Source organism: Streptomyces sp. NBC_01314 (assembly GCF_041435215.1).
GTDB lineage: Bacteria > Actinomycetota > Actinomycetes > Streptomycetales > Streptomycetaceae > Streptomyces.
This window is the reverse complement of record NZ_CP108394.1, coordinates 1,897,052-1,954,722: the sequence shown is the minus strand read 5'-3', so window position 1 is coordinate 1,954,722 and position 57,671 is coordinate 1,897,052. Positions and strand designations below refer to the sequence as shown.

Genomic DNA, 57,671 nt, shown 5'->3' with positions numbered 1-57,671 from the left:
GGGGGAGACGCGCTCAATCCCCTGACGGACGCCAACCGCACCACCGAGGGCGTGGAGCGGGTGGGCTGTCGGCACGAGGAGGCGGCGGCGTTCGCCGCGAGCGCCCAGTCGCAGCTCTCCGGCACCCTCGGCGTCTGCATGGGCACGGTCGGACCTGGTTCCGTCCATCTGCTCAACGGGCTGTACGACGCGGCCAAGAGCCCCCGTCCTGGCGATCGCCGGCCAGGTACCGCTCGCCGAACTCGGCACCGACTACTTCCAGGAAGTCGACAACGACGCCGAAGGGGCGGAGGGTGTTGACGGAGAGCGGTTCACGCGGCGGTTCGAGCCGTATGTGGGGGGAGTGGGCTCGTAGGGCTGGAACGGTGGATGGGGCCGGTGCCGTGGGACAGGGGCAGGCCGGTGGCCCGGTTGCTGTGGGCGATGATCTCCGCGGTCATGGCGATGGCTGTTTCCTCGGGGGTGTGGGCGCCGAGGTCGAGGCCGATGGGGGAGCTGAGGCGGGTGAGTTGTCCCGTCGTGACTTCTGCCTCGCGCAGCCGCTGGTTGCGGTCCTCGGGGGTGCGGCGGGAGCCCATCGCGCCGACGTAGGCGACGGGGAGACTCAGGGCCAGGGCGAGGAGGGGGATGTCGAATTCGGCGTCGTGGGTGAGGACGCAGACGGCGGTGCGGGCGTCCACCTCGGTGGCGGCCAGGTAGCGGTGGGGCCAGTCGACGACGACCTCGTCGGCGTGCGGGGAAGCGGGCAGCGGTTGCAAAGACGGGGCGGGCGTCGCAGACGGTGACGCGGTAGGCGAGGAAGGTCCCGGCCTGGCTCAGAGCGGCGGCGAAGTCGACGGCGCCGAAGATCAGCGTGCAGGGCGGAGCGGCGCCCCGGTCACCGGCCGTTCAGATAGGCCAGCACGGCCAGGACCCTGCGGTGGCCGCTGTCGCTGGGCGGGAGGCCGAGCTTCAGGAAGACGTTGCCGATGTGCTTGCTGACGGCGCGTTCGGTGACGACGAGGCTCTGCGCGATGGTGGTGTTGTCGTGCCCCTCGGCCATCAGCTTCAGCACCTCGCGCTCGCGCGGCGTCAGCGAGTCCAGGGGCGAGTCGCGGCGCCGGGTGAGCAACTCGGTGACCACCTCCGGGTCCAGAGCCGTACCCCCGCCCGCGACCCGGTCCAGCGCCTCCAGGAACTCGTCCACCCGGCCCACCCGGTCCTTGAGCAGATAGCCGACCCCGCTCGCCCCGCCGCCCAGCAACTCGGCCGCGTAGGACTCCTCCACGTACTGCGAGAGCACCAGCACGGGCAGCCCGGGAACCCTCGCGCGGGCCTCCAGCGCGGCGCGCAGGCCCTCGTCCCGGAAGCCCGGCGGCATCCGGACGTCGAGCACGGCCGCGTCCGGGCGGTGCTCCAGCAGCGTCGGGAGGATCTCGGGGCCGGTGGAGGCGACGGCCGCCACCTCGTGCCCGGCCGAGGTCAGCAACAGCACGAGCCCTTCTCTGAGCAGGGCGTTGTCCTCGGCGATCACCACACGCACGGCAGCTCCACTTCGATCACGGTCGGGCCCCCGACGGGGCTGGTCACGGTCACGGTCCCGTCCAGGGCGGCGACGCGGCGGCAGATGCCCAGCAGCCCTGAGCCGTCACCGGACTCGTCAGCGCCGCCTACGCCCTCGTCCCGGACGACGGCCCGCAGGCCGGTGCGCAGGCGTTCCAGGACGACCGACGCCCGGTCGGCGCTGCTGTACTTGGCGGCGTTGGTGAGCGCCTCCGCCACGGCGAAGTAGGTGGCCGCCTCGACTGCCGCCGGGGCCCGGACCCCCTCGCCCTCCAGCCCGTCCACCCGCACGGTCACCTCGAGTCCACTGACCGCGGCCAGCGCCCGCACTGCACCGACCAGACCTCGGTCGGTGAGGATCGGCGGATGGATGCCGCGGACCACGTGCCGCAGCTCGGTCAGCGCCTCCTCTGCCTGGTTCTGCGCGTCGGCCAGCAGCCGGTGCGCGGCCTGCGGGTCGCGGTCGTAGGCGCGTACCGCCAGTCCGATCCGCATGGACAGCGCCACCAGCCGGGCCTGCGCCCCGTCGTGCAGATCCCGCTCGATGCGGCGCAGTTCGGCCCCGTGCGCCGCGATCGCGTCCGTCCGGGTGGCCGCCAGCTCCTCGACACGGGCGGCCAGCCGTGCCTTGGGCGAGGGCTTGAGCAGGGTCTCCGACCAGCCGGCCTCCACATCGGCGAGGCGGGTGATCAACGGCAGGACGAGCGCCTCACGGCGCGACAGCCCGCACCACACGCCGTCGACGACCAGCCCCAGCGGCCACAGGGGCAACGCCAGAAAGAACAGCGCCCCGTAGACGTATGAGGCAGCCATCCAGCGCAGGTCGGTCAGGGTGCCGGGGTCCCGGACCGCGATCCGCAGCCGCTCCCGCAGCGGGCCGGCAATCGGCTCGTACGCCTCGGGGATCTCCCGGCCCGTCCAGGCAGCCACTAGGGTGCGCTTCGCCCCAGTGATCCGGCGGATCAGCAGCACCGTCTCGGGCAGCAGCCACGCGCCCACGACGGAGACCGTGGCGATCGCCGTGATCAGCAGCACCGTGACGAACAGGTACAGGCCGAACGCCAGCGCCGCGGCGACGAGCAGATGGATGGTGGCCCGCCCGGCCTGCCACAGCGCCTTGCCCAGGCCGGCCGGGCGGGTGGCCGGACGGGCCAGTTCGGCCACCGTCATCCGGGGCGCCGCATGTGCTGGCGGATCCAGGCCGCCTGTCCGCCGTCGACGAGCAGATCGGTGCCGGTGATGTAGCGCGCCTCGGGGCCGGTGAGGAAGGCCACGGCGTCGGCGATCTCGCCGGGCGTGCCCGGCCGGCCCGCGCCGCAGGCGTCGAGCATCTTGAGCATGTGCCCGTCCGCGTCCGAGTCGGCCTCCGCCTTCGCCATGGCGGTGGCGATGACACCGGGGCTGATGGTGTTGATGCGGGCACCGATCCGATTCCAGGCGAGGGCGGCCGCCTGCACCCGTATGTGGTTGGCGCGTTTGGCGAGGATGTAGGCGGCGGTCGGATCGTCACCGAGGGCCGGGACCGCCTCGAGACCGAGCAACTCCTCGGCGGGAGCCGTCGCCAGGGCGGCCTCGTCCTCAGCGCTGATCGAGGCCATGTGCCCGGCTAGGCTGGCGATACAGACCAGCGAGGTGCCTCTGACGGCCACTTTCTCGAACGCCTCGATCACGTACACCGTGCCGAGCAGGTCCACGTCGAGGATTCTGCGGACAGAGGCCGTCGCGGCGGCGACTCCGGCGGTGTGCACCACCGCGGTGATCCGCCCCTGCTCCGCCGCGATCCGGGCGAGTTCCTCGACCGCGGCACGGTCGGAGACGTCGGTCGGCACGCCCTGCGCCGTGTATCCCTCGGCGCTCAGCTCTGCCACGACCTGATCGAGTCGTTCGCGCGAGTAGTCGGCGAGGATCAGCGTCCGCCCGCTGCCCAGGCGGCGCGCGACCGCCGTTCCCATACCGCCCGCTCCGGTGACGACGACCACGTCGCGCGGGTCGTCCGTACGGTTGTGCATCTGCGATCTCCTTGTCGAAAAGGGCGGGAGCAGCACAGGTCCGCCCCCGCCCGGGGGCGGGGTGTGTTCTCGGGGCCAGACGAGGTCAGGCGGGGTCAGGCCGCCTCGGTGCCGGCGGCCGGAACGGCGTCACTCCAGGCCGTCCCGCCCGCGATGGCCTGCCGCCAGATGCGGACGGCCTTGGGCGGCATGCCGATCGCCAGTGCGCCGGTCAGCCGCTCGCCCGTGCGATAGGCGACTACGAACCTGCGCTCGGCCAGGTCCCCGTCCACCACGGCGACTTCGTCGTGCCCGCGCAGATAGCCGTACGCCTGGATCTTCATGTCGTACTGGTCGGACCAGAAGTACGGCACCGGCGCGAACGGCCTGCGCGCGTCCGGCGCGGCGAGCAGATTGCGGGCGGCCGCCATGCCCTGCTCGGCGGCGTTCGTACGGTGCTCGATCCGCATCGACGTCCCGAACAGCGGGTTGTCCCAGCGGGCCACGTCACCGGCCGCGTACACGCCCGGCGCGGCTGCGCAGTACGCGTCGCAGAGCACACCGTCGCCGACGGGAAGTTCGCTGTCCGCCAGCCACTCGGTGTTGGGCAGCGAGCCGATGGCGACCAGGACCTCGTCGGCCTCGACCAGTTCGCCGTCCGCGAGCCGTACGCCCTCGTCGGTCACCCCGGTCACGGTGACGCCGGTGCGCAGCTCGACGCCGTGGTCGACGTGGGCCTGCGAGAGAACCTTTCCCACCTCGGTGCCGACGGCGTGCGCCAGCGGCACGGGAGCCGGTTCCAGCAGGGTCACCCGGGCGCCAAGACCCCAGGCCACCGCGGCGGCCTCGGCGCCGAGGAACCCGGCGCCCACCACGACCAGCCGGCAGCCCGGCTTCAGTCGCTCGCGCAGCGCGAGGGCGTCGTCCAGGGTGCGCAGCACGTGCGCGCCCCGGTCACCGGGCAGCCGCCGGGGCCGGACGCCCGTGGCCACGATCAGCCCGTTGTAGCGCAGGTGCGAGCCGTCGGCCAGCCGCACCGTACGGTTCGTCAGGTCGAGGCCCGTCGCCGCCGTTCCGAGCCGCAGGTCGAGGCCGAGTGCGTCGAGGTCGGCCTGCGGGCGCAACGGGAGCTGCCCGGTGGTCCATGCGCCGGAGAGGATCTGCTTGGACAGCGGGGGCCGGTCGTAGGGGGCGTGCGGTTCGTCGCCGACCAGGGTCAGTGTGCCGTCGAAGCCCGTCCGGCGGAGCGTCTCGGCCGCCGCGAGCCCCGCGGCCGACGCGCCGACGACCACGACGCGCCTCACCGCTCCACCAGCCGGATCGCCGCGGCCGGGCAGACGGCCACGGCCTCGCGCACATCGTCGAGCAGGTCCTCGCCCGGCCTCTCCTCCAGCAGGATCGCGACGCCGTCGTCGTCGCGCTGGTCGAAGACGTCGGGGGCGGCCATCACGCACTGGCCCGACGCCACGCACTTCGGTACGTCCAGTTCCACACGCATGCTTGTCATCCCGGTTCTCTCGGTGGGGGGATCAGTGGGGGTGGGAGGGGTCACCAGGCCACCGGCAGGCCGTGCACGCCGTAGGTGGTCCCGGTGTGGTCGAACTCCAGCTCCTCGACAGGAACCGCGAGCCGCAGGGTGGGGATGCGTCGGTAGAGGGTGCCGTAGACGACCTGGAGTTCCAGCCGGGCCAGATTCTGGCCCAGACACTGGTGGGGGCCGTAGCCGAACGCCTGGTGGATACGGGCCGGGCGGGTGATGTCGAGCCGTTCGGCCTCGGGGAAGACCTCCGGGTCCCAGTTCGCGGCATGCAGGTCGAAGATGATGCCGTCGCCCTTGCGGATGACGACCTCCCCGATCTCGATGTCGTCCTTGGCGACCCTGCGCACACCGGTCTGGACGATGGACAGGTAGCGCAGCACCTCGTCCACCGCGTTGGCGACGACCTTCGGGTCGTCGGTCTCGCGCAGCAGGGCGAGCTGGTCGGGGTGCTGCAGCAGGGCGAGGGTGCCGAGACTGATCATCGTCGCGGTGGTCTCGTGACCGGCGATCAGCATCGCGACGCCCATGGAGACGGCCTCGGCGTGCGTCATCTCACCGGCCTGGACCCGGCCGGCCATCTCCGAGAGCACGTCGTCCTGCGGGGCGACCGTCTTCTGGGTGATCAGGTTGTCCAGATAAGCGGCCAGCTCACCGCTGACCCTCCTGGCCTCCTCCGCCGACACCGAACCGTCCAGCACCAGGCTGCTGCTGCGCTGGAAGAAGTCGTGGTCCGTGTACGGCACTCCGAGCAGTTCGGCGATCACCAGCGACGGCACCGGCAGCGCGAACGCATCGAGCAGATCGGCCGGGTTGGGGCCGGCGAGCATCTGGTCGATCAGGTCGTCGACGATCTTCTGGACCCGCTCCCGCATCTTCTCGATCCGCTTGACCACGAACGGCCCGTTGACGGTCCGCCGCAGCCGCGTGTGCTCCGGGGCGTCCGTGTTCGTGATCAGCCGCGGTGAGAGCGGCGCGATCGACGCCCGGTGGGCGTTGACGTACGGGAAACCGGGGTCGAGGTCGTCGTCGCTGACGCGGGAGTCGGGCAGCAGGGCGCGCTGGTCGGCGTGACGGGTGACCAGCCAGGGCGTGGCGCCGTTCCAGATCCGCACCTTCGTGATCGGCCTCTCGTCCCGCAGCTCCTGTGCGACTGGGGCGGGAGCCAGCGGGCACTCCGCCGCCCGCGGCAGTGGGTAATCGGGCAACGGGCCGGTGGCGCCGGTGACGGGGCAGGACAGGGCATCGGACATGACGTCTCCTCAGTGATGTGGGGTGGGGGAAGGGAAGGGTTCGGGCACCGGTATGGAAGCGGAGCGGGCTGACAGCTTGCGGTCAGCTCCCTCATCTCAAGCTGACGTGACTCACGTCACCCGCCAGCAGGTCGCGCTGTCTCAGGCGTGGGTCGCGTTCCGAAAGTTGGCGACGATCCCGCCGGCCGCGCCGAGCGAGACCAGCCCCATGGCGGCAGCGGCGGCGATTCCCTTCACGCCGTCCAGGGCGAAGTACATCGCCACGGCAGCACCGCCGTTGAACAGGAACAGGAACCACAGCGTGCCCGGCTTGGACAGGAAGCCCTTGATCTTCGGCTTCTTCGCGAGGCGCACACCGGTGACGAGTGCGACGGCGGACCCCGCGATGGTGGCCACGTCCTTCTGGGTGCCGTCGAGAACGACACCGGAGCCCATCGCGGTGGCGAGACCGGCGGTGAAGAAGCTCCAGAGCAGCAGGTTGGCGACGAACGACTTGACAGTGGCGAGGAGCGCAGACATGGAGGTACCTCTCGAGGTGAAGTGCGGGGGAGGGGGTGGGTTCGCTTACCGACCCGCTCACCACGATCCCGTCCGCCGCGTGCCGCGACGAGGGAGCGCGCTCCCGAACCGGGGGTGCAGCCTGCTACACCACGGCCGTCCGGGGGGCGGCGCCTGAGCTGGTGCCCACTACGAGCGCGCTCCGGAGATCTCCGCCGGTTCGGCGGGGGCATCGGCCGGCTCGGCCGGTGCGGCGGCGGCCTGCCGGCGTGGGAGGAACGAGGCGAGGAAGAAGGCCAGGAGGGCCGCGCCGGCACCGAGGGCCATGACCGTCTTGAAGCCGTTCTCGGAGGGCAGGGCGTGGCCGCCGAAGTCGGTGGTCAGCTGCGCCAGGATGACGCCGGCGAGGGCGCTGGCGAACGACGTGCCCATGGAGCGCATCAGAGTGTTGAGGCTGTTGGCCGCGGCCGTCTCGGAGGCGGGCACCGCGCCCATGATCAGGGCGGGCATGGCCCCGTAGGCGAAGCCGACGCCGCAGCCGATGACACAGGCGACCAGGACGATGTGCCAGACCTCGGACATCAACGCGATGCTCAGTCCGTACCCGGCGGCCACGACGACCGCGCCGATCATCAGGGTGACCTTGGGGCCCTTCGCCTTGGTGAGGGCGGCGGACACGGCGGACATGGCCATCATCACCAGCCCCTGCGGGGCCAGGATCAGGCCGACTGCCAGCATGGACTTGCCCAGCCCGTAGCCGGTCTGCTCGGGCAGCTGGAGGACCTGCGGCAGGACGAGCGACATGGCGAACATCGAGAAGCCGAGTGCGACCGAGGCGAGGTTGGTGAACAGCACCTGACGGCGGGCGGTGGTGCGCAGGTCCACCAGCGGCTGGGCGGTGCGCAGCTCGTACCGTCCCCACACCATGAAGATCGCGACAGCGGCGGCGAACAGCCCCAGGGTCGTGCCGCTGGTCCAGCCCCAGTCGCCGCCCTTGGAGATGGCCAGCAGCAGGGACACCAGCGCGGCGGACAGGCCGAGGGAGCCGAGCAGGTCGAAGCTGCCGCCGGTGCGGACCTTCGACTCGGGCACGATCAGCACCAGGAGCGCCAGGGCGACGACACCGAGCGCGGCGGAGATCCAGAACAGCATGTGCCAGTCGTAGCGGTCGGCGATGAAGGCGGCCGCGGGCAGACCGAGGGCGCCGCCGACGCCCAGGGAGGCGCTCATCAGGGCGGTGGAGCCGGCAAGCCGCTCGGCGGGCAGGACGTCCCGCATGATGCTGATGCCGAGCGGGACGACGGCCGCCGCCAGGCCCTGGAGCGTCCGGCCGACGATCATCGGGACGAGCGAGTCGCTCAGGGCGCAGACGACCGAGCCGGATACCAGCAGCACGATGCTGACCAGGAGTATGCGGCGCTTGCCGAACATGTCGCCGAGGCGTCCGACGACCGGGGTGGCGACGGCGGCGGCGAGCAGGGTGGCGGTGATCGCCCAGGCGGCGTTCGACGGCGAGGCGTCCAGATACTTCGGCAGCTCGGGGACGATCGGGATGACCAGGGTCTGCATCAGCGAGACGACGATCCCGGCGAGGGCCAGCACCCCGACCACGGCGTTCGATCTGGGCGGAGCGGGTGATCCGGTCTTCGCGTGGCGGGTGAATGGGTGGGACATGGAAGCCTCCGGCGCGTTAAGTTGCTTGACTTAGGCAATCAGACTTCTCTTGCCTAAGTCAAGCAACTTTGTGGTGCTCAGGGTCCTGGCGGCGTGGGACCTGGTCGGCAAGTTGGAGGCGCAGAGTTGCCGTGACGGCCAGTACGACGCTCCGACGGGCCAGGGGCGGCCCACGCCGACTGGCCTGCGGCGGGGCCGTGAACTGCTCGGCGACGACGGCGACGCCTACGAGAAGGCGCTCACCGCGCGCTACCCCCCGTACAAGGACTGGGGCCTGGGCAACGACGAGATCACGGACGGCATCGTCGACGGCGCGCAGGACTGCGGCATCGACGGCATCTGATGCGCATCAGATCCTTCCGACGCGTGCCGGCACGACCGGGCCGGTGATCCTGCAGGCGAAGAACTCGTCGGGTTGTCAGGAGTCGGTGATCGAGAAGCTGCGCTGAACCGCTCCGGGATCGGGGGAGGCTCCGGCCTGTCCCCAAATCGGTCAGGGTCATGACATGCGTGGCGGTGCACGCCGTGCGGCGTCGTCACCACGGACGTGCCCGGTCTCGTCGCGCCGGAGCATGCCAAGCCCGGCCCTACCGTCATTGACGTCGGCATCCCCGCACCCCGAGCCAGCGACGTCGCCCGGCCGAACTCGACGGCAGCGCCGCCTTCCAAGCTGAGCAGGTTGGCGCACGTGGCAAGACGGCGGAATACGTCCGCACGTCCCGCCGGACGGTGCCCCCTTGTGGGCTCCGCTCACTGGCAGGCGGTCGTCCTTCGCGACATTTCCGCGCGGTGCGCGAAAGTGTTTCGTAACCGAGGAATTCCCGTCCTTGTCCCCGGTGTGAATGTCGTGTCAGGGTCCCGGTCAGCAGGCAGGCCACCCGCGGTGGGGCATCCGAAACCTTTTCGTGGCGGTTTCCGGTTCGCCTGCATCACCGATGCCAATGGCATGCCGAGAGAAGAGAGGCACACCATGCGGGGAATCCCTGTCAGCGGAATTCTCGGAACTCCCAGAATTCGAGGCGTCGTTGCGTTTGCGGTGACCGCGTCGGCGGCCCTGGGCCTCGCTGCGTGCGGGACGTCGGGGCCGTCCACGACCTCGTCTGCGAAGGGCCTGACGATGTGGGCGCTCAACGACCAGACGATCCTGAAAGAGTCCGTCGACGCCTACAACAAGGACCACCCGGACGAGAAGATCACCCTGAGGCTGTTCGCCAACGACGACTACAAGCAGAAGCTGCGCGTCGCCTTCGGTGCGAACCAGGCTCCGGACATCTTCTTCAGCTGGGGTGGCGGCGCGCTGAACGACTACGTCAAGGCGGGCAAGGTCGACACGCTGAGGGCGTCGGACCTGAAGGCCGACCGGTTCACCCCCAGTGTGATGCAGAGTGCCACCTTCGGCGGCAAGGTCTACGGTGTGCCCGCCAACGGTCTCGCCCCGGTCGTCCTCTACTACAACAAGAAGGTGCTGGCTGACGCGGGCGTCGAGCCGCCGAAGACGTACGCCGATCTGCTGGCGGCCGTGAAGAAGTTGAAGGCGAAGGACGTCGTGCCGATGTCGCTCGCGGCGAACTCCAAGTGGCCGACGCTGATGTACCTGGAGTACCTGCTCGACCGCCAGGGCGGCTCCGACGTCTTCACGAAGATCGCCTCCGGTGACGCCTCGGCCTGGAAAGACCCCTCGGTCACCCAGGCCAACCAGTACCTGCAGGACCTGTCGAAGGCCGGCGCCTTCGGCGACAACGCTTCCTCCGTCAGCTACGACCAGGGTGCCTCCGCGGCCCTGCTTTACACGGGCAAGGCGGCGATGGAGGTGATGGGCACCTGGGAGTACGCCAACATCGCCAAGGCCGCGCCCGATTTCCTGGCCAAGGGCGACCTGGGTTACACCGCCTTCCCGACGCTGCCCGGCGGTGCCGGCAAGGCGGACAGCATCGTGGGCAACCCCTCGAACTTCCTGTCGCTGAACTCGGGCACCAAGAACAAGTCGGCCGCGCTGACGTACTTCAACGATTACGTTCTGAACGACTCCCAGGTCGACGCCTACCTCGCCGCCGGCAGTGTGCCGCCGGTCAATGGCCTGGAGTCGAAGCTGGCGACGGTGAAGTCGTCGTCCGACAAGGCGTGGCTCACGTTCGTCTACGGCCTGGTGCAGAACGCGCCGAGCTTCCAGCTCTCCTGGGACCAGGCACTGCCGTCCGACCAGGCCGACCCGCTGCTGACCAACACCGACAAATCGTTCCTGCGCCAGATCTCGCCCGCCGAGTTCGGCACGAACATGAGCAAGGCGACATCGTGACCACCGCTGTTCGAGTCGGCCGTGCAGGGGGTCGCCGCTCCAGCGGCCTCCTCATGGCCGCCCCCGCCCTGCTCCTCTTCGGACTGTTCGGCCTCGTCCCGCTCGTGGGCGTGGTGGTGCTCAGTCTTGCCCGCTGGGACGGCCTGGGCTCCGTCGGCTGGGCGGGCGTCGCCAACTGGAGCGCTGTCCTGACCGACGGTGCCACCTGGCAGGCGCTGTGGCTCACCGTCAAGGTGATGGTGATCAGCTGGCTGGTCCAGACGCCCGTCGCCCTGGCGCTCGGCATCTTCCAGGCGCCCCGCGGGAGGCTGCGCGCCCTGTTCGCCGTACTGTTCTTCCTCCCGCTGCTGCTGTCCGCCGTGGCGATCGGCCTGACCTGGCAGGCTCTGCTCGACCCGTCCTTCGGCATCGGCGCCACACCCGGACTGCACTGGCTGGCGAAGCCGCTGCTGGGCTCCCCGGACCTGGCCCTGTACACCGTGATCTTCGTGATCGCGTGGCAGTTCGTGCCGTTCCACGCCCTGCTCTATCAGGCCGGCATACGGCAGATCCCGACCGTCCTGTACGAGGCCGCCGCCCTTGACGGCGCCGGGCCGGCGACCCGTTTCCGGCGGATCACGCTTCCGCAGTTGAAGTACACGATGGTCACGTCCAGCACGCTCATGCTCGTCGGCTCGCTGACCTACTTCGACCTGATCTTCGTCCTGTCCGGCGGCACCGGCGGCCCGGGCACCGCCACCCGCGTCCTTCCTCTTTCCATGTACATCACCGGCTTCCAGGCCCATGACATGGGCCGGGCCAGCGCCGTCGCCGCCCTCCTGGTGGTCTTCGGCCTCGGTCTGTCGCTGCTGACCACCCGTTTGTCCGGCTTCACCCGGATGGACAGCCAGCAGGAGGGCATGTGAGCACCACCGTCACCAAGACCCGCGATCCCCGTACCGGCAACGACCGCGAAGGTGGCGCCGAGCGCCCGGTAGCGGCGCCGCGGCCCGGATCCCTCCGTCGGATCATGGCCGTCGGCGTGCTGTGGCGGGCCCTCACAGGCAGCGCCACGCTCTTCTGGGCGGCAGTGGTCGTCATACCCGTGTACTGGCTGGTGATCACCAGCCTGCGCAGCCGTGCCGACTTCACCGCCGACAGCCCACTGGCCCTGCCCGGCCACCCCACGTTCGACAACTACCGGACCGTCCTGGCCGGCGACTTCACGACCTACCTGCTCAACAGCGTCATCGTCACCGCGGCGACGGCCGTGGTCGCTGTCGTCGTCGCCCTCATGGCTTCGTTCGCGATCGTCCGCAACGCCGGAAGCAGGCTTTCCCGCGTGTCCTTCCGGCTGTACCTGCTGGGCCTGGCGATCCCCCTGCAGGCGGTGATCATCCCGGTGTACCTGCTGATCATCAGAATGCACCTGTACGACAGCCTGCTCGCGATCGTTCTGCCCTCGGCGGCGTTCGCGCTGCCGATCACCGTGATGATTCTGGTGAGCTTCCTGCGCGACGTGCCGCGCTCCCTGTTCGAGGCGATGATCGTGGACGGCGCCGGTGACTGGCGCATGCTCGTCTCGCTCGCGGCGCCGCTGGCGCGCCCGGCGCTGATGACGGTCGCGGTCTACGACGGGCTGCAGGTCTGGAACGGCTTCCTCTTCCCGCTCATCCTCACCCAGAGCGGCGACAAAGCCGTACTGCCACTGGCGCTGACCCTCTACCGGGGCCAGTTCGGCATCGACGTACCGGCGACGATGGCCGCGGTGGTGCTCTCCACCCTGCCGATGCTCGCGCTGTTCATCCTCGCCCGCCGCCAGCTCGTCGCCGGCCTCACCGCCGGTTTCTCCAAGTAGCCCACTTTGTAGGGCAGTTCGCCTCGAACGACGGCCGGGCAGCGCGCCCGGTCCCGTCGGCATGCCCACGCACACCGCGCGCGCCCCCTCGCGCATCGGCCATCCCCGAGGAGTCGTGAATGACGACCACCATGCCGGACCACGGCGGCACGCCCCAGGAACAGGACGACCGGCCTTGGGCCGATCTCGCCCGGCCGGCCCCCGATCGGGCCGAGGCCCTTCTCGCCCGGCTCACCCTCCCCGAGAAGGTCGCCCAGCTCAGCAGCACCTGGGAGGACATCGAGGCCGACGGCCCGGAAGTGGCCCCGGGCAGCAACCACTTCGGCCGCGTCGGCGACCTCGACGAAACCGCCCGGCACGGTCTGGGACAGCTCACCCGGCCCTACGGGACCCTGCCCCGCCCTGCTCTGGAGCATGCCCGCCTCCTGGCCGAGCACCAGCGGCAGGTGGTGGCCCAGAGCAGGTTCGGCATCCCGGCCATGGCGCACGACGAGTGCCTGACCGGCTTCACCGCCTACGGCGCCACCATCTACCCCACCTCGCTGGCGATGGCCGCCACCTTCGACCCCGAACTGATCCGCCGGGTCGGCGAGGCCATCGGGGCCGACATGGCCGAGGCCGGCGTCCACCAGGGGCTCGCCCCGGTCGTCGACGTGATCCGCGACTACCGCTGGGGTCGCTGCGAGGAGACCTACGGCGAGGACCCGTACCTGGTGGGTGAGGTGGCCGAGGCGTACGTCACCGGGCTGCAGAGCGCCGGTGTGTACGCCACCCTCAAGCACTTCGCCGGGTACTCCGCGTCCATGGGCGGCCGCAACCACGCCCCCGTGCACGTCGGCCGCCGCGAACTGTTCGATGTCATCCTGCCGCCCTTCGAACGGCTCGTCGCCGCGGGCGTGGGTTCGGTGATGAACTCGTACGCCGAGATCGACGGCGAGGCGCCCGCCGCCAGCCGGTGGCTGCTGACCGAAGTCCTGCGTGAGGCGTGGGGGTTCGAGGGGACCGTCGTCTCCGACTACTGGTCCCTGCCCTTCCTGGTGAGCGCCCACCGGGTGGCCGCCGACCTGCGCGACGCCGGCGCGCTCGCGCTGAGCGCCGGGATGGACGTGGAACTGCCCGACCAGCGCGGCTTCGGCGACGCCCTCGTCCACGCCGTACAACAGGGGCTGGTGGACGAAGATCTGGTCGACCGCGCCGTGCGCCGGGTGCTGCGGCAGAAGATCGAACTCGGGCTGCTGGATCCCGACTGGGACCCACGGCCCCCCGCTCTGCGCGCGGGCGAACTGGACCTCGACAAGCCGGAGAACCGTGGGCTTGCCTACGCCGTGGCACAGTCGAGCGCCGTTCTGCTGTCGAACGACGGGACCCTGCCTCTCCTGTCCGTCGGCCGGATCGCATTGATCGGCCCGTGCGCCGACGACGTGCGCACCATGTTCGGCTGCTACAGCTTCCCCAACCATGTCCTCGCAGACCGCGACGACCTCGGCGACGGCGTCGAGGCGGTCTCCCTACGCACCGCCCTCGCTGAGGAACTGCCGTCCGTTCATTGGGAGTTCGCGCAGGGCTGCCCGATCCGCGACGAGGACCGCTCCGGCATCCCGGCCGCAGTCGCGGCCTGCGCGGCGGCCGACCTCACCGTCCTCGTCGTCGGCGACAAGGCGGGCATGTTCGGCATCGGCACCTCGGGGGAGGGCTGCGACGTGGAGGATCTGCGGCTGCCGGGCGTCCAGGAGGCACTGGTCGAGGCGCTCCTGGAGACCGGGAAGCCGGTGGTGGTGGTCGTCAGCAGCGGCAGGCCCTACGCCTTGGGCCGGTTCGCGCCCGCCGCCGCGGCCTTGGTGCAGGTCTTCCTGCCGGGGGAGGAGGGCGGCCGGGCGGTGGCCCAACTCCTTTCCGGGCGGGCCAACTTCAGTGGAAAGCTCCCCGTGCAGATCCCCGCCTCGCCGGGCGGGCAGCCGTACACCTACCTCCACCCGCCGCTCGGCGACCGACAGAGCTTCCTGTCCAACCTCGACCCCACCCCCGCGTTCCCGTTCGGCCACGGACTGTCGTACACCACGTTCGAGACCGACCTGGTTACCGTCGACCGTGACCAGGTGCCCACGGACGGCGAGTTCACGGTCAGCGCGCGGGTGCGCAACACGGGGGCGGTGGCGGGCGCCGAAACGGTACAGCTGTACGCCATCGACCCGGTCGCGCAAGTTACTCGACCGGTGTGTTTCCTGCTCGGCTTCGCCAAGGTCGCCCTCGCTCCCGGTGAGCAGGCGACCATCCGTTTCCACGTCCACACCGACCGCCTGGCCTTCACCGGCCTGGACGGCCGACGCGTCGTCGAACCCGGCGAGATCGTGCTCCACGCGGGCTCCTCCAGCCTGGACACACCGGCGCGGGAGGTCATACAGCTGGTCGGCGTGGAGCGGGACGCGACGGTCCTGCGGCATCACACCGTTCCCGTGTCCGTCGAACGGAGGTGAGCCGGCGGGAGGCGGACGAAGGGGCCGGTGGCATGCGCCGCCGGCCGGATCGCGTTACCCGGAAACCGCCGGAGTGCGAGCCCTCGTCGACGTCCGCAGCACGAGCTCCGTGGCGAGCTCGATGCGCGGGGACGCGGGCGGCCGGCCCTGGGCGAGTTCCAGGAGGATCCGCGTCGCCTCGCGCCCCAGCTCCTCGAACGGCTGCCGTACGGCGCTCAGCGGCGGGCAGGCCATGGCCGCCACCAGGGTGTCGTCGAAGGACATCACCGCCAGGTCGTCCGGTACGCCCAGTCCCTGCTGACGTGCGGCCTCCAGCACGCCGAGCGCCTGTGCGTCGCTGGCCGCGAAGACGGCCGTGGGCGGGTCGTCGGCCCGCAGGATCTGCAGGCTGGCGGCGAGCGCTTCGTCGTAGTCGAAGTCGGTCGAGCGGACGATCGCGGGGTCGTAGGCCAGGGCGGCTTCCTCCAGGGCGGCCCGGTAGCCGTGCACGCGTGCCGCCCCGGCCAGAGAATGCGAGCGGCCCGCGACCATGCCGATCCGGGTGTGCCCGAGGTCCAGCAGGTGTTGCACGGCCTCCCGGGCGCCGCTCCAGTTCGTCACGCCGATGCTGGGAATGTCCTGCGTCGGCGCGCTGAGCGGGTCGATCAGCACCACGGGGATCCGCTGCTCGACGATCCGGCGCTGATCCTCTTCGGCCAGCATCGAGATCACGATGACCATCCCGGCCGCACCGAGCGCCACGCACTCCTCGAGCCATCCGGAAATGGACCGGCGGCCCGTGGTCCCGGTGACCACGTTGATGCCCAACTCACCGGCCGCGTCCACGATCCCGCGCGCCACCTCCAAGGTGTACGGGCCCGACAGGTCACGGAACACCGCGATGATCTGCCGGGGCGTCGAGGGGTCCCGCTCCCACGGGCGGGCGTAGCTGTAGCGGTCCAGCAGCTCCTCGACTCTGGCGCGCGTCGCCGCGCCGACGTCCCGACGTCGGTGCACCACCTTGGACACGGTACTGAGCGAGACTCCCGCTTCGGCGGCGATGTTCGTCAGCAAACCGTACTGCGCTTCTTGTCGGCCCCGACCTCGATGTGTCACTTCCTCGATGCCCGTTCTGTTAGCCGAACACCGATGTGCCGGACCGCGCCGCGTATCTGCCAAAACTCCGCTGCAAAGTAACGGGGCTCGGCAGGCGGCGGCAAGAGCACTGCACGGACGACAAAAACCACCGGTCACGTGGCTGTGGGCCCCGGTCGACGCCGTCAATACCCGCGGAGGACCGGGCTACGAAACTCTTTCGGAAACCCGCCGGTGACATCAGGGCTCCGCTTCCTGATACTCCGATGACACAGGCACCAGGTTATTCACCCGCCACCGCCATGAGCTCAGAGGACCTTCGATGACAAGACCCTTGGTACGGAAGGCTTTTGCGGCAGCGACGGCCGGCTGCGTCGGCATGGCAGTCGCCCTTGCCTCCGCGACGAGCGCGTCGGCATATCAGCCGAGCTCGTCGAATCTTTATGTGGCGGACAATTCCGCCGCGTGCAACAAGAGGCCCTGTGTCCTCTACCCGAAGTCGGCCCAGTTGCCGGGCGGCCGGATCGTGGCGTCGTTCGAGAACAGCCAGGGCGCTCCGGTGGGGCAGACGCTGCCTGTCTACAAGAGCGACGACGACGGCACGACCTGGCAGAAGCTGACCGATGTGAAGCCGCCCTCCGAACTGTCCAGTGACCCGAAATATGCCAAATACACCAGTAACTGGACGAACCCTTACTTCTACGTGCTCCCGCAGGACGTGGGAGACCTCCGCGCCGGCACCTTGCTTCTCGCGAGCGTGGTCTCGGGGGACGACTACTACTACAAGGAGAAGAAGGCCGCCGACCTCAACTGGGCGCCGACCGGTAACGGTGACCGCAAGGACGTGGCGATCGCCCTGTACGCCAGCACCGACCAGGGCGCGACCTGGAGCGTCGAGAACATCATCGCTACCGGCAGCTGGCAGGGCGGGACCGACTCGAGCGCCAACACCAACGCGCAACAGGACCCGGTCTGGGAGCCGTACCTGATCGCCCGCAACGGCAAACTCGTCGCCTACTACTCCGACGAGAACGACTACCTCAGCTACGACGCCACCACCGGCATACCGGACCTCGACCCGGACAACGACACCGCGCCGGACTCGGACGGCCAGATCCTCGCGCACAAGACCTGGGACGGCCGCAGCACGTCCTGGAGCCAGCCGGTCGTCGACATGGCGGGTACCACGGTCAGCCGGGGCAACGGCAAGACGCAGATCGGCGGCAAGCGCCCCGGCATGACGACGCTGGCACCGACCACCGACGGCAAGTGGCTCATGACCTACGAGTACTTCGTAGGCGGCCCGGACGTCCGCTACAGGATCGCGGACGATCCGCTGAAGTTCTACGCCGCCGCCGACCACCCGATCAGCGAGCTGCCCGTGCCGGCCGGTGGGCGCACTCTGCCGACCGGCGGCAGCCCGGTGCTCCAGCCGCTGCCGGACGGACGGATCGTGATGAACGCCGCCGGTGACAAGAACGTCTGGGTGAACGAGTCCGGCCGCAGTGACGGCACCTGGAAGGAGTACCAGACGCCGATCGCCGCCGGGTACAGCCGCAACCTCCAGTACGTGGACGGCACGGGACGCGTCCTGATCCTCCAGGCCGCGTGGGCGGGCGGCAGCGTCGGTCCGGTGAAGTACGCCGAGGTCGACCTCGGCCGGTCCGCCGGCACCTACAGCACCCTCGTCAACCGCGCGACCGGTCAGGTCCTCAGCCCGGACGCCGGAAAGACGCAGGACGCGAACCTCACCGGGAACGCGCCCGACCTCGTCCTGCGCGACAAGGATGCCGCGGACGACACGCAGCGCTGGCACGTGACGGAGAAGAGCGGCAACGTCTCCCTGCTCAACAAGGCCGGTGGCCGCTCAGTCGCCGTCTGGACCGGCAGCGCGACAGCAGGGCAGCGCCTGGCCCAGTGGGTCGACGACGGAGCCACCGACAAGCAGTGGACCCTCGCCCCCTCGACCGACGGCTACTACAAGATCCGATCGGTCCGTAACACGAGCCTCTTCATGACGGGCGCCGCCCAGAGTGGCCCCGTCACCCTGCAGGCGTCGATCAACGCGGCCACGGACCCCGCGGCGGACGACGCACAGGAGTGGCAGCTCGTCCAGGAGCCGGCACCGGCGAACCCCTTCACGCTGAAGGGCGCCAACTCGGGTCGCTGCCTCGACGTGCCCAACGGACAGACAGGTGTGCAGGTACAGATCTGGGACTGCTCCGGGAACCAGAACCAGACCATCACGCAGACCGCCGCGGGTGAACTCCGCGTCGCGGGCAACTGCCTGGCCGCGGCCGGCGACGGCACCACCGCCGGTACCAAGCTGATCCTCTGGATCTGCAACGGCAAGTCCAGCCAGAAGTGGTCGTTCCGCATGGACGGCTCCGTCATCAACCGCTCCAACGGCCTCGCGGTCGATGTGAAGAACTCGGCGAAGGCCAACGGATCGCCGGTCCAGCTGTGGACGGCTCTCGGCAACGCCACCCAGAAGTGGAGCCGAGGCTAGTCAGCACCGGCGCGCGGACGCATCGAGCGGGTCGGCCCTGAGGACATCTCCTGGGCACGGCGATTCGACGCCTGCCTATGGCCGGCACGGGGTGCCCCTCCCCGTGCCGGAGGTGTCTACGGTTCCGATCACGCACAGGCGACCCGGCCGTTCGGCGGTTCCTCGGCAGCGCAGCGTCCCGCGTCGCGCGGCAACAGATCGCTCCAGCGGCGCAGAGACCGCGAGCTTCTCCCTCGACTCCACTTTCACCTGATCGTGGCCCCCAGAAAGACAGGATATGTACATGTCAGCGCTTCGAGCCCGGCTGACGGCGATACTGGTCGCCGCCTGCCTGCTCTTCACCGCCCAGGTCCTGACCATGCCCCAGCGGGCCGCCGCCGCCGATCCGGGCTATCTGATGGCGCACTTCATCGGGGAGGGGGCAACGGGGCAGCAGATCTACTTCTCGCACAGCACGGACGGCCTGAACTGGAACGACCTCAACGGCGGGGGCATGGTCCTGCGCTCCATGGTGGGCACGCGCGGGGTGCGTGACCCCGCCCTGGTCCGTTCTCCCGACGGGAGCAAGTACTGGATCATCGCGACCGACCTGTGCATCGGCTGCGGCCAGTCGTGGGGTGACTCCACGTCCAACGGCAGCCGCAACCTCGTGGTGTGGGAGTCGAGTGACCTGGTCACCTGGTCACAGCCCTGGCTGCTGAACGTCGCCGGCGCGATCCCCGATGGGCGCAACGCGTGGGCGCCGGAAGCGATCTGGGACGAGGACACCAACGACTACGTCCTGTACTGGGCGACCAACGCGACCCTGGGCGGCGTGCTGAAGCACCGCATCTACTACGCCCGCACCTCGGACTTCCACACCATCACGACCCCGCAGCTCTTCATCGACCGCCCCGGCACCCAGGGCATCATCGACACCCAGATCATCGAGCAGCCGGCGGGCGTCGGTCAGTACCGCTACGTGCGTGCCTCCGGCGACGGGCAGATCACCCTCGAGGGCAGCAACTCGATCCTGGGGACCTGGACCACCATCGGTAACCTCTCCGGCATCGGCCTCACCGGCGCCCAGGTCGAGGGCCCGATGTGGATGAAGTTCCGTGACCGTAACGAGTGGGCCCTCTACCTCGACCAGTACGCCACCAGCCGCGGTTACATGCCGGTCCTGACCACCAACCCGTCCACGTCGAGCAGTTACCGCCTGCCGGCGTCGGGAAGCTACAGCATGGGCGGGACGAAGAAGCGGCACGGTGAGATCCTGACCCTGACGGCCGCCGAGGAGAGCCGGGTGCAGGCGCGCTACGCCAATATCGCCCCCAAGCGGCTCCAGTCGTTCAACTTCCAGGACCGCTACGTGCGGCACACCAACTTCGACGTGCGCATCGACCAGAACATCACCAACCAGGACGCCCAGTTCCGGCCGCGGCCCGGCCTGGCCGGGTCCGGAACCGTCTCCTTCGAGTCGGTCAACTTCCCCGGATACTTCCTGCGCCACGTCAACTTCGACTTCCAGCTGGCCTACAACGACGGCAGCACCCAGTTCGCCGCCGACGCCACCTTCCGGCAGGTCGCCGGACTCGCCGACTCCTCCTGGTCGTCCTTCCAGTCGTACAACCACCCCGACCGCTACATCCGCCACTACGCCTTCGAACTGAAGCTCGACCCCATCACCACCGCCACCGCACGCAACGACGCCACCTTCCGCGTCACGAGCTGACCCGACAGGGAAGTCGGCGCCGGCCCGGCAGGTCGTTCCCCTCGGTGCCGTCTTTATCACCGAGGTCCGTCGTAGCCGGGCGGGTGGCGTGTGCCACCCGCCCGGCCTCTCACCGAGAGGAAGAGGGAGAGCATGTTGGCACGATTGATCCGAAGATGGGCGTTCCTGGTCGCCCTGATCGCGATCGTCGCGGGTGTGGTCGCACCCGCGCAGACGGCCGAAGCGGCGGATGCCGATTCCGCCTACGTGATGGGCTACTTCAAGGAGTCGATCAGCGGAGCGGGCAACGTCAACGCCCTGCATCTCGCCGTCAGCGACGACGGCCGGGAGTGGACGCCGCTCAACGACAACAACGCGATACTCACCCCGACCGCGGGCACCAAGGGTATCCGCGACCCGTTCCTGTACCGGCTGCGGGACGGCAGCTGGGTCGCGCTCGCGACCGACATCGCCGTCGGCGGCAGCTTCACGCAGCCCAACCCGAACATCCACGTCTGGACCTCGCCGGACCTGGTGAACTGGTCGGCGGACCGGCTGCTCAAGGTCAACGCCACCAACGCCAACTCCTACAGCTGGGCCCCGGCCGTCCACTGGGACCCGGTCCGCAGCGCCTACGGCATCACGTTCACCACCGTCCCGCAGGGCTCCTCGCACTCGGTGATCGCCGCCGCCTACACGACCGACTTCGTCACCGCCACCGACCCCGTGGTGTTCTACGACACGGGCTCCGACATCCTCGACTCCCACGTCGTCACCGACGTCGACGGAGCCAACTACCTCTACTACAAGAGCAATGCGACGGGCCGACTGGCCGGCGCACGGTCGACGTCGGTGGAACCGGGCAGCTTCACCAAGTACACCGAGGGCGTCGCCGAGAACCGGTGCACCGAGGCCCCCACGCTGGTGAAGTCCCTCACCTCGTCCACCTGGTCGCTGTGGGGTGACACCTTCTGCCCCAACGCGAAGTTCGACCTGTGGCAGGGCGACCTGGTGTCGGGAACATGGACCAAGGTGGGCCGACAGTCCTACACCGCACCGCTGAACGCGAAGCACAACACCATCCAGCCGATCACCGCGGCCGACCGCGACCGGCTCCTCGCCCGGTACGGCGGCACGAGCTGGAACCTGCTGAAGTCCTACAACTTCCCCGGCCACTACGTCCGGCACGCGAACTTCGTCGGTCGCATCAGCGAGATGCCCTTCGACCCCTACCAGGACGCGCAGTGGCGGCTGCGGCCCGGGCTGTCCGACCCGAACGCAGTGTCGTTCGAGTCGGTCAACTTCCCCGGCTACTACCTGAGACAGGACAGCTTCGAGATCAAGGTCGTCCGCAACGACGGAACGTCGGGCTTCGCCACCGACGCCACGTTCACCCGTGTCGCCGGCCTCGCCGACGGAACCTGGTCGTCGTTCCGCTCGGCCCGCTTCCCGACGCGCTACCTCCGCCACTCGTCCTTCGTGCTGCGGCTCGACGAGATCTCGACCGCGGCCGGCCGGGCGGACGCCACCTTCAAAGCCGTCTACTGACTCAGCTGGCTCACCGGGCGGGCCCGCCGTACCGCGGTCGACCGGGTACGCGGGCCCTCCGCCCACCTCTGTCCGATGTTACGCACGACGTTCGAATTTTCGAACGCGCTGCCGAAGGGGACCTTCCGTGTTCCGCACCCGTCACTGGTTCGTACTCGGGGCAGCCCTGCTGGCCCTGTTCGCTTCACTGGTCACCACACAGCCCGCCGCCGCTGCCGACGGCCGGCCGTTCACCAACCCGGTCAAGTCGCAGAAGGGCGCCGACCCCTGGCTGGAGTACTACAACGGCAACTACTACCTGATCACCACGACCTTCACCGGCGTCCTGAACATACGGAAGTCGCCCACGCTGGCCGGTCTCTCCACCGCCGCCAGCGTCCAGGTCTGGAGTGACACCAACCCGGCCCGCAACAACAACATCTGGGCGCCGGAGCTGCACTTCTTCGACGGCCACTGGTACCTCTACTACTCCGCCGGCCCAGCCGGAGTCGCCTGTTGCGACTCCCAGCGCACCCATGTTCTGGAAAGCGCCGGTACGGACCCCATGGGTCCGTACACGTACAAGAACATGCTCACCGGCTCCAACCTGTCGACAGGTGGCTGGCTCATCGACGCCAGCGTGCTCAAGCACGACGACAAGCTGTACCTGGTGGGCAGCGGCTTCATCAACGGCAGTACGCAGAGCCTGGTCATCGCGCCGATGAGCAACCCGTACACACTCAGCAGCCAGACCTTCGACATCATCTCCAGCCCCACCCTGAGCTGGGAGAGATCGCGCACCCCGGTCAACGAGGGTCCCGAACCCCTCTACCACGACGGCCGGACCTTCCTCACCTTCTCCGCGAGCTTCTGCTCCACCCCGGACTACAAACTGGGCCAGCTGGAGCTCACCGGCAGCGACCCGCTCCTCGCCTCCTCCTGGACGAAGAAGCAGACCCCCGTCTTCCAGCGCGACGACGCGGCGGGCGTCTACGGACCCGGTCACAACGGGTTCTTCACCTCACCCGACGGCACCGAGAACTGGATCGTCTACCACGCCAACAACACCACCAACGGAGGCTGCGGCAACGGCCGCACCACCCGGGCCCAGAAGTTCACCTGGAACGCCGACGGCACCCCGAACTTCGGCACCCCGGTCGCCCTCGGCACCACCCTGCCCGGCCCCTCCGGGGAGACGGCACTCACCCCGACCTCCTACCAACTGGTGAACCGCCACAGCGGCAAGTGCCTGGACGTCGCTAACAGCGGCCCCGCTGACGGCACCAACATCCAGCAGTGGGCCTGCCATACGGGCGCCAACCAGAAGTGGCGCGTCGAGGACCAGGGCAACGACACCAGCAGGCTGGTGAACGTCGCCACCGGCAAGGTCATGGACATCGCGAACTGCGGCTCCGCCGACGGCGCCGACATCCGGCAGTGGTCCTGGCTGAACAACAACTGCCAGAAGTTCCGGCTCGTGTACACAGCCACCGGCGACTACGTCCGGATCGTCAACGAGGCCACCGGCAAGGTCGCCGACGTCGCCAACTGCTCCACCACCGACGGCGCCGACGTACGCCAGTGGACCTGGCTGAACAACGACTGCCAGCAGTGGCAGCTCAGGCCCGTCGCCTGAGCAATCCCGAGTGGCGGCTGCCGCTTCCCCCTGGCAGCCGCCCCGTCTTCCCCCTTCCACGCCTGACCCCCAGAGGAGAACCGCCCCCCCATGACCCGCCCCATAAGCCGCCGCGCGCTGACCGCGGGGGCCATCGCACTGGTCGTCTTCGCCACCACCGGTGCGCCCGCCCGCGCTGCCGCGCCTGCCTCCTCGGCCGCGAACTTCACCAACCCGATCGCGCTCCAGCGCGCCGATCCGCACGTCTTCAAACACACCGACGGCTTCTACTACTTCACCGCCACGGTACCGGCGTACGACAAGATCGTGATGCGCCGGGCCACCACCCTCCAGGGCCTTGCCACCGCCCCCGAGACCACCATCTGGACCAAGCACGCCAGCGGTGAGATGGGCGCCCACATCTGGGCCCCGGAGATCCACTTCATCGACGGCAAGTGGTACGTCTACTTCTCCGCCGGCTCCGCAGGCGACAAGTGGAAGATCCGGATGTACGCGCTGGAGTCCAGCGCCGCGAACCCGCTGACCGGCCCCTGGACCGAGAAGGGCCGCATTACCACCAACTGGGACTCCTGGTCCCTGGACCACACGACCTTCGTCAACAACGGCACCCGCTACCTCGTCTGGGCGCAGTCCAACCCCTCCGGCCCCGGCGGCATCTACTTGGCGAGGATGTCCAACCCTTGGACGATCACCGGAGAGCAAGTACGGCTGTCCACCCCAGAGTTCGCCTGGGAGAAGCAGGGGTTCGACGTCAACGAAGGTCCTGCTGTCCTGCAGAAGAACGGCAAGGTCTTCGTCACCTACTCGGCCAGCGCCACCGACGCCAACTACTGCCTCGGCATGCTGACCGCCAACGCCAACGCCAACGCCACCGCCGACCTGACGGATCCCGGGTCCTGGACCAAGAGCACCGAGCCGGTGTTCAAGAGCAACGACGCCACCGGCCAGTACGGCCCCGGCCACAACTCTTTCACCGTCTCCGAGGACGGAAAGTCCGACATCCTCGTCTACCACGACCGCAACTACAAGGACATCACCGGCGACCCGCTCAACGACCCCAACCGCCGCACCCGCTTCCAGAAGATCTACTGGAACGCCGACGGCACGCCCAACTTCGGCATCCCTGTGGCCGACGGCGTCACCCCCGTCCGCTTCTCCTCGTACAACTTCCCCAACCGCTACATCCGGCACGAAGGGTTCAGGGCCAAGACCCAGGCGAACGTCACCAACCTCGCCGACTCCCAGTTCCGCGTCGTCCCCGGCCTCGCCGGCATCGGCACGGTCTCCCTCGAGTCGGCCAACTTCCCCGGCTACTACCTGCGCCACAAGAACTTCGAGGTCCGGGTCGAGAAGAACGACGGCACGACCACCTTCGCGGGTGACGCCTCCTTCCAGCAGCGCGCCGGCCTGGCCGACTCCGCCGACGGCATCTCCTTCGAGTCGTACAACTTTCCCGGCCGCTACATCCGCCACTACAACAACCTGCTCTACGTCCAACCGGTCAGCACGACACTCGACCGGCAGGACGCCACCTACTACGCGGAGTAGCAAGCTCACCGCTCGCGGCACCACGGTGCGGTCGACGCACTCCCGTCACGGTGGGAGGGAGTGTCAGGGTGTGTCAACTTAACGGCTGATCTTGATTGTTGAAGGTCAGTTGTTGCTCGGGGTGAGGCGGCCTTCGAAGGCGATCTGGAAGGCGTTCAGGGGCGCCTTCCAGCGCATGGTCCACCGCTTGCGGCCCTTGCCGGTCGGGTCCAGGCTCATCAGCGCCATGTAGATGCACTTCAAAGCGGCGGCCTCGTTGGGGAAGTGCCCGCGGGCGCGGACAGCCCTGCGGATGCGGGCGTTAACGCTCTCGATCGCGTTCGTGCTGCAGATGACCTTGCGTATCTCGACGTCGAAGGAGAGGAAGGGCACGAACTCGGCCCAGGCGTCCGACCACAGCTTCACGATCGCCGGATACTTCCCTCCCCAGGACTCCTGGAACTCCAGGAACCGCTCCGTCGCCGCATCCTCGCTGGGTGCGGTGTAGACGGGCTTGAGCGCCCCTGCGACCTTGTCCCAGTCCTGACGGGCGGCGTAACGGAACGAATTGCGCAGCAGGTGAACCACGCACGTCTGGACAATCGTGCGGGGCCAGACGGCCTCCACCGCATCGGGAAGGCCCTTGAGCCCGTCGCAGACGAGCATGAGCACGTCGTCCAGGCCGCGGTTCTTCAGCTCCGTGAACACGTGCAGCCAGTACTTCGCGCCCTCGCCGCCGTCGCCGGCCCAGATGCCGAGGATGTCGCGGGTGCCGTCCACGGTCACCGCCATCACCACGTAGATCGGACGGTTCGCGACCTTTCCTTCCCTGATCTTCACGTTGATGGCGTCCACGAACAGGACGGGGTAGACGCGGTCGAGGGGCCGGTTCTGCCATTCGGCCATGCCGTCCATGACCTTATCGGTGATGGTGGAGATGGTCTGTTTGGACACCTCCGCTCCGTAGACCTCGGCGAGATGAGCGGAGATCTCTCCGTGAGTGAGGCCCTTCGCGGACAAGGAGAGCACCATCTCGTCGACGCCGGTCAGACGCCGTTGGCGCTTCTTGACGATCTGCGGCTCGAAGCTGCCGGCGGTATCGCGCGGCACCCTCACCTCCACCGGGCCGACATCGGTCAGCACGGTCTTCGCCCGGGTCCCGTTGCGGCTGTTGCCGTTGTTCTTCCCGGCCGGATCGTGCTTCTCGTAGCCGACGTGGTCGGTGATCTCGCCCTCCAGAGCGGACTCGAGCACTCGCTTCGTGAGCTGTTGCAACAGCCCCCCTCGCCGGTCAGTTGCAGCCCCTCGTTTCAGGCACGGTCAACGAGCATCGCAACGAGCTGCTCGTCCGACACCGCACTCGTCGGTGCCTGAACCACCTGCTCGGCCTGCTCATTCTCCACGACGGTCTCCGTCATCAGACGCATCTCCTTGATCAGCAGATCCGCCGTTGATTAGACACTCCCGAGTGTCATGAATTCCTGATAGACCCCATCCCTTCGCAGTGGACGTCCGTCGCACCTTCAGGTTCAGTGCCGGTGGGGTCGCTGGTGGGCCGGCGTGTGAACGCCTGCCAGGGCCGGGGTGGGCGCCATCCGGAATCAGTCGTGCGATGGCGGTGCCTGAGCTGTGGTCAGCCGGGTCGCGATGGCGGTGAGGTGTTCGGCCAGGGCGCCGGGGGTGGAGCGGGTCATGGCGGTGAGTTCGATGGTCGTCGTCGTGTGGCGGAGGGGTCTGAAGTGTACGGCGGGGTGGGACGCGGAGGCCGCGGCGGGTACGACGGTGACGCCGAGGCCGCACTCGACCATGGCGATCTGTGAGGTCACCGACCGTGCCCAGTGGGCGGGGACAGGGCTGAAACCGGCGGCCCGGCACATGGTGGCCATGGCGTCGTGGTAGTCGGGCGAGATGTGCCGGTGCAGCCAGACCCAGGTGTCGGCGCCGAGGTCGGCCAGATCGAGGGAGTCAGTGGTGTCGGCGGCCTGGTGGCCGGCCGGCAGGGCGGCGACGAACCGGTCGGCGTAGAGCGAGGTCGCCGTGGTGCCGCGCACCGGGGCGGTCTGGCGGACGATCGCCCAGTCGAGCGACCGGTCGAGGAGGCCCGGACCTGCCTCGTGGGTGTCGATCTCCCGGGTGCGGATCTCGACGTCCGGCAGCGCCTCGTGGAACCGCTTCAACACAAGGGGCAACGGCCAGGAGAACGCCGAGGTGACCGCACCCAGGGTCAGTCGCCCGCCCTGTCCGGTGGCGGCCTGACGGGCGGCGATCTCCGCCTCCTCGGCCTGTCGGACCAGTGCGCGGCAGTGGTCCAGGAAAACGGCCCCGGCGGCACTGAGGGCGACCGACCGCTGAGTGCGGTGCAGCAGTTCGCAGCCGAGCTGCTGTTCGAGCTGCTTGATCGCCTGGGACAGCGGAGGCTGGGACATCTGCAGCCGCTGCGCCGCGCGGCCGAAGTGGAGTTCCTCGGCGACCGCGACGAAATAGCGGGCCTGCCGGATCTCGACCACGATTCGCTTTGCCTCTTACTGAGAGATGAAATCAGACCTTCACAATATCAGTGGTGGCTGTTGAAGTGGAAGACATGAGCAACTCATCTCTCCTGGACCGCTTCGCGGCGCTCGACTCCGCCGCGGTCAGCGACGCGCTCGACCAGCTTGGGCTTCCCTCCGGAGTCGGTGGCGTCCGTCCGGTGTGGGGACCCACGGCAGTGGTGGGATTCGCCGTCACCGTGGGCCTCGAACCGCGCGCCGAAGGCCCGGCCGGAGCCCACATCGCCACCACGGCCATCGAGAACTCGGACGACCAGAGCGTGATCGTCGTCGACAACCAGGGCCGCTCCGACGTGTCCTGCTGGGGCGGCATCCTGAGCCTGGGCGCGTCCCTTCGTGGTGTGCGCGGCGTCGTCGCCGACGGTGTGTGCCGCGACGTGGCGGAGGCCCGTGAACTGGACTTCCCCGTTTTCTCGCGGGGGTCGATACCCGCCACGGCGCGGGGCAGGCTGCAGCAGCGCTCCCTAGGCCAGCCGGTCACCGTCGCCGGGCTCACGGTCGAGCAGGGCGACGTCGTCCTCGCCGACGAGAGCGGTCTCGTCGTCGTCCCGCGGGACCGGGCCGAGGAAGTGGCCGAGATCGCCACCGGGATCGTCGCCCGGGAACGCGCCATCGCGGACGAGGTGCGCGCGGGCGTGCCCCTCTCCCGGGCTATGCACGACGCCCGCCTCGCCGGAGACAAGGAGTCGGTCCGATGAGTGACCCCACCGCCACCTCGAACCTCGCCACCGACCTGTCCACCGCGTCGGTCTCCGACGCCCTCGACTCCCTCGGGCTCCCCGGATCCCTCCACGGCATCGGCGCGCTGCGCCAGGGCCAGCGGACGGTCGGGCCGGTCTTCACCGTGACCTACGAACCGGTCGACGAGGCCGGCGGCACGGTGGGAGACTTCCTCGACGACGTCCCCGCGGGCGCGGTGATCCTGATCGACAACGCCGGACGCACCGACTGCACGGTGTGGGGCGGCATCATGAGCCAGATCGCCCACGCGCGCGGCATCGCGGGCACCGTCATCCACGGCACCTGCCGAGACGTCGCCATCGCGACCGACGCCGGCTACCCGATCTGGTCGGTCTCCCGGTTCATGCGCACCGGCAAGGACCGCGTCCGGGGGGCCGCGGTGCAGACGGCCGTCACCGTCGACGGTGTCCTCATCCATCCCGGCGACATCCTCGTGGCCGACGATGACGGCGCCGTGGCCGTCCCGGCCGCCCGCTGGGACGAGGTCGCGGACATCGCCCGCCGTATCGACCGCGTTGAGGACGCCATCGTCGAGGCCGTCCGCGGTGGTGCCTCGCTCGCCGAGGCGCGTGCGCGGCACGGCTACCACTCGCTCCAGACCCCGAACGACCAGACCCGGAAGGACCTCTCGTGAGCACGCACGACCTCGCCCGCGGCCACTCCAGCGCGACTCTGTCCGAGGCGTCCGGACTCTCCGTGGCCCTGTCCCCGGAGATCCGGTCGCTGTGGGCCGGTGCCCGGCTGTGCGGCCCGGCGTTCACCGTGCAGGGCGCCGGCGGCGACAACCTCGCCCTGCACCACGCCGTACTGCAGGCCCCGTCCGGGTCGGTCCTGGTTGCCGACCTCGGCGGCGCCCGCTTCGGCCACTGGGGCGAGATCCTCACGGTGGCCGCCCAACAGCGCGGGATCGCGGGCCTCCTCATCGACGGCGGCGTCCGCGACGCGGCGGAGGCAGAGGCGCTCGGCTTCCCTGTCTTCTCGCGCAACAACTCCATCCTCGGCACCCGCAAGGACTTCCGTGGGGTTCTCGGGCGACCCGTCAAGGTCGGTGGCGTCACGGTCCACACCGGCGACCTCGTCGTCGGCGACGTCGACGGAGTCGTGGCGCTTCCGGCGTCCGACACCGAGCGGACCCTCGACCGGGCCGACGCGCGCGTGGCCCACGAGAATGAGCTGATGAAGCAGTTGCGGGAGGGCCGCAGCACCCTTGACCTGTACAACAACTTCGAAGCTGCCGGGCGGTGACGACACCGATGACGGACAACCCGATCTTCGCTGTGGCCGCCCAGGCCGAAGCGCTGCGCGCCCGGGGCGCGGACGTCATCACACTTGCCGCCGGAGAGCCTCAGGCGGCCAGCAGCGCCGCGGTGGTGGAGGCCGCCGTGGCCGCGGTCCGCGACCCCGCCACCCACCACTACGGGACGGCCCAGGGCGACCCGGCCCTGCGTGCGCTCGTAGCCACCACCGTCGCCGGTGACACCGGGCTCCCCTGGAGCGCGGACGACATACAGATCGCCCTCGGCGCGAAGCACGCCCTCTTCCTCGCCACCCAGGCCCTGATCGACGCCGGTGACGAGGTTCTGGTCGCCGCGCCCGGCTGGCCCGGGCACGCCGAAGTCGTCACCGCCGCCGGCGGTGCCGCCGTCCCGGTCGCCACCGACGAGGCATTCCGGCTCTCGGCCGAGACACTCGACCACTGCCGTACCCCGCGCACACGGGCGGTGATTCTCTCCAGCCCGGGCAATCCCACCGGCGCCGTCCACCCCGAGGCCCGGCTGCGGGAGATCGCCGACTGGGCGCAGCAGCACGGCATCTGGGTCATCAGCGACGACATCTACCGGGCGTTCGACTACACCGGGACCTACCGGTCGATCCTGCGAGTGGCTCCTCAACTGCGCGGACGTACCGTCGTCGTTAGCGGAGTGTCCAAGGAACACGCCATGACCGGCTGGCGCGTCGGCTGGCTCGCGGCGCCGCCGGAGATCGTCGCCTCGGCGCGGCTGCACGTGTCGCGCACCATCACCCATGTCCCGACGGTCAACCAGCGGGCCGCCCTCGCTGCGCTGGGCGACACCGGCACCCCCGCCGAGGCCGCACGCGACTACCGGCGCCGGCGCGCGCTGCTGGTGGAGGCGCTGAACGGGATCGACGGCATCGACTGCCCGCTGCCCGACGGCGGCATGTTCGCCTTCCCCGACGTCAGCGAACTGCTCCGCGACCGCGGCTGGACCAGCAGCGCCGACCTCGCCGCATGGCTCCTCGACACGGTCCATCTCGCGGTCGTACCCGGCGAGGCGTTCAACGCGCCTGGACGCATCCGAGTGTGCTTCGCCGTCGACGACGACACGCTGATCACCGCGATCGAGCGACTGCGGACCGCCTTCGGATCCACGGTGCATGAGACGGCCGCGCAACAGTTGGAGGAGGTCCGATGAGCCCGGTGAGGAAGCTCGAACGCTTCACGCTCCCCCTCACCGTCGGCGCGACCCGCGTCGAGGTGTCCGGCCTCCACCGCGGTGGGACCGGCACGCCCCTGGTCTTCCTGCACGGCTTCGGCTCGACGAAGGAGGACTACGCGGATGTCGTCCACCAGACCGCGCTGGCCGACCGGCCCGTCCTGGCCTACGACGCGCCCGGCTGCGGCGCCAGCAGCTGCGCGAACCTGGGCGCCGTCTCCATCCCCTTCCTCGTCTCCGTCGCCGAACAGGTACTGAGGGCCCGGCAGATCGACCGGTTCCATGTCATCGGGCACTCGATGGGCGGCCTGACCGCACTCATGCTCGCCGACGGCGACCCCGACAGGGTCGCGAGCTTCACCAACATCGAGGGCAACGTCGCACCCGAGGACTGTTTCCTCAGCCGGCAGATCGTCACTCACTCCCAGGACGACCCCGACGAGTTCCTGGCCCGGTTCGCCGAACGCGTCGGCGGCTCCCGCTTCTACGGCGGCGCCCTGTACGCGTCGAGCCTTCCCCACAAGGTCCGGGCCGCAGCGGTCAGGGCCATCTTCGAGTCCATGGTCGACCTCTCCGACCACGGCAAGCTGCTCGACCGGTTCCTCGGACTCCCCGCGCCGAAGATGTTCATGTACGGGGAGCAGAACAGCACGCTGTCCTACCTCCCCGCCCTAGCCGAAGGCGGCGTCGAGCTCGCCGAGATCGAGCACTGCGCCCATTTCCCGATGTACTCCAACCCGCCGCGGATGTGGGCCCGTATCGCGGACCTCGTGTCACGCGCGGACGCCGGCGCCTGACGGCTCAGGCCCCGAGACGACGTCGGCCGTGCTGGCCGCGACGTCCAGCCGCCACAGGACCGACCCCGCACGAACCGCAACGGCCCCGTCGACGTCACCGTCGACGGGGCCGTCCTGTCGGACGGGAGCCCTCGGGACAAAAGGTCCGGCCCGGCAGCCTCCGCCTCGTGAACAGTCCGGAAGTCCGCACTCGGGCACTGGGCAGAGCGTGGCCTGCCAGCGGGTTTCCGATTGGGCCTCGGTGACGACGGACGGCCGGAAAGAGCACCTATTATGACCGGCTCGGCCTTCGCGTCGGCCTCGGACAGCTCTCGCGTCGTCCTGAGAGCCTGCGCGCAGACGCGTTGTTCCGCGCCCGTATGGACATGGGGTGGCGGCGCCTTCGGCGCTGGGCGTTCGTGGTTCGGTCGGTGGCTTCGCCGACGGGACGACCAGCCCCCGGGCCTCGCCGAGTCCCTGCTCGCTGCCGGTCGGGATCGGAACGGGAAGGGCGGTTGCGTGCCCCGGTCGAGGCACACAACCGCCCACCGCCGTGATGGGTCTCACCGCGGCGACGAACCGAGGGAATCAGGTCGTACCGGAGGAATCGAATCCCGCCGATTGGGCCGGTACGCCGACGGGCGCGACCCGGCTGTCGTGCAGGGCGGTTGCAAGTTCCGGGATCGCGTAGATCGTCCGCGCCCAGCGGGAGTTGACGTGGCAACAGCACAGGCACGAGACCGGTGATCATCAGGGTGTCTACGCCAGCTGATCACATCGAGGTCCCGTGCCTGCCGCTCCATCCTCCCCGGTCCCTGCCGTTCTGGCGAAACTGGGTCCCCTCTACCAGCACGACACCGGCCGCCTGCGCGCCTACCTCCAGCGCGTACCCGACCCGCGTTCACGTCGCGGACGGTGGTATCCCCTGGTCGGCCTGCTGCTGATCTGTGCCTGCGCAGTCGTCTCCGGCGCCCGGACCATCACCGAGATCACCGAGTGGGGACAGCGCGCCACCATCACGGTGTTGGAGCTGCTCGGTATCCGCCGCCACCTGCCCGGACGTCGCCGCGCCCCGTCCCATGCCACCTTCACCCGGCTCCTGGCCGCCCTCGACGGCGATGCCCTGGACGCCGCGATCGGCGCCTACCTGGCCGAACGCGACCACACCGCCGTCGGCGCCACCGGCTTCGCGCCACGGCCGGCGATCGCGGTGGACGGCAAGGCACTGTCCGGCTCCGCGCATCGCCAGCAGCGCCACCGGCACCTGCTGTCCGCCGTCACCCACGCCCCCACCGTCACCCTGGCCCAGCGCGAGGTGGGGGCCAAGACCAACGAGACAGCCGCCTTCCGCCCGCTGCTGGAACCGCTCGATCTGACCGGCACCGTGGTCACCTTCGACGCTCTGCACAGCGTCAAGGACCAGGTGCGCTGGCTGGTGCAGGAGAAGAAAGCCCACTACATCGCGGTGATCAAGGGAAATCAGCCGACCGCGTCGGCCCAGGTCAGGGCCCTGCCGTGGGGGCAGGTGCCCGTGGCCCACACCGTCTCCCAGGCCGGGCACGGGCGGAGGGAGTCCCGCTCGGTCAAGACCATGGCCATCGCGGCGAACCTGGGCGGGATCGCCTTCCCCAAAGCGCGGCTGGCCTTGCGCATCCACCGGCGGCGTCAGGAGAGCGGCAAGCGGCAGACCCGGGAGACGGTCTACGCCGTCACCAGCCTCGATACCCACCAGGCCAGCCCCGCTGACCTGGGCGGATATGTGCGTGGGCACTGGGGAATCGAAAATTCCAGCCACCATGTCAGAGATGTGGTGTTCGCCGAGGATGCATCCACCGTCCACACCGGCAACGCGCCGCGGGCGATGGCCACTTTGCGGAACCTGGCCATCGGCAGGCTGCGGCTGCTGGGAGCCGACAACATCGCCAAGACCACCCGAGCGATCCGGGACGCACCCGAACACGCCGTCTGGATCTGGGGCATCACCGACAGCCCGCTCCTACCGGGAACTTGAAGTCGCCCTGGCTGTCGTGCCCCCTCCTCTGACTCGCTATCAGGGCGATGCGGTCACGGCAGAGAAACCACCCACCGACGAGTGCGGGAATGACGAGCAGGAGGGAGAACATCGTATAGGTACCGATCGGATAGTCGAGTCCGATGAGTACGAGCACGGCGGCAAGGAAGGCAAGAGTCAGATACGAGGTGTACGGGGCTCCGAACAGCCGGAACTTAGGCCGTTCCACCCTTCCCTGTTCAGCCATTCGGTACAGCTTCAACTGGCAGAGCACGATCGTTCCCCAGCTTGCCAGGATGCCCAGAGAGGCGATGTTGAGGACGATCTCGAATGCCTGGGATGGAACGACAGCATTCAAAGCGACTCCCACCAGTGTCACGATGGCGGTGAGCGCTATTCCGCCGTAGGGCACGCCTGACGGGGTCATGCGTGCGGCGTAGCGGGGCGCCGAACCGTTCTTGGCCATGGAGTGCAGGATGCGGCCGGTGGAATAGAGACCCGCGTTGAGCGACGACAAAGCGGCTGTGAGAACCACCAGGTTCATGATCGCATCGACGCCGCTGACTCCGATGGAGCCGAAGAACGTGACGAACGGGCTGGTTCCGGCCTGATAGGCCGTGTACGGCAGGAGCAGGGTCAGCAGAAGGACCGATCCGACGTAGAAGATCGCGATGCGTAGAATGACGGAGTTGATCGCCCTCGGAATGATCTTTCCCGGCTCCTTGGTCTCGCCCGCGGCCGTGCCGAGGAGTTCGATTCCTGCGTAGGCGAACATCACACCCTGGACGAGGACGACCGCCTGCAGCACTCCGTTGGGAACCAGCCCTCCGTGGTCACCGATGATGCTGAAACCGACCTCGTGGCCGTCGACGGGAGTCCCGAAGACCACGAACAGCGTCCCGACGACCAGGAAGGCCACCAGCGCCAGCACCTTGATCAGGGCGAACCAGAACTCCATCTCACCGAACACCTTGACGGACAACAGGTTCAGCGCCAGCACCACGACCAGGGCGGTCAGGGCCCACACCCACTGAGGGACCGAGGAGATCGGCTCCCAGTACTTCTTGAAGAAGTTCATGTACAGAGCCGCCGCCGTCACATCCACGATGGAGGTCATCGCCCAGTTGAGCCAGTACAGCCAGCCGGCGGTGTACGCCGCCTTCTCGCCGTAGAACTCACGGGCGTACGAGACGAACGACCCGGATGACGGACGGTGCAGAATCAGTTCGCCCATCGCCCGAAGCATGAGGAAAGCGAAGAACCCGCAGACGGCGTAGATGAGGATGAGGGACGGACCCGCCTGGTTCAGGCGTCCGCCGGCCCCCATGAAGAGACCCGTTCCGATGGCGCCACCGATCGCGATCATCTGGATCTGACGATTTTTCAGGGCTTTGCGATATCCCGACCCTTCCGTGGCCGACCCCCCTTCCGGTGGAGAGCTGGATGACCCCGGAAGGGATGGAACGAGGTCGGGTGGAGTTGACGACGGATGGCTCATGGAATTCCTCCGGGCAGGGAAGAGTGCCGGCGCGCCTCAGCCGTAGACTGCTTGGCTTGCGGTCTCGTTCTGGACTTCTGGCCCAAATCACGTTCTCTGAATGCTGGAATTCCCGAGAGGCGATGGGCCGGGGCGCCGGCGTGGAGTGGGCACCATTAAAGGGCAAGCCATTTATACGGAGAAGGTCCGATCTCGTCTCACAATGAGAGGCGGCGCAACTCACCGATCCTCAGGACGGGCTCCCAAAGATGGTGCCTGGAACCCGTCCTTGGACCACGCCCGTCGCGAGGGGCAGTATGCGGTCCCGGCCACCTGGCCACACTCAGCCTCACGAGCGAGGCGGCGCAAGCACACGTGGACCACACCGACTCCACCGCCGCGGCCCGGCACGTGCGTCGAACTTCGTCGCACCCGCGCTCGGAGCACCAGCCCTGTCAGGTTGCGGGGTGCGGTCCGTGCGGTCCGTGGGCCTGTGCCAGGACGCGTCGTGCGCGTTCCAGCACCGGCTTGTCGACCATCTGCCCGTCGACCGTGGTGACCGAGTCCCCGGCGCCGAGGACCGTGCGTGCCCACCGCATTTCCTCGGCCGAGGGCGCGAACCCCTCGGCCACTCGGGGGAGTTGGTACGGATGGACGCAGAGTTTGCCTGTGAAGCCCAGCCGTCGGGCGTGGGCGATGTCGGCGGAGAGCGTGTCCATGTCCCGTACGGCGGTGGTGACGCCGTCGATGGGTGGGGAGATGCCCGCCGCGGCCGAGGCGACGACCAGTCGGGAGCGTGCGTAGGCCAGGGCCGTGTGATCGTCCTGGGCGATGCCGAGCTGGGCGGCCAGGTCGACGTTGCCGAAGGCGGCACGGGCGACGCCCGGCGCGGCGCACACCTCGCGCGCCCGTTCCACGCCGAGTGCGGTCTCGACGAGTGGGACGAGGTCGCATCGGCCGGCCGTCCGGGCAGCAAGGTCGGCCAGTACGGCGGAGTCCTCCGCCTTGGGCACCATGACCGGGCAGCCGTGGTCGGCCGCCATGCGCAGGTCGGCCTCGGACCACGGGGTCCCGGGCGCGTTGATCCGTACGATCGCGCGGTTGCCCAGGGCGAGCCAGGCTGCGGCGTTGTCGCGGGCGCGGTCCTTTTCCTCGGCGGCGACCGCGTCCTCAAGGTCGATGATCACCACGTCGGCGCCGGAGGAGGCAGCCTTGTCGAAGCGGTCGGGCCGGTGTCCCGGCACGAAGAGGAGGCTGCGAGCGGAGAAGACCGGGGTCATGCGAAGGTCACCTCCGCCTCGGCGTGCCGTTCCTCCCGATGGGTGGCAACGCGCAGTTCGGCGCGGTCGCCGTGGGGCGTGCCGCAGGCCACGAGGTGTTCGCCGGCGAACACCGGCCGACGCAGCCGGTACGACAGGGAGCGCACCTGCCGGTCGGGGGCGTGACGGCGGGCGAGTTCCAGCATCAACAGGGCCAGCAGGGGGCCGTGGACGACGAGTCCGGGATAGCCCTCCTCGTCCCGGCAGTACGGGGCGTCGTAGTGGATGCGGTGGGCGTTCGAGGTGAGGGCGCTGAAGCGGAAGAGCAGGGCAGGGTCAGGGCGCAGGTCAAGCTGCCACGGCTCGTCCGCGTGGGGGTGGGCTGACTGGTCGACGGCGGGCGGGTGTTGTCCGGCGCTGCGTCCGGACCGGTAGACGATGTCCTGCTCCTCCACGAGGCAGGTCCGCCCGTGCTGGCGGAATTCGCGGCGTTCGGTGACGAACAGCATCTCCCCGGTGCGTCCCCGCTTGGCGGTCACGGAAGCGAGGGAGCTGACGCGTTCGGCGGGTTCGCCGAGGCGGAGCGGCTCGGTGATTTCGCAGCGGCCGCCGGCCCACATGCGCTGCCGGTGGGGCAGGGGCGGCAGGAAACGGCCGTTCGACGGGTGGCCGTCGGTGCCGAGTTCCTGCCCGGCGGGCCAGTGCAGGAAGTAGAGCCACTGCCACAGCGGGGGCAGCGGGTCGCCGGCCTTCACGGTGGGGGCGGGCAGGTCCAGGACGGCCGACAGGGCCGCCGCCGGGCCGACGCCCAGCGGGTCCTGCTCCTCGATGGGCCCAGGAGTCCACGACTCCACGTAGGTGCTGAGCGGGGGTGGGGTGGGCTGCATCGTCCTTCTGTCCTTGAGGTCTTGCGTGCGGCTGGGCTGTGATCAGGTGAGCGGTGCTGTCTTTGGCAGCGGACGGGAAGCGGGGGCTTCGGCGGTCTCAAGAAGCGATGTGCGGGACGGCTCGCGTACGAGGAGTGTGGCCACGAAGGTCAGCGCGATGCACCCGGTGACGTACCAGAAGAAGACCGTCTCGTGGCCGCTGTTCTTCAGGCCCAGCGCGATGGGTTCCGTCATCCCGCCGAAGGTGGCGGTGACCAGGGCGTGCGGGAGGCCGACGCCCAGGGCCCGGACCTTGGTGGGGAACATTTCCGCCTTGATGATGGCGGCCAGGGCCGAGTAGCAGGTCACGAAGGTGAGGGCGATCGTCATCAGCAGGAAGGCGATCCACGGATTACCGGTGTGGCCGAGGACGGTCATGATCGGGACGGTGAGCAGCATGCCGCCGACGGAGAAGACGAACATCACCGGGCGTCGTCCGACGCGGTCGGACAGATGGCCGGCCACCGGCTGGAGCAGCATGTAGACGAACAGGGCGGCGAAGCCGATGACGGACACCGTCGACTTGGGGATGCCCGCAGTGTTCACCAGGTACTTCTGAAGGTATGTGGTGTAGGTGTAGAAGGCGACGGTGCCGCCGATGGCCAGTCCGAAGACGGCGATCAGCTGGCGTGGGTACTCGGCGAACAGGGCCCGCACCCCCTTGCGCTCCTTGACGGCCGGATCCTGCAGGGCGGCTTTCGCCTGTTCCTCCTGGAAGTGCCGCGACTCCTCCATGGTGCGGCGCAGGTACATCACGACCAGACCGGAGACGGCGCCGATCACGAAGGGGATGCGCCAGCCCCAGCTCTGCAACTGCTGCTCGGTCAGCAGGTTCTGCAGCACGATCATCACGAGCAGCGCGGCGAGCTGGCCGAGCACGATGGACACGTACTGGAAGCTGGAGTAGAAGCCCCGTCGGCCGGGCGGGGCGATCTCGGCGAGGTAGGAGGCGCTGGAGCCGAACTCGCCGCCGACGGAAAGCCCTTGGGTGAGCCTGGCCAGCACCAGGAGGGCCGGTGCCCAGAGGCCGATGGCGTCGTGGGAGGGGGTGAAGGCGATGGTCAGCGAGCCGATGCTCATGAGTGTGACCGACAGGGTCAGTGCCCGGCGGCGGCCGTGCCGGTCGGCGTATGCGCCGAGCAGCCAGCCGCCGAGGGGGCGCATCAGAAACCCGACGGCGAAGACGACTGCTGTGGACAGGAGTTGGGCCGTCTGGTTGCCCTTGGGGAAGAATACGGATGCGAAGTAGACGCTGAATGTGGCGTAGACGAACCAGTCGTACCACTCGACGAGGTTGCCCAGACAGCCGCGTATGACGTTGGCGGTGACCCGGGTCGGTGCGGGGACGGGGGTGCTGGACTGCGACATGGGAAGCTCCGTTGCTCTTGTCGCCGGGGAGATGTCCTTGGGGGCCTTTCAGCGCAGGACGAACGGGTTGCCGGTGGCCGCGCCGGTGTTGATCCAGACGCTCTTGTCCTCCAGGTACGCCGTGATGGCGCCGATGCCGTTCTCGCGGCCGATGCCGGAGTCCTTGAAGCCACCGAAGGGCATCAGGTAGCTGACCGCGCGGTAGGTGTTGACCCAGACGGTGCCGGAGCGGATGCGGTCGGCCATGCGGAAGGCGCGGCCGATGTCGCTGGTCCAGACGCCGGCGCCGAGGCCGTAGCGGCTGTCGTTGGCGAGGGTGACGGCCTCGTCCTCGTCGTGGAAGGGGATCACGGCGAGGACGGGACCGAAGACCTCCTCCTGGGCGATGCGCATGCTGTTGCTTACGCCGGTGAAGACGGTCGGCTCGACGAACCAGCCTCCGCCGTCCGCGGCCTTGCCGCCGAGGGCGAGCCGGGCGCCTTCGCGCTGCGCGATGTCGATGTAGTCGAGGACCTTGGCGTACTGGGCCGGGGTGGTGATGGGTCCGACCTGGGTGGCCTCGTCCATGGGGTCGCCCATCCGGGCGGTGCGCGCGAGGTCGACCAGGCGGCCCACGACCTCGTCGTGCACGCTCTGCTGCACCAGGAGCCGGGAGCCGGCGATACAGGTCTGTCCGGTGGCGGCGAAGATGCCGGAGACCGTGCCGTTCACAGCGGCGTCCAGGTCGGCGTCGGCGAAGACGATGTTGGGCGACTTGCCGCCGAGTTCGAGGCTGACGCGCTTGAAGTCGCGCGCGGCGGCCTGGTTGATGTGGCGGCCGGTGACGTCCGAGCCGGTGAACGTGATCTTGCGGACGAGGGGGTGTTCGACGAGGGCGGCGCCGACGTCCTGGCCGAAGCCGGTGACGACGTTGACCACACCGGGCGGCAGCCCCGCCTCGTGGAGGAGCCGGACCAGTTCGAGGGTGGAGGCGGAGGTGAACTCCGACGGTTTGACCACCACCGTGCAGCCGGCAGCCAGGGCCGGGGCGATCTTCCAGGCCAGCAGCAACAACGGGGAGTTCCACGGTGTGATGACCGCGACGACCCCGACGGGCTCCTTCTTCGTGTAGGCGAAGTAGCCCTTTTTTCCAACGGGGGGACGGTGCCCTCGATCTTGTCGGCGAGCCCGCCGTAGTAGTGGAACCACTGGGGTACGTAGTTCAGTTGGCCGTACATTTCCGTGAACAGCTTGCCGTTGTCGCGGACTTCGGTCTCCGCGAGGCGGCGGGCGTTCGTGGCTATGGTGTCGCCGAGCCGCCGGAGCAGCGAGCCGCGGGCGCTGGCGGTGAGCTCGGCCCAGGGGCCGCTGTGCAGGGCGCGGTGGGCGGCTCGGACGGCGTCGTCGACATCTTCCGCGGTGCCCTTGGCTATCTCGGCCCATGGGGTGCCCAGGTAGGGGTTGTCGGTGGGGAACCATTCGCCCGCGCCGGGCTTCCGGTTCTCCCCGTCGATGAACATCTCGTAGCGCTGCATGGAGAGTCCTTGGCTAGAAGGTGCTCAGGCCGAGTGCGGCGCGGAAGGAGTTCTTGTTGGCGACGCCGTCGCGGGGCGGCAGGGCGCGCGGCGGCTCGTCGGTGGTGATCAGCACCTGTGCATACGTCGTCGCCGCGCGCGCCTTGATACGCAGGGCGAGGTCTTCCGTCCGGTCGGCGTCGGTGATCCGCACGGCGTCGCGGATGCCGAAGCCCTGGGCGACGGTGACGAGGTCGGTGCCGAGCCCGGTGTGGCTGGGCTGCATACCGGTCTCGCCGAAGTGGGCGTTGTCCAGCACCACAACCGTCAGGTTGGGAGGGAGTACGGCCCCGATGGTGGCCAAGGCGCCGATGCCCATGAGGTGTTCTCCGTCGCCGGTGACGGCGACGACCGGGCGGTCCGGCCGGGCCAGGGCGAGGCCGAGGGCGAGCGGGGCGGCGGCGCCCATCGCGCCCCAGAGGTAGAAGGTGCCGGGGCGGTCGCCGGCGGCGAACACGTCGTAGCTGGGAGAGCCGAGGCCGGTGACGATCAGGACGTCCTCGGGGAGGCGGCCGATCAGGTCGGCGACGAAGCGGCGCCGGTCGAGGCGGGGAAGAGTGGCGGTCATCAGTTGCGCTCCCACTTCTTGCGGCCGATCAGCTTCTGTCCGAGGAGCACGGCGACGCGCTCACCGGCCTCGAACACCGAGTCCAGGGCGGCCTCGACGGTCTCCGCGACGTCCTCGGGGTCGTCGGCCCGCAGGACGGTGATGCCCATGAGTTCCAGGGCCTGCTGGGTGGTGCGGCCCATGGGGCCCTGCCACGGGTTGAACTCGGCGTACTCGCCGCGCATCGTCACCAGTGTCAGGAAGGGGAACCGGGCCATCTCCAGCAGGGAGAACATGTTGACGCAGTTGCCGACGCCGCTGCTCTGCATCAGCAGCACCGCCCGCTGACCGCCGAGCCACGCTCCGCCGACGACGGCGACGCCCTCCTCCTCGGTGGTGAGCACCACGTCGTGGATGGCGGGGTCGCGTCGGGCCTCGCGGATGGTGTGGGAGTGACCGGAGTCGGGGACGTAGGCGATCTGCTGGACTCCGCGCTTCTTCAGCGCGGTGAACACGTCCTCCTGCCAGGAGGGTGCGGGGGCATGTGTCTGGCTCATCCGTAGCGACTCCGCTGATCGGTCGGCTCAAGGTGCCACACATCATGGGTGCTGATGGATGAGGTTGGACAATAGAAAGGCGTGATACCCGCATGCCTCGCTCGCATAGCAGGGAGCCGTGGGCCCCGATGACCCGTGGTTCGGCTACGACCGTTCGCCTTCGTTGAGGAACGCCTCGACGAGCGGACCGGCCTCCGTGCGGCACTCCTCGAAGTAGGCGTGCCGGGCGCCGGGGAACAGATGCGTCCGGGCGTCGGGGATGCGGGCAGCGAGCAGGGAGAGGTTCTCCGGCGGAGTGAGCCGGTCCTGGTCACCGTGCAGGATCAAGGTGGGGGCGGTGATGAGGGGGAGGGTGTCCCAGGCGTCGTGCCCGTTGCTGGCGACCAGATGGCCGTGGCGGGCGTGCGGGGGCATCCCGGGATCGCCGAGGGTGCTGTAGGGACCGGGGTGGGCGGCGCGCCAGGCGGGGGAGTACATCAGGTCGGTCAGCGCCTGCCGGGCGGCCTCCGGGTCCGGCTGGGCCAGGGCCCGTCGTACGGACCTGTCGCGCTCGACGGCGTGCGGACCACCGGGCGAGGTGCAGCCCAGGACGAGCCGCCGCACACGGTCCGGGTGGCGCGCGGCCACCCACTGGGCCACGCGGCCACCCATGGAGGTGCCGTAGACGTCGGCCCGCTCGACGCCCGCGTGATCAAGGACGGCGATGACATCCTCGGCGAACTGCTGCGTGGAGTAGGGCCCTCGGGGCTTGTCGCTGTCGCCGGTGCCGCGCAGGTCGAGGGTGATGGTGGAGTGCCTGGCGTGGAAGTCCCCGCGTACGGCGTCCCACCAGCGGTGGTTGTTCGCCTGCCCGGCCAGGAGGACGAGCGGATATCCGCAGCCCTGACGCTGGTAGGCCAGCGCGATGCCGTCCTGGGCGCGGGCGATGGCGGTCGACCGGGGGGCCGTGTCGTTCATGGAGGTTCCTTCGATGGTGTTCTCGGGGTGCTGCGCGTCACTCGTCCTCGGCGGCAGCGTCAGTGCCCTGGATCTGGGCGGACGGCCATCTGCCCTGGGCCACCGCCGAGTTGATCCTGCGGACCAGCTCACGCGCGACGACCTCCACGGCGGGCGGGGTGCGCCCGGACCGCGGAGTGCCGAGGACGATCGACCGCCACACGTCGGGCTCGCTCAGCGGCGCGGCGCTCAGGACGCCTTGTGTCACATCCTCGGCGATGCCGACGCCTGGCAGGACGGTCCAGCCGTGTCCCGCCCGGACGAGCTGCTTCTGCACCCGCATGGAGTTGGTCTGCACGACGACGTCCAGGGCGGAGCCGGCGCGCACCGCCGCCGCGTCGATCAGCCGGCGCAGCGCATGCCCCGAGGCGGGCATGACGAGCGGATGCCCCGCCGCCTCCGTGAACGGCACCGGACGGTCGGCGCGCAGGCCGGCCGACGGCGGAGCGACCGCCCACAGACGCTCGCGCACCAGCGGGTGGGCATTGAGCGAGGGCGTGCTGTCCAGGTTGTAGAGCAGGGTCAGATCCAGGTCGCCGTCGTCGAGCCACTGCTGGAGGTGCCCCGAGTAGGCGGTCATCAGTCGAAGTTCGACGCCGGGATGACTGCGGGCGACGGCGGTCACCAGCGGCTCGGAAAGCAGGTCGCTGGTGCTCTCCAGCAGGCCGACGGTGACGATGCCGGACACCTCGCCCGGAGCCGGCTGCACCTCGGCGCGGGCCCGCTCCAGCTCGTTGAGGGCCCGCCGGGCACGGTCGACCATGATCGCGCCCGCCTCGGTGGGCCGCATGCCCGTCCCGGTCCGCTCGAAGAGTTCGACGCCGAGTTCCTGTTCCAGGGTGCGGATCTGCCGGGTCACCGCGGGCTGCACCAGATGCAGCAGCGCCGCGGCACGCGTGACGCTGCCCACCTCGGCGACCGTGACGATCGCCTTGAGCTGCTTGACGTCCAAGAGGGGGCCTTCTTTCCGCAGCCATCCGGTGTGCGTATGGGGGTATCACGCAATGGTATTTCACTGACATCACCATGAGCATTCATGATGGTAGCCCTGGTTCGGGACCCGCATCCCCCTGGAGGCCACCCATGACCGAGCCCACCGAAGCGCTGCCGCTGGCCGGCCTCACCGTCGTCAGCCTCGAACAGGCGGTGGCCGCCCCCTTCGCCACCCGCCAGCTGGCCGACCTCGGCGCCCGGGTCATCAAGGTGGAGCGGCCGGACGGAGGCGACTTCGCCCGCCGCTACGACACAACGGTGCACGGCGAGTCCAGCTACTTCGTGTGGCTCAACCGGTCCAAGGAGTCCGTCACGCTCGACCTCAAGTCGGACGCGGGAAGAGCCGTCCTGGAACAACTCCTCGCAGACTCGGACGTGTTCGTGCAGAACCTTGCCCCCGGTGCGGCCGCACGCATGGGCCTGGGCGCCGAGGCGCTCGCCGAACGATTTCCCTCTCTCATCCCGTGTTCCATCTCGGGCTACGGTTCCAGCGGCCCGTGGGCCGACCGCAAGGCGTACGACCTGCTGGTGCAGTGCCAGACCGGCCTCGTCTCGCTCACCGGCAACGAGCACGGCTCCGCCCGTGTCGGAGTCTCGATCGCCGACATCGCCGCAGGCATGTACGCCTACTCCGGCATCCTCACCGCACTACTCACCCGCGCCACCACCGGCATCGCCCGTGCCGTGGAGGTCTCGCTGTTCGAGGCACTGGCCGAGTGGATGAACCAACCCGCCTACTACACCCGCTTCGGCGGCGCCCAGCCCCCGCGCCTCGGCACCCAGCACGCCACCATCGCCCCGTACGGCGCCCACACAACTGCCGACGGCAAGGACGTGCTGTTCTCCATCCAGAACGAGCGCGAATGGGCGGCCCTGTGCGACCGGTTCCTCGGCCTGCCAGGGCTCGCCGCCGATCCACGCTTCGCCACCGGCTCCGCCCGCGTCGCCCACCGCGAGGAGCTGAACGCCATCGTGGCCGAGCGGTTCGGTGAGCTGGACGGCGACGAGGTGATGAAACTGCTGGACGCGGCGGGGATCGCCAACGCCGGAGTGAACGACGTGGCGGAGTTCCTGGAGCACCCGGTGCTCAGCGGCCGGGACCGCTGGCGAGACGTACGGATACCCGGCGGAGCCACGGTGCCGGCGTTGCTGCCGCCTGCGGACCTGGCGGGCCTCGCGCCGCGTATGGATCCCGTCCCCGCGGTCGGCGAACACACCGAGACGGTCCTGGCCGAGCTGGGGTACAGCACGGCCGACATCGGCAGCCTGAGAGCCGACCGCGTCATCTGAAACGCCGGTCTGAGACATCGGCGGCATCAACGCCGTCAACAATTTCCACGAGGAGCGCCACGCATGAGCACTCTCGACATCCTGTCCGAGGACGAGCAGTTCATCGTCCACACGGTGCGCGACTTCGTCGACAAGGAGGTGCAACCGGTCGTCCGGGAACTGGAGCACGCGAACACCTACCCCGAGGCTCTGATCGAGCAGATGAAGCGGCTCGGCGTCTTCGGCCTCGCCGTCCCCGAGGAGTACGGCGGCACCCCCGTCTCCACGCCGTGCTACGTCCTGATCACCGAGGAACTGGCGCGCGGCTGGATGAGCCTGGCCGGCGCGATGGGCGGCCACACCGTGGTCGCCAAGCTGCTGCTGGACTTCGGCACGGAGGAGCAGCAGCGCCGGTACCTGCCCAAGATGGCCACCGGCGAGATCCGCGCGACCATGGCCCTGACCGAGCCGGGCGGCGGCTCCGACCTGCAGGCAATGTGCACGGTCGCCCGCAAGGACGGCGATCGCGGATACGTGGTCAACGGGTCGAAGACCTGGATCACCAACTCCCGCCGGTCCGGCCTGATCGCCCTGCTGTGCAAGACCGACCCGGACGCCACCCCGGCTCACCAGGGCATCTCGATCCTACTCGTGGAGCACGGTCCGGGGCTGACCGTCTCCCGTGACCTGCCCAAGCTCGGCTACAAGGGCGTGGAGAGCTGCGAGCTGTCCTTCGAGGACTACCAGGCACCGGCCGACGCCGTACTCGGCAGTGTGGAGGGCAAGGGCTTCGCGCAGATGATGAAGGGTTTGGAGACCGGACGCCTCCAGGTCGCCGCCCGCGCGCTCGGGGTCGGCCGGGCGGCGTTCGAGGACGCCCTCGCGTACGCCCAGCAGCGGGAGTCGTTCGGCAAGCCGATCTGGAGGCACCAGTCGATCGGCAACTACCTCGCGGACATGGCCACTTCGTTGACGGCGGCCCGCCAGCTCACCCTGTACGCGGCCCGGGAGGCGGACGCCGGACGTCGGGTGGACATGGAGGCCGGGATGGCGAAGCTGTTCGCCTCCGAGGCCGCCCTGCAGATCGCCCTCAACGCCGTGCGCATCCACGGCGGTTACGGCTACTCCACGGAGTTCGACGTCGAACGCTACTTCCGTGACGCCCCGCTGATGATCGTCGGCGAGGGCACCAACGAGATTCAGCGGAACGTCATCGCGAGCCAGCTCGTCAAACGCGGTGGTTTGGACGCATGAGGATCGTTGCCACTGTGAACTACCTTTCCGATGCCGCAGGTGACCGGCATCTCGCCGAGACCTGACCTTCGCCCGGGTCCTCGGTGCGTGGCGCGGGGATATCCGGGAGCAACGGTGAACCGTTGAGCGGATTCAGGCTTTGCGCGTGGCTCTCGGTCCACGCGATCCATGCATCGGCTTCCTCCCTGGTCGGTCCGGGTGGCAGACCCTCTGCATGAAGTCGGAGTGCGCCGACGTACTCGACGAGGCCCGCTGCGCGCCTCCACGCCGTTGCGACCTTGTTGCTTCCGTGTACTCGCTGGTGCGGCGGGTGACTTGGGTGTCTGTCAATGAGGGACTCTGTCGGGAATCTTGAGGACGGGCCGTAAACGATCGTGACGTTGCGTCAGGCTCGTTGGAACGTTCTGCTCATGTTCCCCAGGAGCCCGATATGTCCCTCCGTCCTCGTCCCGGAGCCGAGATCCCGCCGCTGACCATGCGGGTCGCCCGAGCCAGCAACCCCCACGGCACCACCGCGATGTGGATCCGCGACCGCCTCGACGGCCTGTGGAACGACGAGGACTTCACCGCCTGGTACCCCCGCGACGGCCGCCCCGGACTCTCGCCTGCCCAGCTGGCCACCGTCTGCGTGCTGCAGTACGCGATGAACCTGTCCGACCGTCAGGCCGCCGAAGCGGTGCGCTGCCGCATCGACTTCAAATACGCCCTCGGACTGGAACTGGAAGACCCCGGCTTCCATCACAGCGTCCTGTCCGACTTTCGCGACCGGCTCGCCGAGGGCGACCGAGCCGACCGGCTGCTGGGCCTCGCGCTCACGCGGATCCGGCGGGCCGGCCTGCTCAAGGGGCGCGGCAAGCAGCGCACCGACTCCATCTACGTCCTGTCCGCCGCGCGGGAGTTGACCCGCCTGGAGCTGGTGTCCGAGGCGGTGCGCGCCGTCCTGGAGGATGTGGCCCGAGGCGCGCCGGAACTGCTGGATGAGCTGGTCACCGCCGAGTGGGCCGAACGCTACGGGCGGCAGGTGCGCCTGTGCTCCCAGCCCAGCCACCCCGTCGCCCGGCTCGAGCAGGTGGGCGCCGACGCCCGCGAACTGCTTCAGCGACTTGACGCCCGCTTCCCCGGCGGCGCCGTTCCGGCGCAGGCCCGGGTGCTCCGAACGATCCTGGTGCAGCACTTCCTTGTGGACGGGCGCGGACGGTTCCGGCCGCGCACCGAGCGCGATGGCCGGCCTCCTTCCCGGGTACGGATCGAGTCGCCGTATGAGACCGAGGCCCGCTGGACGCGGCGCGGCGATACCCGCTGGACCGGCTACCTCGCGCACGTGACCGAGACCTGCGACGACAAGCGGATCAACGTCATCACCGACGTGGCCACCGTCGTCTCCAGCGCGGACAGCCAGGCACTGCCCGGCATCCATGCCCGCCTCAAGCGGCTTCGCCTGCCTGGGCAGCACCTGGTCGACGGCGGCTACACCTCCGTCGCCGGCATGGACGCCGCTGCCCGCCTCCACCGCGTCACCCTGGTCGGGCCGCTTCCCTCCAGCACCTCGCCACAGCACCGGGCCGAGGATGGCTTCGGCAGGGAGAACTTTGTCATCGACTTCGACCAACGCGAGGTCACCTGCCCCAACGGGCAGGTCAGCGGCAACTGGCGGGACCTTCCGGTGGCGGAGCCGACATCGGTGGTGGTCCGGTTCGACGCCCGCCAGTGCGGCCGCTGCCCCGAGCAGGCCGCGTGCACCCCGGGCTCGTTTCGCAGCCTGTACTTCCCGACCCGTCGCATGCACGAACTCCAGGCCAAGAATCGCGCCGATCAGCAGGATGCAAACTGGCGCAGGCTCTACGGGCTGCGATCCGGGGCCGAGGGCACCATCGAGGAGTTCGCGCACGGTCATCGAGCACGCCGGTGCCGCTACCGCGGCCTGGCCAAAACGCACGTCCAGCACGTCCTGACCGCACTCGCGATCAACGTCGAGCGGCTGAGCCTCCAAGAGCCCGTCGGCCACTCCTACCGGCCCCGCCCTCCCACGGCGTTCCAGCAATACCTCGACGCACGCGGCCTGCCTCGCCCCCTGTGGTGGCGGCAAGGAAAGTGACCCCGGATCTCAAGATTCCCGACAGAGTCGCTCAATGCCAGTCACGAGCAGACGAAGGGTGAGGCCATCCTTTCGTCTCGCGGCTCTTGTGCCGGTGCTGGTGGGAAGGATGCGCAGCGCCGTCCAGGGCGGGGGTTCTATGACCGAAGTGTCCAGTCACGGGCTTGTCGACTGTCGTTGCGGGTGTCGTTGCGGGATGGTGTCTGCTGTCACCGAGCCACAGGGTGTGTCCCAATAGCGCAGCGCCGTCCCGGGCGGCCTGCTCGCCCGGCTCGCCCGTGCCTTCGAGCTCCGCGTGACCAGCGTGGCCCAGGAGTTCGCGTACGTCTCCGCCGACCGGCTCGCCCTTGCCCGTGAGGCCGAGGCGGGCGACCGGCGGGCGGCCCGTGCTCTGAAGGTGCTGGAGCGGTTGTCGTTCATGCTGTCCGGCGCCCAGCTGGGCATCACCGTGACCGGCCTGGTCGTCGGTTTCATCGCCGAGCCGTCCGTGTCCGCGCTGTTCAAACCCGACCGGCATCGGCATTCCCGAGGTGGCCGTTTCCAGCATCTCCGTCATCCTCGCCTTCGTGCTGGCCACGGTCGTGCAGATGGTGCTGGCGAGCTGGCGCCAAAGAACCTCGCGATCGCCGTGCCGGCGCGGCTCGCGAAGGCTCTTGCCGCCTCCACCCTCGGCTACCTGTAGGTCGTCGGTCCCCTCGTACGGGTCTTCGACGGCGCGGCGAACGGGCTGCTGCGCAAGGTCGGTATCGAGCCCGTCGAGGAGCTGCACCACGGCGCCACTCTGGAGGAGCTCGGCCATCGGATCGGTGAGTCCCACGAGCAGGGCGAGCTGCCCAAGGACACCGCCGACCTGATCGACCACGCCCTGGAGTTCTCCGAGCGGACCCTCGGTGAGGTGATGGTGCCGCGCGTGGACGCCGTCTTCGTCCGCAAGGGAGCCTCCGCCGCCGAAGCGGTCGAGCTGATCGGCAAGCACGGCCACTCCACCTACCCCGTCCTGGGTGATCACCCGGACGACGTCGCGGGCGCGCTCGCCCGCAGGCCGCTCCTGCTGCCGGACGCGGTGAGGCGGATGGGTGAGGTGGACGACGAGTTCGCCGTGGTCCTGGACGAGCACGGCGGGGTGGCGGGCATTGACCTCGGTTACACAGCACTGGCCCTTTTCCCGGGATCAGTCCGATGGCCGGGTAAGCGTCGTCGAACGCCTCAGGAATCGCCGTGTCGGCAACCAAGGGCGGCCGAGACCGTGCTGGCTGCGGCGATCGCTGTCCAGACACCGAAGACGTAGCCCCGGCTGCGGCCAGCCTTCTTCATCCCCGCCGAACTGGGCAGCCCCTCAGGGACGTTGCTGCTAGACACGACAGACACGGCCACCAGGCTGACCGCGCAGCCATCCAGCCGAACCCCAGAGACGCTTGAGGCACCGGTCCTGCGCTGCTGTAGTCGCAGACGGTGCTGACCATGGCCGTGGCGGGTTGTTTAATGAGGGATGGCGTCCGGTGAAGTCTCCGCCGGGGTCGTCGGGGAGGGCGATGCGGGCGGTGATGCGTTTGCCGACCGGCTCGCGCTGGACTTCGAAGCCCTGGGAGATGGCCATGACGATTTCCAGACCGTGCTGTCCGACGCGGCCGGGGTCGGCGGCTCGGGCCACCGGCAGGACGGGTTCGCTGTCCCAGGCGACGACTTCCACCAGGTCCCCGCGAGGCGGAGTTGCGTTAGGACGGGACCGGGGGGCGTGCTTGCGGGCATTGGTGACCAGCTCGCTGACGTTCAGCTGGGTCAGGTCCATGGCGCGCGCTGACACCGGCAGGCCGTCACGTCCAATAGGAAGGGCCAGGCAAAGTTTGATCTGAACGACTATCAGATTCGGGTTGCCCTGACGTTCGCTCCGGTCTGGTACGCACACGCCGAGTACTGGCCGAAGAACGGCGACCCCATTCCGCGTGTGTTCGGCAGGCACCCGAGTGCGCACGGCGTGTCCCGTACGCAGTACTCGCGGATCAACGCGGTCTACGGGCTCATGCTCGTCACTTCGGTGCTGTTCTTCGACGTTGAGCTGAAGCGGTAGGGCGAGCGGCACGATGCCAAACCGTCGCCTCGCGCCCGCCTGTCAGCACTTCGGCCACCAGTTGTCCACCGTCTTGAGTGGCACCTGGAACACCGCCGCGACATCCTCGCGAGTCCGGCCCACCACCAACGCGGTCACCGCCCGCAATCGAAGAGCCTCCTGCGCCGACGGCGACAACTGTTGTGTGGCGCCCACCAGCTCGCTTTGCGGCCGATACCTCGGACTTGCGTGCTGAGAGGCCGCCCATCTGCCTGATGCATCATCAGATAACTCAGCAACTGATCAGCATCAGTCTCCGAATATTCCGAAACGGCTGTCCGAAAAGATGCCAGATCAGCGCTGTCACGGCTGCCAGGCTCTCGTGAGAGTGCAGGTAGAGAGCCTTGTCGTGAGAGTCAACCGATGTTCCCCGACATCTTCGAGTTCGACGCGTGCCCGTGTACAGTGAACGACGCCCCTGACCTGCAGAAAGCTGGCGGGGAGCCGTCTTTTAGGAGTCCAAAGTGCTGCGAACTTTGATCAAGTCCAAGATCTAGCGGTTGGGCGTTTTTGCAGGTCAAAGGCTTGATAGCCCCGCTCGGGTCAGCAAACGGTCAGCATTGGGCCCGGGAGCGTCCCAGCTTGCTGACCAGGTGGCCGCTACGACGGGGGACCTGGACAGAGGTGCCTAACTCCCGCTTGGGACGTTCGCTGCGTGACTCGACAACTCGTCCGCGGCATGGGTCCTGAGCAACTGGGCTGCGTTCGGGGCCGAAGCGGCGTGCCCCATGGATGCTCCGGCCGCTGCCGCGACCTAGCCTGCCCCCGGTGTCCTTCTCGTCCACTGCGCCGACGTCATGGCCCTCGGCTTCGACACCGTCGTCATTCCCGACACCGAGACCGAGACCGAAGCCGCAGCCCACCCCACCGCGGCGGCCTCCGCGTGACCTGTTGCGTCACGATCACCCGCGCCCGCGAGCGGGGCTGGTCCTAGGTCGGCAGGGCAGCCGGTTGCCGCACCACCCGGGGGCTGCACGGGTAGGCCATGATGCGCTAGGCGCCCACGGGGTGAGGTGTTCGAGGGAAGGGCGGGTGGCGCCCGACCCGTACGTACGAGAGAGGAGCCCCGTATCCGCCATGCCGCCGCCTCCCAGCAGCGATACTGGATGCATGGACACGACGATCACCGCCCCCCGTGCCGAGGTGCTGCGAGACCGCTACCGCAGCCGGTTGCCCGAGCGCTTGCAGGAGCTGGCCGGCCCCGTCGAGGGCAACGTGGACCTGCCGCTCCACATCGTCTGGTCCGGGAGGACGAGCTACAGCCTGGACCGTCCGAAGTCCCGCATGACGCTCTACCGGACAGTCCTCGCCGAAGGACTGAGTGAGGACCTGGTGACTCTCCTGCACCACCGGCTACTCACCGAGCAGTGGCCCGTGCTGCGGCGTTTGATCAGTCCCTACATCCGCGAGGTCTGGGAGGACGCCTTCCCCGAGCAGCTCCGCACCGCTCTCGCCGACACGACAGCCGCGTGAAACTCACTCCGCTCCACGAGCGTCTCCTCGCCGACATCCTCGACCTCGGCTCCCCCTACCCTCTGGTCCTCACCGGCGGATACGCCGTGCAGGCCCACGGCCTGGTCGAACGCTTCAGCCGTGACCTCGACGTCGCCACCGAGAACCCCGCTCCGATGCAGGAGATCGTCGCCTCACTCACAGCGGGCCTCAGCGCGCGCGGATGGCGGACCACGCACGTCCAGACCGATCCGCTCAGCGGCCGGTTCCTCGTCACCGATCCGGACACCGGCGAGGAGTGCGAGGTCGACGTCCTCAAGGAGGCGTTCTGGGCTCCGCCCGCCCAGACCCCCTACGGCCCCGTTCTTTCCCTCGACGACGTGATCGGCACCAAGGTCCGTGCCCTCGCCGACCGCGGCACCGTCCGCGACCTCATCGACGTCCAAGCTGCTTCCCGCGACCGCTCCACCGCCGACCTCGAATCCCTGGGCCGCCGTCGCGCCCACGACGAGTTCAGCCTCGAAGACCTCCGGGACCGGCTCGTCGGCGCGGACTGGTACGAGGATGAGGACTACACGGCGTACGGGCTCACCTCCCGGCAGATCGAAGGACTCAAGGCGTGGGCGCTGGAGTGGGCGGAGGATCTCGGTGCGCGGATTCATGACGAGAACGCCTGAGAGAGAGCGGCCCGGCGCAGGACCTCGTTCTCCTGCTCCAGCAGCTTGATCTGCCGCCGCGCTTCCCGCAGTTCCGCGCTCTCCTGGCTGGTCACCCCGGGCTTGGACCCGTCATCGATGTCCGCCCGGCGCATCCACTTCCACAACGTCATCGGGTGGACCCCGAAACCGGTGGCCACCTGCTCGACCGTCACACCCGGGCCGCGGTTCCTCGCGACTCGCACGACGTCCTGGCGGAACTCTTCCGGACAAGGCTTGGGCACAGCGACATCCTTCCCACCCGCCCCACAGGGCAAGCCAGTTCAGATGTCACCCGATCATGCAGCAGACCCGAGCTCCTCGCGAATCTTTCGGGTTGCAGTGCGTGCTCCCGGGCAGCGAGTCATCCTGTGACCCGCATGCACCTGATGTGGCGTCAGGTAAGTCAGCATCTGGTCAGCATCAGTTCCCGAACATCCTGAAAAGGCTGTCCCAACAGGCACCTGGTCGGTGGCGTCACAACAGCCTGGTTGGCGCGGAAGCCCAGGCAGGGAGCCCTATCCCAATGAGAAGCGATGTTCCTCACAATCGTCGACTTCGACGCGTGCCCCTGTAGAGTGAATACCGCCCTTGACCTGCACAAAGCTGGCAGGGAGCCGTCTTCCAGGAGCCCAAAATGCTGCGTACTCTATTCAAGTCCAAGATCTAGCATCCGGGCATTTGTGCAGGTCAAACGCCTGATCAGGCCGCTCTGGTCAGCATTGGGCGGGGAAGCGTTCCCGTTTGCTGACCTGATGACCGCCGCAGCGGGGACCTGGGCTCAGATACCTAGCTCCCGCTCGGGGAGGGTTCGCTAGGTGGCTCGACAACTCGCCTGCGGCGCAGGGTCGTTCTTCAAAGAACGCGGCTGTGCCAGCTCGACGCGGCGCCCGCACCCGTACACCCTTTTCTGGGACGCTCGGTAAGCAGCGCGAGGAGACTCGGCTTCGGCACCCAGGACGACGCGAGCGAGCGCCTTACGCAGATATATGCGGAGAAGAAGCGGACGACGCGGTCTGTTGCGGATGTCCGCCGGGAACCGGGCCCAAAAGATGGTGGCGGATTAAGCGGAGCAGCGGCGTCCCCGGCAGCGCCGGATACCGGATTCCTCCGGACAGCCGCTGTTTCAGGGAGAGGAGGATAGCGCCCACCATCGCGAGGTCCCGCCGGCGTCGAGCATGCCTTCTCCTGGATGAAGAACTTCACGATCTTCAGCGACTGCTGACCGCACGGCGATGGCCTTCACCAACCGAACGCCCCCGATCCCCTGGCCTGCTGTTCACGGCCTTCTGTAAGACCCTTTACCTCGCGCGCGCTCTGCCGTTCCACCGTGCGAGGCCCTCGAAGGCGTCCAGTGTCCGGACGTCGTAGGGGCCGAAGAAGTTCTGGCAGTCACGGGCGATTTGGTCGTAGAGGGCTGCTGCTCCTCGGGTGTCGCCTGACTGGCCGGTGAGTTCGGCGTGTTCGGTGCGTGCCTCGATCACAGGCTGATCGCTACGGTCGTGAAGGATTTCCAGCTCGAAGATGCGTAGGTCTAGTGCTTCGATGCGTTTTGAGAGGCCGCCGCTGTTGCCGGGCGGGTCGGGCAGGTCGGCTCGTCTGCTCGTGTCGTCTGTTGCGTCCAGGACGTGCGACAGCTCGCCAACTGCGTGCGCGGTCGTGTGGGCGTTTTTAGGGCGGTCTGCTGGGTCCTTGGCCAGGAGAGTCCGGACGAGGGTGTCGAGTTGGGCGGGGATGCCGGGGCGGTGGGCGCTCGGGGGTGCCGGCGTATCGTCCTGGTGCATCCGGCCCACGGTCATGGGGTCGTCGTGAGGGCTTCCGAAGGGCGGGTGCCCAGTCAGCATCTCGTACAGGACACAGCCCAAGGAATATAGGTCGCTGCGTTCGCTGCCTGTCTCGCCGTGCCACCGCTCGGGTGCCTTGTACAGGGGGGTGCCCGCAACGGTGTGGGTCTGGGTGACGTCGGCCAGGAACGCCAGCCCGAAGTCGACGAGCTTCACGTCCCCCTGCTGCGTGATCATGATGTTGTCGGGTTTGATGTCGCGGTGGATCACTTTGGCGTTGTGCGCGGCGTCGAGTCCCTCGCAGATCTGGCGTGTCCAACGCATGGTGCGCTCCAACGGAAGCCTCGGCCCGGTCCTGAGGTGCTCGGCGAGGGATTTGCCCTCGACATACTCCATGACGATGTAGAAGGCGCCGTCGTGTTCGCCGCTGTCGTAGAGGGTGGCGACGCGCGGGTGGTTGACCCGGGCCATGGCCCGCGCCTCCCGTTCGAACATTCTCGCGGCCGTCTCGGTGAACTCCGTAGGGGCGCCCTGTTGTATGAGGCGGCGCTGCGCGAGGAATTTCACAGCCACGGTGCGGCCCAGCCTCACGTCCTCGGCCGTCCACACATCACCCATGGCGCCACTGGTGGGGCCGTCTTTTGGCTTGAAACGGCCACCGATCAGTGTGGAGGTATCCACCCTCGCCCCATCTGTTCGTCCGGTTGTGTCATCCGTGGTCAGCGCTGTTCGCGGTGCCCGCCCAGCGGGTGAGGGCTGCCAGGTCCTCCATGCTCTCAAGCCATTCCGTGAAGAAGTCCTCCCGCTGTCGCAGTGCTTTGGCCAATGTCGCAACGGCATCATGGCGTGACTGATCGCCCTGCTCACGCACATGCCTCTTCCGCAGGGGAACGCCGCAAATCTCCCAAAGGACCCACGCGACTGCGGTGAGGGTCAGCAGGAAGAACAGGGCCCGTGACACGCCGTCGACGAACGGCACCACCAGCGCCCCGGTGACGGTTCCGAACAGCAAGGCGCTACAGACGCGCGGCCAGCGGCGCACTACGGCGTCCGAGCGGGCCTGAGTTCGTTGCTCAAGTCGTGTGGCGAGGTCGTCAATGAGCCGGTCCGGCTCTACGGTGCGGTGTGGGTCCGTGGGGAGAGTCCAGGAGTAGCCGGCGACGCTCAGGGTGATGCGGTGGGGGATTTGACGCCGGGATTCTGTGACGACGCGATCGGCGGCGCCCTCCAGGCTCGGCCAAATGGCACGGAGGGCCATACGGCGGGCTGATGGGCCCAGCCGTGCCGTGTCCGGTGCGAAGACGGCCTGGTCGAGGAGTGTCACGAAGGGCACTGGCTCGGTTTCCGGACCTAGGGGCGACTCGTCTGCCTGGGCGGCTGCTTCCAGATCTCCCCCGTGTTCGATGATGCGCTCAAGCCGGCGCATCTGCTCGTGCAGGTGTGCCTCATCGGGTTCGAGTTGATTGATGAGCCGCTCGAGAGCGGTTTCGACGTGGCGGCCGTCGCTGACGGGCCGGTCAACTCCGTCTGGGCCGTCCGGGAACGTGCGCTGGAGGTAGGCGAGAGTTCTCCCGGGCACGGTCGCGAGTTCCCAGCCGACCTGGAGGGCGTCCCACTGGTCTGAGCATGTCTCGCGCAGTGCCGTGTACTCGTCTTCAGACAGTTGCCGGCGCAGGTTCCGAAGCCGGCCACTCCACTGAGCGGCGCCGGGCATGTCCATGATCGAATTGTGGGCAGACGTCCGATGCGTGCTTTGATTCCAGCCTGCCATGGTCTGCCGGGTGTAACTGAGGGCTTCCTCCCCCAATTCGTTGCTCGCGATGGCGTCCAGGACGACACAGAAGTCTTGACCAAGTTCCTCAGGATCGAGTGACTGTAGGTAGGTGTCCATCCAGGCAGCCGCTTCGTCCTCGTTTCCGAGACGGGAAGAAGTCAGAGCGAAGAACAGGTTGGCCTTGGCCGCGTCCAGAGTGCAGGCGTGCGCCCGGGCGCGCTCGCCCTGCTCGGTCTCGTCTCGGAAATTCGCAGCCACTGCCATTATCGCGGGAGCCAGCCAGTAGGCCGGTTCGAGGAGCATCCGTTCCTCGGCGCAGGACCGTACCGTGATGGTATTGACCATCTTCCTGCGCACAGCCTGCGCGGTGAGGGTGTGAGCCAGCCCACGTGCCAGGGCACGGGTCTGCTTGCGCTGGGCGAATTCCGCATGGAAGACGGTGGTCAGACGGGCCAGTTCGGCCTGGGCCCGAGCCACCTCACGGTCGCGGCCGTACTGCTGGATGAACGCGTCCAAGACCTCGCGGGTGTCGCTGACCGCACTCTCCAGTCCCGCGACCTCCTGGCGGACCTCGGTGACGTCACCGCGCAATTGGACGACCTTGGCGCGTACACCCTGCAGACCTTCCTCGAAGGAGTCCAGCCTTCCCCCGTGGCGAACCTGTTCTTTCCCTACGCCCTCCAGCTGTTCGATGAGCCGGTCCAAGGCTGAGTCCGCCTCACTACGGTCGCCCATTACGTCCCCCGTGGTCATCGCGGCGTTGCGCGCGTGCTCGCTCATTATCAAGTGTTCGCACGCCCTGCTGAGGTTCAACTGACCGAAAATGCACGCGGGTTGGATGCCGTCGGCTGGTGTCGGAGTTGCGTGGCAGTATGGCGTGTCACGGAATCAGCACACCAAACGGGGATGCGCCTTGCGTGAGATCGCTTATCTATCGGACGGAAAGCTACGGCAGTTCGTGCCTGAGCCCCGGCGTATGCCGCGGACGAGTGGCCTTCGGCTGACCACGCCACTGGGCGGCATCGACATGGACGCGCCGACCACGGACGGCGAACTCGGGCAGCTGCGGCACCTGCGGGATGTGTACCGGCACTTGGAGCTCGTTGCGGAGTGGTACACCACACCCGGGCTGCGTCCCGGCCAGTGGGTACAGTTCGAAGCCCCGCTGCGGTGCGTGACGCTCAGCGGCGCCCACCAGGATCTCGTGCTTTTCGTGGACTCGGTGCGGATACGGAACGCAGATCACGCGACAGCCGGAGGCGTCCGACTGCTGATGCACGGTTCAGCCCGGCATCTGCGGGGTTGGACGCCGATGCCGGTGGACGGCCCCGAGCTCGAGGTGGCGAACTCCGCATCCAGCCTGGGCGCCTCTTTCGTCACCCGGGCCGGACAGGTCGTCGAGGCACTCGCCGGGCATCGCGAGCCACTGTCCGGGGACCAGCCGACAGCTGCTGACCTGCACGGGCGAGGAGTCCAGGCATTGCTGCATGCCCTGGACGAGGGAGACCATGGCATCGACACATCAACGATGATGACCGGATACGCACGCGTCACAGGGCTTCTTCCCAGCGCCGAGACCCCTTCCCGATGCCTGGTAGCGAGTCCTCTCGTCGTGGAGTACGCGACAGCTGGCGCTGAGCGGAGTTCTGCGTGAGTCCGGTGACACCGCCAGCACAGCATGCTGAGGCCGGGCGCGGGTGAGAGAAGAAGGCCCGCGCTCTGCGCGTATCCAGACGTCCTGCACCTACCGGTAGGTAGTCGCTGCGGCATCTCTGCGTTCTTGCGCTAACCTCGCCGTTTCGGTTGGGGTGCGGCTGAGGGTTGGGTAGAAACGCAAAAGTGCCTTCCTGAGCTGGGACGATGGACCTTGTCTAGGGGTTCTGTCGTCGCCAGAGGAAGGCACTTTCTGCGTGAAGGATATCGGTTCGCGGCCCCGGCTTGTGGTGTCCACTGACGGGTCGGGGGTG

The 57,671-nt window shown here is 68.7% G+C and carries 45 protein-coding genes and 6 pseudogenes (2 of these 51 running past the window's edge); 26 read left to right on the top strand and 25 right to left on the bottom strand.

Features of this window, described 5'->3' with window-relative positions:
• Positions 1-280, top strand: a pseudogene (locus OG622_RS08660) (thiamine pyrophosphate-binding protein) (its annotated part extends 72 nt beyond the left edge of the window); the annotation flags it as partial.
• A 31-nt stretch (positions 281-311) separates the two neighbouring features.
• On the opposite strand, the pseudogene OG622_RS08655 reads toward OG622_RS08660, so the two are convergent.
• The 9 genes and pseudogenes from OG622_RS08655 to OG622_RS08615 all read right to left on the bottom strand — a co-directional run.
• Positions 312-864 (bottom strand): annotated as a pseudogene (locus OG622_RS08655) (XdhC family protein); the annotation flags it as partial.
• A 13-nt stretch (positions 865-877) separates the two neighbouring features.
• The gene (locus OG622_RS08650; RefSeq protein ID WP_371574551.1) at positions 878-1,522 is read right to left on the bottom strand and encodes a LuxR C-terminal-related transcriptional regulator; all 645 of its coding nucleotides are present in this window, start codon (positions 1,520-1,522) and stop codon (positions 878-880) included.
• The gene (locus OG622_RS08645) at positions 1,510-2,712 is read right to left on the bottom strand and encodes a histidine kinase (RefSeq protein ID WP_371574550.1); all 1,203 of its coding nucleotides are present in this window, start codon (positions 2,710-2,712) and stop codon (positions 1,510-1,512) included. The genes OG622_RS08650 and OG622_RS08645 overlap by 13 nt, the downstream gene beginning before the upstream one ends.
• A complete protein-coding gene (locus OG622_RS08640; protein ID WP_371574549.1) occupies positions 2,709-3,551 on the bottom strand; it encodes an SDR family oxidoreductase in 843 nt (280 codons plus the stop codon). The genes OG622_RS08645 and OG622_RS08640 overlap by 4 nt, the downstream gene beginning before the upstream one ends.
• 95 nt (positions 3,552-3,646) lie before the next feature.
• Positions 3,647-4,834 (bottom strand): NAD(P)/FAD-dependent oxidoreductase, encoded by a 1,188-nt coding sequence (locus tag OG622_RS08635; protein ID WP_371574547.1) that lies wholly within the window; start codon positions 4,832-4,834, stop codon positions 3,647-3,649.
• Positions 4,831-5,028, bottom strand: a complete 198-nt coding sequence (locus OG622_RS08630; RefSeq protein ID WP_306922533.1) for a ferredoxin — start codon at positions 5,026-5,028, stop codon at positions 4,831-4,833. Before OG622_RS08630 ends, OG622_RS08635 begins: the two co-directional genes overlap by 4 nt.
• Before the next feature lie 50 nt (positions 5,029-5,078).
• Positions 5,079-6,320 (bottom strand): cytochrome P450, encoded by a 1,242-nt coding sequence (locus OG622_RS08625; RefSeq protein WP_371574545.1) that lies wholly within the window; start codon positions 6,318-6,320, stop codon positions 5,079-5,081.
• A 141-nt stretch (positions 6,321-6,461) separates the two neighbouring features.
• Entirely contained in the window at positions 6,462-6,839 is a 378-nt protein-coding gene (locus tag OG622_RS08620) for a hypothetical protein (protein WP_371574544.1), read from the bottom strand.
• A 168-nt stretch (positions 6,840-7,007) separates the two neighbouring features.
• Positions 7,008-8,492, bottom strand: a complete 1,485-nt coding sequence (locus OG622_RS08615) for an MFS transporter (RefSeq protein ID WP_371574542.1) — start codon at positions 8,490-8,492, stop codon at positions 7,008-7,010.
• A 73-nt stretch (positions 8,493-8,565) separates the two neighbouring features.
• Between OG622_RS08615 and OG622_RS08610 the strand changes: the two genes are divergently transcribed.
• From OG622_RS08610 to OG622_RS08590, 5 genes are all read left to right on the top strand, one after another.
• Positions 8,566-8,835 (top strand): hypothetical protein, encoded by a 270-nt coding sequence (locus OG622_RS08610; RefSeq protein WP_371574540.1) that lies wholly within the window; start codon positions 8,566-8,568, stop codon positions 8,833-8,835.
• 774 nt (positions 8,836-9,609) lie between these two features.
• Complete coding sequence (locus tag OG622_RS08605) at positions 9,610-10,788, top strand: extracellular solute-binding protein (protein WP_371574538.1); 1,179 nt, start codon at positions 9,610-9,612, stop codon at positions 10,786-10,788.
• Between the two features lie 53 nt (positions 10,789-10,841).
• Positions 10,842-11,693 (top strand): carbohydrate ABC transporter permease, encoded by an 852-nt coding sequence (locus OG622_RS08600; RefSeq protein ID WP_371584034.1) that lies wholly within the window; start codon positions 10,842-10,844, stop codon positions 11,691-11,693.
• On the top strand, positions 11,690-12,625 hold the full coding sequence (locus OG622_RS08595; RefSeq protein WP_371574537.1) for a carbohydrate ABC transporter permease: 936 nt from the start codon (positions 11,690-11,692) through the stop codon (positions 12,623-12,625). Before OG622_RS08600 ends, OG622_RS08595 begins: the two co-directional genes overlap by 4 nt.
• Positions 12,626-12,744: 119 nt before the next feature.
• Positions 12,745-15,099, top strand: a complete 2,355-nt coding sequence (locus tag OG622_RS08590) for a glycoside hydrolase family 3 N-terminal domain-containing protein (protein WP_371574535.1) — start codon at positions 12,745-12,747, stop codon at positions 15,097-15,099.
• Positions 15,100-15,153: 54 nt separating this feature from the next.
• On the opposite strand, the gene OG622_RS08585 is transcribed toward OG622_RS08590, so the two are convergent.
• Positions 15,154-16,194 carry a LacI family DNA-binding transcriptional regulator gene (locus tag OG622_RS08585; protein WP_371574533.1) on the bottom strand — a complete coding sequence of 347 codons (1,041 nt, stop codon included), beginning with the start codon at positions 16,192-16,194 and terminating at the stop codon, positions 15,154-15,156.
• A gap of 301 nt (positions 16,195-16,495) precedes the next feature.
• Here OG622_RS08585 and OG622_RS08580 point away from each other — a divergent pair, with 301 nt between their 5' ends.
• From OG622_RS08580 to OG622_RS08560, 5 genes are all read left to right on the top strand, one after another.
• Positions 16,496-18,682, top strand: coding sequence for an RICIN domain-containing protein (locus OG622_RS08580; RefSeq protein WP_371574531.1), 2,187 nt, complete (start codon positions 16,496-16,498; stop codon positions 18,680-18,682).
• Positions 18,683-18,965: 283 nt separating this feature from the next.
• The gene (locus OG622_RS08575; RefSeq protein WP_371574529.1) at positions 18,966-20,396 is read left to right on the top strand and encodes a glycoside hydrolase family 43 protein; all 1,431 of its coding nucleotides are present in this window, start codon (positions 18,966-18,968) and stop codon (positions 20,394-20,396) included.
• 132 nt (positions 20,397-20,528) lie between these two features.
• A complete protein-coding gene (locus tag OG622_RS08570; RefSeq protein ID WP_371574527.1) occupies positions 20,529-21,923 on the top strand; it encodes an AbfB domain-containing protein in 1,395 nt (464 codons plus the stop codon).
• A gap of 127 nt (positions 21,924-22,050) precedes the next feature.
• The gene (locus OG622_RS08565) at positions 22,051-23,538 is read left to right on the top strand and encodes a family 43 glycosylhydrolase (RefSeq protein WP_371574525.1); all 1,488 of its coding nucleotides are present in this window, start codon (positions 22,051-22,053) and stop codon (positions 23,536-23,538) included.
• Between the two features lie 90 nt (positions 23,539-23,628).
• Positions 23,629-25,086, top strand: a complete 1,458-nt coding sequence (locus OG622_RS08560) for a family 43 glycosylhydrolase (protein WP_371574523.1) — start codon at positions 23,629-23,631, stop codon at positions 25,084-25,086.
• Between the two features lie 105 nt (positions 25,087-25,191).
• Here OG622_RS08560 and OG622_RS08555 read toward each other — a convergent pair.
• Positions 25,192-26,372 (bottom strand): annotated as a pseudogene (locus tag OG622_RS08555) (IS256 family transposase); the annotation flags it as partial.
• A gap of 294 nt (positions 26,373-26,666) precedes the next feature.
• Entirely contained in the window at positions 26,667-27,572 is a 906-nt protein-coding gene (locus tag OG622_RS08550) for a LysR substrate-binding domain-containing protein (RefSeq protein ID WP_371574521.1), read from the bottom strand.
• A gap of 74 nt (positions 27,573-27,646) precedes the next feature.
• On the opposite strand from OG622_RS08550, the gene OG622_RS08545 reads away from it, so the two are divergent.
• The 6 genes from OG622_RS08545 (at position 27,647) to OG622_RS08520 (ending at position 33,598) form a co-directional block, all read left to right on the top strand.
• Positions 27,647-28,312 carry an RraA family protein gene (locus tag OG622_RS08545; RefSeq protein WP_371574520.1) on the top strand — a complete coding sequence of 222 codons (666 nt, stop codon included), beginning with the start codon at positions 27,647-27,649 and terminating at the stop codon, positions 28,310-28,312.
• Complete coding sequence (locus OG622_RS08540) at positions 28,309-28,989, top strand: RraA family protein (RefSeq protein WP_371574518.1); 681 nt, start codon at positions 28,309-28,311, stop codon at positions 28,987-28,989. The genes OG622_RS08545 and OG622_RS08540 overlap by 4 nt, the downstream gene beginning before the upstream one ends.
• Positions 28,986-29,600 (top strand): RraA family protein, encoded by a 615-nt coding sequence (locus tag OG622_RS08535; RefSeq protein WP_371574516.1) that lies wholly within the window; start codon positions 28,986-28,988, stop codon positions 29,598-29,600. The genes OG622_RS08540 and OG622_RS08535 overlap by 4 nt, the downstream gene beginning before the upstream one ends.
• A gap of 8 nt (positions 29,601-29,608) precedes the next feature.
• Entirely contained in the window at positions 29,609-30,790 is a 1,182-nt protein-coding gene (locus OG622_RS08530; RefSeq protein WP_371574514.1) for an aminotransferase class I/II-fold pyridoxal phosphate-dependent enzyme, read from the top strand.
• A complete protein-coding gene (locus OG622_RS08525) occupies positions 30,787-31,608 on the top strand; it encodes an alpha/beta fold hydrolase (RefSeq protein WP_371574513.1) in 822 nt (273 codons plus the stop codon). Before OG622_RS08530 ends, OG622_RS08525 begins: the two co-directional genes overlap by 4 nt.
• Before the next feature lie 766 nt (positions 31,609-32,374).
• Positions 32,375-33,598: an ISAs1 family transposase gene (locus tag OG622_RS08520; RefSeq protein ID WP_371574511.1), complete on the top strand. Its 1,224-nt coding sequence runs from the start codon at positions 32,375-32,377 to the stop codon at positions 33,596-33,598.
• Here OG622_RS08520 and OG622_RS08515 read toward each other — a convergent pair.
• The 9 genes and pseudogenes from OG622_RS08515 to OG622_RS08475 form a co-directional block, all read right to left on the bottom strand.
• Positions 33,567-35,096, bottom strand: coding sequence for an amino acid permease (locus tag OG622_RS08515; RefSeq protein ID WP_371574510.1), 1,530 nt, complete (start codon positions 35,094-35,096; stop codon positions 33,567-33,569). The two genes, OG622_RS08520 and OG622_RS08515, sit on opposite strands and share 32 nt — an antisense overlap.
• 434 nt (positions 35,097-35,530) lie before the next feature.
• Complete coding sequence (locus tag OG622_RS08510; RefSeq protein WP_371574508.1) at positions 35,531-36,355, bottom strand: CoA ester lyase; 825 nt, start codon at positions 36,353-36,355, stop codon at positions 35,531-35,533.
• Positions 36,352-37,221 carry a hypothetical protein gene (locus OG622_RS08505; RefSeq protein ID WP_371574507.1) on the bottom strand — a complete coding sequence of 290 codons (870 nt, stop codon included), beginning with the start codon at positions 37,219-37,221 and terminating at the stop codon, positions 36,352-36,354. Before OG622_RS08505 ends, OG622_RS08510 begins: the two co-directional genes overlap by 4 nt.
• Before the next feature lie 42 nt (positions 37,222-37,263).
• The gene (locus OG622_RS08500) at positions 37,264-38,628 is read right to left on the bottom strand and encodes an MFS transporter (protein ID WP_371574505.1); all 1,365 of its coding nucleotides are present in this window, start codon (positions 38,626-38,628) and stop codon (positions 37,264-37,266) included.
• A gap of 48 nt (positions 38,629-38,676) precedes the next feature.
• Positions 38,677-40,127 (bottom strand): annotated as a pseudogene (locus tag OG622_RS08495) (aldehyde dehydrogenase).
• A gap of 28 nt (positions 40,128-40,155) precedes the next feature.
• Entirely contained in the window at positions 40,156-40,749 is a 594-nt protein-coding gene (locus OG622_RS08490; protein WP_371574504.1) for a thiamine pyrophosphate-dependent enzyme, read from the bottom strand.
• Entirely contained in the window at positions 40,749-41,285 is a 537-nt protein-coding gene (locus tag OG622_RS08485; protein WP_371574502.1) for a phosphonopyruvate decarboxylase, read from the bottom strand. Before OG622_RS08485 ends, OG622_RS08490 begins: the two co-directional genes overlap by 1 nt.
• A gap of 144 nt (positions 41,286-41,429) precedes the next feature.
• Positions 41,430-42,242: an alpha/beta fold hydrolase gene (locus OG622_RS08480; RefSeq protein ID WP_371574500.1), complete on the bottom strand. Its 813-nt coding sequence runs from the start codon at positions 42,240-42,242 to the stop codon at positions 41,430-41,432.
• 37 nt (positions 42,243-42,279) lie between these two features.
• A complete protein-coding gene (locus OG622_RS08475; protein WP_371574498.1) occupies positions 42,280-43,233 on the bottom strand; it encodes a LysR family transcriptional regulator in 954 nt (317 codons plus the stop codon).
• 131 nt (positions 43,234-43,364) lie between these two features.
• Between OG622_RS08475 and OG622_RS08470 the strand changes: the two genes are divergently transcribed.
• The 4 genes and pseudogenes from OG622_RS08470 to OG622_RS08455 all read left to right on the top strand — a co-directional run.
• Complete coding sequence (locus OG622_RS08470; protein WP_371574497.1) at positions 43,365-44,564, top strand: CaiB/BaiF CoA transferase family protein; 1,200 nt, start codon at positions 43,365-43,367, stop codon at positions 44,562-44,564.
• Positions 44,565-44,627: 63 nt separating this feature from the next.
• Complete coding sequence (locus OG622_RS08465; protein WP_371574495.1) at positions 44,628-45,797, top strand: acyl-CoA dehydrogenase family protein; 1,170 nt, start codon at positions 44,628-44,630, stop codon at positions 45,795-45,797.
• Positions 45,798-46,227: 430 nt separating this feature from the next.
• Complete coding sequence (locus tag OG622_RS08460; protein WP_371574493.1) at positions 46,228-47,892, top strand: IS1182 family transposase; 1,665 nt, start codon at positions 46,228-46,230, stop codon at positions 47,890-47,892.
• 259 nt (positions 47,893-48,151) lie between these two features.
• A pseudogene (locus tag OG622_RS08455) lies at positions 48,152-49,027 on the top strand (hemolysin family protein); the annotation flags it as partial.
• 22 nt (positions 49,028-49,049) lie between these two features.
• Here OG622_RS08455 and OG622_RS08450 read toward each other — a convergent pair.
• A pseudogene (locus OG622_RS08450) lies at positions 49,050-49,311 on the bottom strand (ZIP family zinc transporter); the annotation flags it as partial.
• A gap of 70 nt (positions 49,312-49,381) precedes the next feature.
• Between OG622_RS08450 and OG622_RS08445 the strand changes: the two are divergent.
• The 3 genes from OG622_RS08445 to OG622_RS08435 all read left to right on the top strand — a co-directional run bounded on the left by OG622_RS08445 (position 49,382) and on the right by OG622_RS08435 (position 52,128).
• On the top strand, positions 49,382-49,693 hold the full coding sequence (locus tag OG622_RS08445; protein ID WP_371574492.1) for a hypothetical protein: 312 nt from the start codon (positions 49,382-49,384) through the stop codon (positions 49,691-49,693).
• 1,416 nt (positions 49,694-51,109) lie between these two features.
• Entirely contained in the window at positions 51,110-51,472 is a 363-nt protein-coding gene (locus OG622_RS08440; RefSeq protein ID WP_371574491.1) for a hypothetical protein, read from the top strand.
• Complete coding sequence (locus OG622_RS08435; protein WP_371574489.1) at positions 51,469-52,128, top strand: nucleotidyl transferase AbiEii/AbiGii toxin family protein; 660 nt, start codon at positions 51,469-51,471, stop codon at positions 52,126-52,128. The genes OG622_RS08440 and OG622_RS08435 overlap by 4 nt, the downstream gene beginning before the upstream one ends.
• On the opposite strand, the gene OG622_RS08430 is transcribed toward OG622_RS08435, so the two are convergent.
• The 3 genes from OG622_RS08430 to OG622_RS08420 form a co-directional block, all read right to left on the bottom strand.
• Positions 52,110-52,391: a transposase gene (locus OG622_RS08430; RefSeq protein ID WP_371574487.1), complete on the bottom strand. Its 282-nt coding sequence runs from the start codon at positions 52,389-52,391 to the stop codon at positions 52,110-52,112. The two genes, OG622_RS08435 and OG622_RS08430, sit on opposite strands and share 19 nt — an antisense overlap.
• Before the next feature lie 1,056 nt (positions 52,392-53,447).
• Positions 53,448-54,548, bottom strand: a complete 1,101-nt coding sequence (locus OG622_RS08425; RefSeq protein WP_371574485.1) for a serine/threonine-protein kinase — start codon at positions 54,546-54,548, stop codon at positions 53,448-53,450.
• 91 nt (positions 54,549-54,639) lie between these two features.
• Entirely contained in the window at positions 54,640-56,484 is a 1,845-nt protein-coding gene (locus tag OG622_RS08420; RefSeq protein ID WP_371574484.1) for a hypothetical protein, read from the bottom strand.
• 43 nt (positions 56,485-56,527) lie between these two features.
• On the opposite strand from OG622_RS08420, the gene OG622_RS08415 reads away from it, so the two are divergent.
• Positions 56,528-57,358 (top strand): SAVMC3_10250 family protein, encoded by an 831-nt coding sequence (locus tag OG622_RS08415; RefSeq protein ID WP_371574482.1) that lies wholly within the window; start codon positions 56,528-56,530, stop codon positions 57,356-57,358.
• A 256-nt stretch (positions 57,359-57,614) separates the two neighbouring features.
• Positions 57,615-57,671: the 5' end (the start) of an IS1380 family transposase gene (locus tag OG622_RS08410; RefSeq protein ID WP_371574203.1), read on the top strand. 1,350 nt of this gene lie beyond the right edge of the window; 57 of the gene's 1,407 nt are visible here — the first part of the coding sequence; it begins with the start codon at positions 57,615-57,617; the stop codon falls past the right edge of the window.

Coding starts and splice junctions, on each gene's coding strand:
- OG622_RS08600 (WP_371584034.1), top strand. CDS start 10,842: ATGGCCGCCCCCGCCCTGCTCCTCTTCGGACTGTTCGGCCTCGTCCCG.
- OG622_RS08500 (WP_371574505.1), bottom strand. CDS start 38,628: ATGTCGCAGTCCAGCACCCCCGTCCCCGCACCGACCCGGGTCACCGCC.
- OG622_RS08615 (WP_371574542.1), bottom strand. CDS start 8,492: ATGTCCCACCCATTCACCCGCCACGCGAAGACCGGATCACCCGCTCCG.
- OG622_RS08570 (WP_371574527.1), top strand. CDS start 20,529: ATGTTGGCACGATTGATCCGAAGATGGGCGTTCCTGGTCGCCCTGATC.
- OG622_RS08605 (WP_371574538.1), top strand. CDS start 9,610: ATGTGGGCGCTCAACGACCAGACGATCCTGAAAGAGTCCGTCGACGCC.
- OG622_RS08640 (WP_371574549.1), bottom strand. CDS start 3,551: ATGCACAACCGTACGGACGACCCGCGCGACGTGGTCGTCGTCACCGGA.
- OG622_RS08525 (WP_371574513.1), top strand. CDS start 30,787: ATGAGCCCGGTGAGGAAGCTCGAACGCTTCACGCTCCCCCTCACCGTC.
- OG622_RS08460 (WP_371574493.1), top strand. CDS start 46,228: ATGTCCCTCCGTCCTCGTCCCGGAGCCGAGATCCCGCCGCTGACCATG.
- OG622_RS08645 (WP_371574550.1), bottom strand. CDS start 2,712: ATGACGGTGGCCGAACTGGCCCGTCCGGCCACCCGCCCGGCCGGCCTG.
- OG622_RS08560 (WP_371574523.1), top strand. CDS start 23,629: ATGACCCGCCCCATAAGCCGCCGCGCGCTGACCGCGGGGGCCATCGCA.
- OG622_RS08510 (WP_371574508.1), bottom strand. CDS start 36,355: ATGACCCCGGTCTTCTCCGCTCGCAGCCTCCTCTTCGTGCCGGGACAC.
- OG622_RS08425 (WP_371574485.1), bottom strand. CDS start 54,548: ATGGGTGATGTGTGGACGGCCGAGGACGTGAGGCTGGGCCGCACCGTG.
- OG622_RS08530 (WP_371574514.1), top strand. CDS start 29,609: ATGACGGACAACCCGATCTTCGCTGTGGCCGCCCAGGCCGAAGCGCTG.
- OG622_RS08485 (WP_371574502.1), bottom strand. CDS start 41,285: ATGAGCCAGACACATGCCCCCGCACCCTCCTGGCAGGAGGACGTGTTC.
- OG622_RS08590 (WP_371574535.1), top strand. CDS start 12,745: ATGACGACCACCATGCCGGACCACGGCGGCACGCCCCAGGAACAGGAC.
- OG622_RS08415 (WP_371574482.1), top strand. CDS start 56,528: ATGCACGCGGGTTGGATGCCGTCGGCTGGTGTCGGAGTTGCGTGGCAG.
- OG622_RS08440 (WP_371574491.1), top strand. CDS start 51,110: ATGGACACGACGATCACCGCCCCCCGTGCCGAGGTGCTGCGAGACCGC.
- OG622_RS08575 (WP_371574529.1), top strand. CDS start 18,966: ATGTCAGCGCTTCGAGCCCGGCTGACGGCGATACTGGTCGCCGCCTGC.
- OG622_RS08540 (WP_371574518.1), top strand. CDS start 28,309: ATGAGTGACCCCACCGCCACCTCGAACCTCGCCACCGACCTGTCCACC.
- OG622_RS08580 (WP_371574531.1), top strand. CDS start 16,496: ATGACAAGACCCTTGGTACGGAAGGCTTTTGCGGCAGCGACGGCCGGC.
- OG622_RS08480 (WP_371574500.1), bottom strand. CDS start 42,242: ATGAACGACACGGCCCCCCGGTCGACCGCCATCGCCCGCGCCCAGGAC.
- OG622_RS08630 (WP_306922533.1), bottom strand. CDS start 5,028: ATGCGTGTGGAACTGGACGTACCGAAGTGCGTGGCGTCGGGCCAGTGC.
- OG622_RS08625 (WP_371574545.1), bottom strand. CDS start 6,320: ATGTCCGATGCCCTGTCCTGCCCCGTCACCGGCGCCACCGGCCCGTTG.
- OG622_RS08620 (WP_371574544.1), bottom strand. CDS start 6,839: ATGTCTGCGCTCCTCGCCACTGTCAAGTCGTTCGTCGCCAACCTGCTG.
- OG622_RS08470 (WP_371574497.1), top strand. CDS start 43,365: ATGACCGAGCCCACCGAAGCGCTGCCGCTGGCCGGCCTCACCGTCGTC.
- OG622_RS08490 (WP_371574504.1), bottom strand. CDS start 40,749: ATGACCGCCACTCTTCCCCGCCTCGACCGGCGCCGCTTCGTCGCCGAC.
- OG622_RS08515 (WP_371574510.1), bottom strand. CDS start 35,096: ATGAGCCATCCGTCGTCAACTCCACCCGACCTCGTTCCATCCCTTCCG.
- OG622_RS08465 (WP_371574495.1), top strand. CDS start 44,628: ATGAGCACTCTCGACATCCTGTCCGAGGACGAGCAGTTCATCGTCCAC.
- OG622_RS08545 (WP_371574520.1), top strand. CDS start 27,647: ATGAGCAACTCATCTCTCCTGGACCGCTTCGCGGCGCTCGACTCCGCC.
- OG622_RS08420 (WP_371574484.1), bottom strand. CDS start 56,484: ATGAGCGAGCACGCGCGCAACGCCGCGATGACCACGGGGGACGTAATG.
- OG622_RS08445 (WP_371574492.1), top strand. CDS start 49,382: ATGGCGTCCGGTGAAGTCTCCGCCGGGGTCGTCGGGGAGGGCGATGCG.
- OG622_RS08505 (WP_371574507.1), bottom strand. CDS start 37,221: ATGCAGCCCACCCCACCCCCGCTCAGCACCTACGTGGAGTCGTGGACT.